This is a genomic window from Arthrobacter cavernae, assembly GCF_017368795.1.
Classification (GTDB): Bacteria; Actinomycetota; Actinomycetes; order Actinomycetales; family Micrococcaceae; genus Arthrobacter; species Arthrobacter cavernae.
In genome coordinates this window covers 1-53,899 of the sequence record NZ_JAFNLL010000040.1, presented here as the reverse complement: position 1 = coordinate 53,899, position 53,899 = coordinate 1, and the positions used below count along the sequence as shown (strand labels likewise).

Sequence of the window (53,899 nt, the reverse complement as noted above, 5' to 3'; positions counted from 1 at the left end):
AGCCGCGGGTCGACGCCGGACCCTCCGCCGCGTGAGCCCACACCGCCGGTGCGCGGACCGCCGCCGGGGGAGCCGCCGCCGGGGGAGCCGCCGCCGTCGTCCCCGTCCTTGCCGTCACCGCCGGGAACGCGCGCCGGGGCATGTCTGCTGCGGTCCGCCGAGACGGCCGCGAAGGGGTCCTTGCCGGCCTTGACGCGCTTGAGGACCGCGGTGAAATCGAGGTGCTCCAGGGTGGGGGAGGCGAGCTCGCGCCAGGTGCGGGGCGCGGCCACCATGGGGTGAGCGCGGCCGCGCAGCGAGTACGGCACGATGGTGGTCTTGTTGCCGCTGTTCTGGCTCCAGTCCACCAGGACCTTGCCGCCGCGCAGGGTCTTCTTCATGTCGCTGACCACAAGATCCGGGTGGTCAGCCTCGAGGGACCGGGCCAGTTCGTGCGCGAACTCCGAGACCTGCTCCCACTTCCGTGTGCCGTCCAGCCCGGCGTAGAGGTGGATGCCCTTGCTGCCGCTGGTCACGGGCACGGGGTCCAGGCCGATGTCCTCCAGGATGGCGCGCGCCAGCTTGGCGGCCTCCACGCATTCGGGCAGCCCGGCGCCCGGGCCGGGGTCGAGGTCCAGCACCAGGCGGTCCGGCGGCAGCATGGTCCCGGCGGCGTCCACCTGCCACTGCGGCACGTGGATTTCCAGGGCCGCGATCTGCGCCAGCCAGGTAAGGGTGGCGAGGTTGTTGACCAGCGGGTAGTCGTTGCTGTGGTCCTTGTGCTGGATGGTCACGCGGGGAACCCAGGGCGGCGTGGAGTCGTCCAGGTTCTTCTGGAAGAACATCGTCCCCGGCTCCTGGGCGGTCCCGACGCCGTGTACCCAGCGCTTGCGGGTGGCCGGCCGGTTGGCGGCGGCGGGGATGAGGAAAGGGGCGACGGCGGCGTAGTACTCGAGCACTTCGGCCTTGGTGGTGCCGGTCTCGGGGTAGATGATTTTGTCCAGATTGGTGATGGTGAGTTCATGGCCTTCAACGTCCACGCGTTCCTGCCGCTTGCCTGCCACCTCTTCACCTCCGCCTTGATGTGATGTTCACTTGGTGCATGAGGGCCATTTGGAAGGGTTCCATCGCGTTCGGGCTCGTCAACGTGCCCGTCAAGCTCTACAGCGCCACGGAGGACCACGACGTCGGCCTTCACCAGGTCCACAACAAGGACGGCGGCCGCATCCGTTACCAGCGGAAGTGCGAAATCTGCAGTGATGTTGTGGCTTTCGAGGATATCGACAAGGCCTACGAAGAGGAAGGCCGCACGGTGGTCCTCACCGCGGCCGAGCTGAATTCGCTGCCGGAGGAAAACAGCCGCGAGATCGAAGTGGTGGAGTTCATCCCCGCCGAGCAGCTGGACCCCATCATGTACGAGCGCAGTTACTTCCTGGAGCCGGACTCCAAATCACCCAAGGCCTACATGCTTCTGCGCCGCACGCTCGAGGACACGGACCGCGTGGCTATCGTGCAGTACGCCCTGCGCCAGAAGACCCGGCTCGGCGCCCTGCGGGTGCGCGGCGACGTCCTCCTCCTGCAGGCGCTGCTATGGGGGGACGAGGTCCGCGAGGCCGACTTCCCCTCCCTGGAAACGGACATTGCGGTCACCGACAAGGAACTCGAGATGTCCTCGGCCCTGGTGGATTCCATGGCCCACGACTTCGACCCGGAACAGTACACGGACGACTACCAGGTGCAGCTGCGCCAGCTCATCGCGGCCAAGATCGAGAAGGGCGACTCCCTGGACACCGAGGCCACGTTCGGGGCGCAGGCGGGCGAGGGCGAAGGCGGCGAGGTCATCGACCTCATGGAGGCCCTCAAGCGCAGCCTCGAGAAGAAGCGCGGCAAGGGTGAGGGGGCCGGCGAGGGCGCGGAAGAGCCCGACGCCGCGGCTGCCGCGGACAAAGCCGCCAGCAAGCCCCGGGCGCGGGTCAAGAAAGCCTGAGCACCGCCGTCGGGCAGATGCCTGGGGTGGCCCGCCTGCCCTCCTGACCCTGTTTGGGACGCCAACCGCCGCGACACACCCTGAAGGCGTGTCGGACCCTGCTGGGATTCAAGGAGGGTCAGCACGGCCGCGGGTGAAGGTCAGTTTGCGGCAGGCCTTCCAGGCCGCCACGCCGTGTGGGACGATGCGGCTATGGGCGAAAAACCGGAACCGAAGACATCTGCCGGCGGGGCCGCACAGGGCAGGCGTCCTGCCCTGATCGACTATGCCGGATCTGCAGCGAGCCGTGAACAGCGCGAAATTGCGCGACGCCGGATGGAGGCCGAGCGCAAGCTGGCAGAACACCTCAAGGAAGCAGCGAGGGCAAGCAGGGTTAGGGATCGCGAAGTCGCATTCCACCAACTCCAAGGAGGAGGACATGAGCCAGGACAAGCCGCACGCACACCCCGAAGACGAGTTTGGGGGCTACGGGACGCCGACTCCCGAACAGGAGATGGGCCCCGGGCCGCAGGCTGAGCCCGTGAAGCAGGCTGAGCCCGTGGATGAGGAAGGGCCCGTGAAGGAGGGAGGGCAAAGGGGTGATTCAGGCTTCGAAGCAATCCCCCACGACCCGGGCACGCAGCATCATCCGGGGGAGAACCCCATTCCGCGTGACCCCGATGTATTTCCCGTCCCCCACCATCCGGACGAAATTCCCGAGCCCTGGGACCCGGACGTCAAGCCGCACAGCCCGGAACCCGGTCCTCCGGGGCCGCCTGACCCCAACAACCCGGATGCAGGCACTGGGACCGCCGAGCCGCGCAATACCGCTTGACCCAGGTGGCGCCGTCGGGGTTTGTTGCCCTTGGGGTTTGTTGCCCTTGGGCCTGCCCTTCCTGACCCTGTTTGGAACGCCAAGCACCGCGACATGCCCTGATTCAGGCGTGTCGGAGCGGGCTGGAATCCAAAGAGGGTCAATGCGGGCGCGGCGGACTCCGGGTCCGGTTCGGCTACCCGGCTATGCAGCAAGCAGGACTAAACCGTGTGGCCCCTCCGGCCGGAAACGAAGCTGAGAAGCCAGCCGATGGCGGCCACCAGCAGAAGGACGATGCCTACCCACAATAGCCAGTTGAGTGCCTGGGTGAAGCCGCCTACGAGCAGGAGGACGATTGCGATGACGCCTGCGATGATCAGAAGCGTGTTCATAGTCAACACCTTCCTTTGCTAGCGGGAATCCGCGCTGAATCGGCAGACTCCCTCGCGATGTATTCCGACTGCCAGTCCAATTTCGGACTGCTGGCCCCGCGAGGTGCCTCCAACACCACAGGGTGCCTAGGCCGCCGTCGGCTCCTGGCCCTGTGGTTTCGCTCGGGCCGGAATGTGATCGGCAACACCGTTAACGATACTAAGCACCCTTACGAAATGTAAGGTGTCGCCGGCTGTATGCGCGTCGGGCAGCGGCAGGCGGACCTGCAGGCGGACTACTCGGCGTCGTGGTCCGTTTCCAGGATCTTCACGAGGCTGTCCAAAGCCTGGTCGGCTCCGGCGCCCTCGGCGCGGAGCACCACGACGTCGCCGAACGCGGCTCCGAGGCTCATGAGGGACAGGATGCTGGCGGCGTCCATGGCGTCGTCGGCGGGCTCGCCGTCGCGGGCGATGGTGATCTCGAGGTCAAGTTCACCGGCGGCTTCGGCGAAGATGGCGGCCGGGCGGGCGTGCAGGCCGACGCGGCTGGCGATGGTGGCGGTACGTTCAGACATTGATGCTCCTTGCTTGCGGGTGGTTGAAAGTCTAGAGGCCGAGTTCGTCCAGGATGGGGAGTTCGGCCCGGACGGCGGCGCGTGCGGCGGCGGCAGACGGTGCCGCCAAGGCAGTGGCGGCAAGCTGCTGGGCCTGCGCCACGGTGACCGTCGCCAGGACGGCGGCGACGGCGGCCAGTGCCCGCGCGCTCATGGACAGCGTGGCGACGCCCAGTCCCACGAGTACGACGGCGAGGGCCGGGTCCGCTGCAGCCTCACCGCAGACGCCAACCGGCTTTGCGGTGCCGGTGGCGCCGCTGACCAGGGCTGCGCCGTCCGCGGTGAGCTTCACGAGCTGCAGCATGGCGGGCTGCCAGGGGTCGTTGAGCGTGGCCAGCGGGCCAAGCTGCCGGTCGGCGGCCATGGCGTACTGGGTGAGGTCGTTGGTGCCGAGGGACGCGAAGCCCACTTCGCGCAGCACCGTTGCAGCGGTGAGGGCCGCGGAGGGCACCTCTACCATCACGCCCGGGGTTGTGAGCCCGGCGGCCGCGCAGAGCGAGGCGAAGTGCGCTGCCTCGTCCGCCGTCGAGATCATCGGTGCCATGACCCATACTTCGGCCCGGTTGGCGGCCTCCGCCGCGGCGATCGCCTCGAGCTGGCGCTCCAGGACGCCGGGGGAGGTCAGGTCCGTGCGGTAGCCGCGCACGCCGAGGGCGGGGTTGGGTTCGTCGGCATTGGTGAGGAACGGCAGGGGCTTGTCAGCCCCGGCGTCGAGCGTCCTGACCACTACCTTCTTGCCCGGGAACGCGGCGAAGACGGCGCCGTAGGCGGCGATCTGCTCCTCCACCGTGGGTTCGTCGTCGCGGTCCAGGAAACAGAACTCGGTGCGCAGCAGGCCCACGCCCTCGGCTCCGGCGTCGGCGGCCTTGACCGCGTCGGCGCCGGTGCCCACGTTCGCGAGCAGCGGTACCCGGAAGCCGTCCGCCATCACGTTGGTGCCGCTGAAGGCGGCCAGTGTGGAGGCCTGCGTGGCCCAGGCCTTGGCGGCCAGACGGAGGTCCTCGCCGGGATCCACGGTGATGGCACCGGCGGCGCCGTCCACGTAGACTTCGGTGCCGTCCGCGATATCGTCCACGCCCTGGGCGGCGACGACGGCGGGCAGGCCCAGCGCGCGGGCCAGGATGGCCGTGTGCGACTGCGGGCCGCCGCTGGAGGTGATGAGCGCGATGACCTTGGCCGGGTCCAGCGTGGCGGTGTCGGCCGGAGCCAGGTCTTCCGCGGCCAGGATGAACGGGACGTCCGACGCCGGGATCCCCGGCGCGGGCAGCCCGCGCAGCTCCGAGACGATGCGGGCGCGGACGTCCAGGACGTCCGCGACGCGCTCGGCCATGTAGCCGCCGAGGGCCTTGAGGGTCTCGGCCACCGAGCCGCCGGCCTCCCAGATGGCGCGTTCCGCGGTGCGGGCGCCGCCGGGGGCCTCGGGGGAGAGGAGCTTGATGGCCGATTTCACCAGCATGGGGTCGGCGGCCATCAGCGCGGTGGCTTCCAGGACCTCTTTGCCTTCGCCGCTGGCGCTGTCGGCACGGGCCCGCAGTTCCGTTTGAACGGCCTTGGCGGCATCCTTGATGCGCTGCCCCTGCGATTCAACCGTCACGTCGGCAGGAATATTGACGGCGCCCTGCAGCGGAGCTGCGGGTTCCTGCACCGGCTTGGGCATCTGCCGCACCGGCCCCAGAACACGTCCGGGGGCGACGCCTACACCTGAAAAGGTCTGCATGGATCTGATCCTCTACTTGCTTACGTGATGACTGTTCGCGCGCTCAGGCTGCTGCAACGGGAACCGGCTCGGCCTCGACGGGCTTCCTGACTGCCCAGCGCTTCAGGGCAAGAAGAATCAGGGCCGTCACAATCACGCCTGCCACGATCGACAGGACGAACATGAGCACGTTGCCGATGGCGAAGAAGACGAACAATCCGCCGTGCGGCGCCTGGGACGTGACGCCGGCCGCCATGCTGAGTGCACCGGTCACGGCACCGCCCACCATCGACGCGGGAAGCACGCGGAGCGGGTCAGCCGCGGCGAACGGGATGGCGCCTTCGGAGATGAAGGACGCACCCAGCAGCCAAGCGGCTTTGCCGTTCTCTCGTTCGGCCAGGCTGAAGCCCTTCTTGTTGAGCACGGTGGCCAGGGCCATGGCCAGCGGCGGAACCATGCCGGCGGCCATAACGGCTGCCATGATCTGCAGCGGAGCGGGGTTGGCCAGGCTGCCGGCACCCAGGCCGGCGACGGCGAAGCCGTAGGCCACCTTGTTGACGGGGCCGCCGAGGTCGAAGCACATCATGAGGCCGAGGATGACGCCGAGGATAATTGCGGAGGCGCCGGTCATGCCGGTCAGCCAGGTGTTCAATGCCTTGGTCAGGCCGGCAATCGGACCGCCCAAGACAAGGAACATCAGGCCGGACGCGACGATCGAGGCCCCGATGGGAATGATCACCACGGGCATGAGGCCGCGCAGCCAGCGGGGTACGTTGAAGCTGCCGATCCAGTGTGCCGTGACACCGGCCAGCAGGCCGCCCACGATGCCGCCCAGGAAGCCGGCGTCCATGAACGCGGCGACCGCGCCGGCAACAAAGCCGGGAGCGATGCCTGGACGGTCGGCGATGCCGAAAGCGATGTAGCCTGCCAGCGCCGGGACGAGGAAACCGAAGGCCAGGGCGCCGATCTTGAAGAGGACCGCCCCCAGGTAGGCGCCAAGGGGGCCCCAGGCCTGTGCTGGGAACTCGCTGGGAAGGTTGCCCAGGGTGTTCTCCGCCAGGATCTTGTTCGCAACGCCCGCAATTTCGTAGCCACCCAGCAGGAAGCCGAGGGCGATGAGCAGGCCGCCGCCGGCGACGAACGGGATCATGTAGCTGACGCCCGTCAGCAGGACCTTCTTGAGCTTGGTGCCGAAGTGCTCGCTGGCTGCTTCCGCGGCGTGTTCGGCGTTTTCTTCGGCGCCGAAGTGCGGCACGCGGTGGGCGTTGGGGTCGCTGGCGGCCGCGAGTGCCTCCTGCACCATCTTGGCGGGCTCATCGATGCCGCGCTTGACCGGGGCGCTGATGACCGGCTTGCCGGCAAAGCGCTCCTTGCCGCGGACGTCGACGTCGACGGCGAAGATCACGGCGTCGGCTGCGGCAATAACCGCGGGGTCAAGCGGGGTGACGGCACCGGAACCCTGGGTTTCCACCTGAAGGTCCACGCCGGCTTCCTTGGCTGCTGCCACGAGGGAGTCGGCCGCCATGTAGGTGTGGGCAATGCCGGTGGGGCAGGCCGTGACGGCGACGATGCGCTTCGGTGCGGCAGGTGCGGCAGGTGCTGCGGCCGCGACAGGTGCTGCGGCCGCGGCCGGAGCAGCCTCGGCAGGGGCGGCAGCCGGGGCTGCGTGGGCAGCCGGCTTGTCGGCCAGCGCGCCATCCACCAGCTCCACGATTTCCTCGGGGGAGCTTGCGGCGCGCAGGGCTGCGGTGAAGTCCTTCTTGATGAGCGAGCGGGCCAGCTTGGAGAGCAGCTTCAGGTGCTCCTGGTCGGCCCCTTCCGGTGCCGCGATGAAGAAGATGATGTCGGCGGGGCCATCTTTGGCGCCGAAGTCCACCTTGTGGGACAAGCGGGCCATGGCCAGTGCCGGCTCGGTCACGGCGGCGGAGCGGCAGTGCGGGATCGCGATGCCGCCCGGGACGCCGGTGGCGGTCTTCTGCTCACGGGCGAAGGCGTCTGCGAAGAGCCCTTCAACCTCGGAAGCACGGCCAGCGGCGGCGACTTTGCCGACCAGGAAACGGATGACGTCGGCGGGGGCGTCGCCCAGGTTCTGGTCGAGGGTGACCAATTGGGGGGTGATGAGCTGGGTCACTGTTAGTCCTTCTGGAGGGCCGTGATGGTTACGGCGTCGGGGGTTGTCTGGTGGACTGCAGGGACAGTGGAGCCCGGCAGCGAAGCAGCAGCGGCACCATGTGCCACGGCCTGACGAAGGCAGTCCTGCGCGGACCTGCCCTGGGTAGCGGCCAGCAAGTATCCGGCCAGCGCGGAATCTCCGGCGCCTACCGTGCTGACGGCCTTGATCGGCGGATGCGTGGCGAACCACGCGCCGTCGGCCGTCACCAGGACTGCGCCCTTGGAACCGAGTGTTGCGAGAACGGCGCCTACACCGCTGGCGACGACGGCGGCGGCGGCTTGGGCCGCTTTGGCTGGGTCCGCTTCCAGTTCGTCAGCCGTGGAGACGTTGCTGAGGCCCGCAGCGGCGGCGAGCTCGGCGAGCTCCTCAGCGTTGGGCTTGAGGAGATCCGGCTTCCCCACGGCCGCACCCCTCAGGGCGGCAGCGAGCGGGGCTCCGGAGGAATCGATGGCGATGCTCGGGGCAGCCGTGCCGTCGTTTCGCGAACGAAGCCGGCGGGCGATCGTGGCGTAGAAATCCGCAGGCACTCCTGGTGGGAGCGAACCCGCGAGAACCACCCAGCTGGCGCCACGGGAGCGCTCCAGCAGCAGCCCGATCAGGGCCTCCTGCTGTTCTGCGCCCAGCTCCGGGCCGGGTTCGTTGATCTTGGTGGTGACGCCGTCCGGTTCGGTGAGCGTCACGTTGCTGCGCAGCGCCTGGCCGATCGGCAGCGCCGCAAACGGCACACCGCCGTCGTGCAGTCCTGCAAGGACGGGGTCCGCATCCGCGCCCGGCAGCACCGCCACGGTCTCGAGGCCGGAGGCCACGAGCGCGCGGGAGACGTTGACGCCCTTGCCGCCGGACTCCTGGTGGACGGCGACGGCGCGCTGGACTTCGCCGCGGGCCAACGGGCCGGGCAGGTCCACCGTGCGGTCGAGGCTGGGGTTGGCGGTGAGCGTGACGATCATACGATCACCACATCGACGCCGGCATCGGCCAGGGCGGCCGACAGCTCTGCGGAGGGGGTGTTGTCTGTGATCAAAGTGTCCACATCTTTCAGGGCGGCGAACTGGACCAGCGTTTCGGCGTCCAGCTTGGAGGAGTCGGCCAGCACCACAACGCGGCGGGCAGACTTGACGAAGGCGGCCTTCACGGCGGCTTCTTCGGGGTCAGGAGTGCTGAGCCCGAACCCGGGGTGGATCCCGTTGGCGCCCACGAATGCAATGTCCGGGCGCAGCTTGTAGGCGGCTTCCACGGTGGCCTGCCCGACGGCGGCCTGGGTGAGTCCGCGGACGCGGCCGCCCAGGATCTGCAGGGCAATGCCAGGGGTGTTGGAGAGCTTGCCGGCGATGGGGATGGCGTGGGTGATGACCACGAGTTCGCCGTCCGGCCCGGCCGTGGTGTTGCGCTGGGCGAGGACCTCGGCCAGGGTCTCGGTGCTGGAACCGGCGTCCAGGAGGATGCTGCCCGATTCCGGGATCATGGCCAGGGCGGCGTCGGCGATCCGCAGTTTTTCGAGCTTCCGCTGGATGGTTCGCTCAAAGATGCTTTCCTCGCGGGTGCTGAGGCGGTCCGAGGAGACGGCCCCGCCATGGACGCGGCGCACCTTGCCTTCGGTTTCAAGGGCGGCGAGATCCCGGCGCACAGTCTCGGTGGTGATGCTGAAGCGGTCGGCCAACTCGGTGACGCTGACCCGGCCGCGCTCGCCGACCAGACCGGAAATGAGCTGTTGGCGCTCCTCAGCGAACACGTACCCTCCATTGCGTAGATTCAAGGCCGGACCATCCGTGACAGTCATCACATGATGTGGAATTGCTTGACTCTATCTTTGTTTGTGTTGGTAAGTCAATAGAAAACAACATAAACGCAGATTGCGACTTGGTGGGGAGGGTGGGTGGGTGGCGGGGGTGTGGGTTGGCGGGTGGGCTCGTGGTGGCCGGGCGGCGGATTCTGCTCAATCATTCGCGGATTGCCGATCCGGAGCCGCGGATTCCGGGCCCGGGGGAATTTGTCCATTCGAATGATTGAGCAGAATCGCACGCGGGCCTGGCTCACGCGAAGGCCGGGCGCGCCCGCCGCGGTCCGGCCCCTGCGCCACCGGCGCGGGCGCCCGCTAGGCTAGCCCCCATGGAAACGGTGGTCTGGTCCAAGCCCGAGAACGAGCGCGCGGGAACCCCGCTGCTGGTGATGATGCACGGCTACGGCACCGACGAGCAGCGGATGGTCAATCTGTTCCCGCAGTTGCCGGCCGAGTTCAGCTGCGCAGCGCTCCGCGGTCCCATGGAAATCGGCGACCATCATGGCTGGTTCCTCCTGGACTATTTCCTGTCCAACGACTTCGCCGATGTGATCACGTCCACTAACAAGGTCTTCGCCTGGATCAACTCCGTCAAGGACAACCACAGCAGCGTCAGCCTTCTCGGCTACTCCCAGGGCATGGCGATGGCCAGCACGCTCCTGCGCCTGCGCCCCCACGAATTCAAAGCCACGGTAGGCCTGTCCGGCTTCGTCCTCGAGAATGACCTCCTCGCGCTCAGCGAATCCTTCGACACCCCGCCACCGTTCTTCTGGGGCAGGGACAAGGCCGATCCCGTCATCAACGGCGACGCCATCGAATACACGGCTGAGTGGCTCAACGCCAACATGGCCTTGACGGCCCGGAGCTACCCCGGCATGGGCCATCGGATTGAATCCCCGGAACTGTCCGATGTAAGCGCCTTCCTGCGCCACTATGTCCTCCGCTGAGGGCCTGCGCCGAGCCCGCGCCGGCGCTCCACGCCCCACCCTCCCGGTGAGGCCCACGTCACAATTCCGCAATCAGTTGAAACCCCCTTGATTGTAAAAATTGTAAACGCTTACACTTTTTCGGACGGTGCATCACAGCACCGTGAATCCAACCGTGAATCCAGCAGAGAAAGGGTTGAGGCCGTGTTGCATGGTTAGGGCTCACCGCGCCACCATCCAGGACGTCGCTGTCCTGTCCGGATTGTCCATCTGTACCGTGTCCCGGGCGCTGCGGAATCTGCCGAATGTCTCGGAAAAGGCGCAGCGCCAGGTGGCCGACGCCGCAGCCAAACTCGGCTACAAGGCATCCTCGGCAGCGTCCCGCCTGGCCGGCGGCAGCACCGGGTCCATCGCCATCATCGCCCCTACGGCCACGGCATGGTTCTTTGCCCAGGCCGTGGAAGCGGCGGAGGAAGTGTTCGCGGACAGCGGCTACGACACCGTCTTGATCAGCCTCCGCAATAAGGCCAGCGTGCGCCGCAAGGTGCTGGGCGACCTCAGCGGCCTGGCGCAGCGGGTGGACGGCGTGCTCCTGCTGAACGTGGAGCTCAGCGACGATGAGATCGCGGACCTGCTGGCCTCCGGTCTGGCCGTGGCCAGCGTCGGGATGAGCAAGGTGCCCTGGGACAACGTGGGGATCGACGACGAACACGCGGCCTGGGCGGCAACCTCCCACTTGCTGGGGCTGGGCCACTGGGACCTGGCCGTGCTGGCAGGGCGCGAGACGCGCGGGAATTCCGTGCTCACCTCGGGCGACCGGCTCAAGGGCTTCGGCCGGGCCCTGGCCGAGCACCACCTCACGGTGCATCCGGACCTGGTCATCAGCGCGGACTCCAGCATCGACGGCGGTCGCCGGGCCATGACTGAACTCATTGCCCACCGCAGCGTGCCTAGCGCCATCTTCGCGGAGTGCGACGAAGCCGCGTTCGGTGCGCTCATGGCACTGCGCGAACACGGCCTCTCGGCGCCCAAGAACGTCTCCATCATCGGCATCGACGACCACCCTATGAGCTGGTTCCTGGGCCTGAGCACCGTGGCGCAGCCCGTGGCGGACCAGGGCGCCTTCGCCGCCAACCTGCTGTGCGAACGCCTGCAGAATCCGGGGGCCCCCCACCAGGCCGCCAACCACCTGCTGGACACCAAACTCATCGAACGCAAAACCACGCGCCGCAAGCGCTGATCGGACCACCGCATCATGACTGAACTCCGCACTTCCTGGACCGGCGCCGCCGCGCTGCTGTTCGACCTCGACGGCGTGCTGACGCCCACCGCCGTCGTGCACGAACAGGCCTGGCAGGAACTCTTTGACGGCTACCTCGCCGAGACCGGCCACACGCAGGACTACCAGGAGAGCGACTACTTCGACTACATCGACGGCAAGCCGCGCTTCGACGGCGTCCGCGACTTCCTGGCCTCGCGCGGCATCACCCTGCCGGAGGGCCCGGCGGACGACGACCCCGCCCACCCCACCGTGCAGGGGCTGGGCAACCGGAAGAACCTGATCTTCAACGAGATCGTGGAATCCCACGGGGTGGTGCCGTATGCCGGCTCCGTCCGCTTCATCGACGCCGCCCTCGCGCAGGGCCTGAAGCTCGCCGTCGTCTCCTCCTCCCGCAACGCCCCGGCGGTGCTGAAGGCGGCCGGACTGGACGGCTACTTCCCGGTGGTGGTGGACGGCCAGGTGGCCGCCGACGCCGGGCTCCCGGGCAAGCCGGACCCCGCCACGTTCGACTACGCGGCCGGGCTGCTGGACGTCCCGGCGGAAGACTGCATCGTCGTCGAGGATGCGGTGTCCGGCGTGCAGGCCGGCAGCGCCGGGCACTTCCGGGCGGTGATCGGCGTGGACCGCGGCGCGGGCCACCAGACACTGCTCGACGCCGGCGCAACGTTCGTCGTCGACGACCTCAACGACCTCCTCTGACCGGGCCTTCCAAGGAGCACCCCACCCATGGCACTCATCAGTTCCGACCGGCTGCGCTTCCCCTGCGAGCCCTGGAAGCTCGTGGAAAGCATCCACGTCCCCGGCGACGCCGGCACCCTGGAGACCCTTTTCGCGCTCGGCAACGGCCACCTTGGCATCCGCGGCGCCCACCCGAGCCACGGGGACGCCGAACTGCCCGGTACCTTCATCAACGGCTTCCATGAAACCTGGGACATCAAGCACGCCGAGAACGCCTACGGCTTCGCCCGGACGGGCCAGCGGATCGTGTACGTTCCGGACGCCAACAACTTCACCATCAGCATCGACGGGGAGCAGCTGTCCCTCGCCGAGTCGGCGGTGCAGGACTACCGCCGCAGCGTGGACTTCGCCACGGGCGTGTACGAATGCGCAGTTACGTGGGCCTGCCGCTCCGGCGCGACGGTCACCACGGTGGAACGCCGGGCCGTCGGCTTCGACTCCCGCGGCTGCCTCGGCATCGAGCTGTCCCTGACGGCGGACCGCGAGGTGTCCGCGGACATCACCTCCGCCGTCGTGAACCGGCAGGACCAGCCTGTGGAGGACCAGTCGGCCCACGACCCGCGCCGTGCCGGCAGGCACGCCGGCCGCGTCCTGCTGCCGCTGCACCTGCACGGTTCCGACGGTTCGCTGCGCCTGGCCTGGGAAACCGCGGAATCCCGGCAGCGCATCGCCATGGCCGTGGACCACTGGATCTCCGCCGATCAGCAGCCCTTCGAGACAGTGGTGGGGGAGGACGAGTCCACCGTCCGCTACGTCCTGGCAGTGGACGGCGGCGAGACATTCCGGCTGGAGAAGTCCGTCAGCTACGCTGTGGCCGGCCCGGATGCGGATCCCGGGCGCGGGGAGTCCTTGGCCGCCGAGGCCGAACTTGCCCTGGTAGCCGTCGGGACGGTTATTGCCCAAAGCGCAGCCCACTACGGGCAGTACTGGACCACGGCGGACATCCTGGTGGGCGGGCAGCCCGAGCTCCAGCAGGCCGTGCGCTGGAGTCTGTTCCAGCTGGCCCAGGCCACCGCGCGTGCCGGCGTCGCGGGCATCCCCGCCAAGGGCGTGTCCGGTTCCGGCTACGAGGGGCACTACTTCTGGGACCAGGAAATCTACCTGCTGCCCTACCTCACGTACACCAACCCCGGCGGGGCCAGGAAGGTCCTGGAGTCCCGGCACGCCATGCTGCCGGAAGCCCGCGTCCGGGCCAAGGAACTGAGCGTGGACGGCGCCCTGTTCCCGTGGCGCACCATCAACGGCCTCGAGGCCAGCGCCTACTACGCCGCGGGCACGGCCCAGTTCCACATTGCAGCGGCCATCGCCTTCGCGGCCAGGCGCTACGAATGGGCCACCGGCGACGCCGGCTTCCGCTCCGAGATGGGCGCCGACCTGCTGATCGAGACGGCGCGCATGTGGGCGTCCCTCGGCTTCTTCGGCAAGGACGGCCTCTTCCACATCCACGGCGTCACCGGCCCGGACGAGTACACGGCCGTGGTCAACGACAACCTCTACACCAATGTCATGGCCCGCTTTAACCTGCGCGCCGCCGCAGCTCTGGACCACCCCGGAATCACTGACACCGAGCGGCTCCTGTGGCGGCAGGCCGCCGAACGCATGTCCCTGCCCTACGACCCGCACATGAAAGTCCACGGCCAGGACAACGACTTCATGACCCTGGAGCCGTGGGACTGGTCCACGCCGCGGTCCAAGTACCCGCTCCTGCTGAACTTCCACCCGCTGGTGATCTACCGGCACCAGGTCCTCAAACAGGCCGACACCGTGCTGGCCATGTTCCTGCAGTGGCAGGACTTCACGGCCGAGGAAAAGCAGCGCGCCTTCGACTTCTATGACCCCATCACCACCGGCGACTCCACCCTGTCCGCCTGCGTGCAGGGGATCATGGCCGCCGAGGTGGGCTATTCCGACATCGCGCTCAAACACTTCACCGAGGCGCTGTTCATTGACCTGGACAACTTGCACGGCAACACGATCGACGGCGTGCACATCGCCTCCACCGGCGGGATCTGGAGCTCCCTCGTGTCCGGTTTCGCCGGCATGCGGGACCAGGGGGAGCTGCTCCATTTCGACCCGCGGCTGCCTGCGGAGTGGGACGGCCTGTCCTTCCGGCTCACGATCCGCGGCCGGCTGCTGGCCGTGGACCTCGCGCCCGGCGCCATCAGCCTCACGCTGGTCGAGGGAGCAGCGTTCGACGGCGGCCCGCTGGAGACCGGCCCGCTGGAGGTGAGCGTGCGCGGCCAGCGCGTCGTGGTCACGCCGGGCGGCGTGACGGTGCCGCTGGAGGCGGTCCCCGTGCCGCCGCCGTCGGTGTTCCCGAGCGTCTTCCCGACGGCGGGGCTGCCCATAGTGCGCCCGTAACCCCGCGCTTCCCCCGCGCAACTGGGTCGCAGCAGATGTCGTTTTGAAGCCTCAGAACGACTGTGGAGTCTCACGACTTAATAGACACTTATGTCTCATGACTTCGTGGACAGTGTGTCTCAGGACCTTGTAGACACTCGGGGCGGGTTTGCTCATGGTTCATGAGCAAACCCGCCCCGAAGATCTCTGTCCGTCATGCCGTGGCTACGTGGCCGGCCGATGCCCCGCGTGGTGCTGTGAGCGCGTTCTGCGAGGAACATGGGGTCTCGCGGGCCTGGTTCTACAAAGTCCGGGCAGCGGCTCAATGCGTGGGACCGCTGGTGCCTTGGAAACGAAGCGCCCGGTCCCGTCGACCAGCCCGGGAGCGACGGCGCCGGCAATGGTCGAACTCCTGCTGAGCACCCGGGCCGCGTTGGAAACCGACGGGCATGACTACGGTCCGTTGTCGGTGATCGCGAAGCTGTCCCGGCAAGGCTTCGCCCCGCCGTCCCGGGCGACGGTGGCCAGGATTTTCACCCGGGCCGGTGTCGTCATCCCGGAACCGCGGAAGAAGCCCCGCAGCGCCTACCAGCGGTTCGTCTACCCGCAGCCAAACGCCTGCTGGCAAATCGACGCCACCGAATGGCCGCTCGCCAACGGAAAGAAAGTCGTGATCTTCCAACTCCTCGATGACCACTCCCGCCTTGCCCTGGCCTCCCTGGTCGCCACCGGCGAAACGAGCGAGGCCGCGATCGCCATCGTGACCTTGGCCCTCGAACGCCACGGCGTGCCGGAGAAATTCCTCTCCGACAACGGCGCCGCACTGAACCCGAGCCGCCGCGGACGCACCGGGGCGCTCGTTGAGTTCCTCAAGGCCCATGGTGTGGAACCGATCACCGGCAGACCGGGCAAACCCACCGCCCAGGGCAAGAACGAACGCTTCCACAGCACCCTGCACCAGTACCTGCGGAAGCAGCCCCCGGCCGCGTCGATGGCCCTCCTGCAAGCCCAGGTCGACACCTTCGACCGCTACTACAACACCGAACGCGAACACCAGGCCCTGCCCGGGGGCCGGACCCCGCAAGAAGCCTGGGACGCGACACCGAAACACCGGCACCAGCCAGGCCGGACCCGGCCATCACCGTCCCGGCACAACGCCAAAGCCTCCAACGGCGCGTCACCAAAGGCGGGTCTCTTTGCAATTCCGATCCTCGGTGCGGCCGTCGTCGCCGCTGGAGTGCTGCTGATAGCGGGCTGGATAATTAATCCGCCTCAGTTCAGCATGCCCAGAATCGATGATGCCCCACGTCTTGTGGATACCCGCAGCTCGAACCCGGGCGGGTCAGGTGGAGGATCCTCGGTGCCGGTCCCGGCCTCGGAATTCCCGGCCGTGCATGTGCCCGGCGACATCTTCGTCTCCTACCCGAGTAGTTCAGTCTGGTCTGCAGGAGCAAACACCGGATACCAGGCTGCCTCGCCAGGGCCCTCGGTCTTCAGCTCGCCAGCCTCACGTCAAGGCGCACAATCAAGCAACAACCCGGGCGACGCGGACCCAGGACCAGCCCTCGCAGCCCAGAACGCCATCATGCACGCCGCTAGTGAGGAGGCCACCCGCACACTCGGCAAGGAAGGTCTCTCGACTGCTGCGGCGGCCCACTCCACCATTCTGGGACAGAACATGGGGGCGGCCGGAACGTCTCGACCAGCGGAGACCGCGGCGCACCACATCGTGGCCTGGAACGCGAAACGAGCCGCATCTGGCAGAGACGTGTTGTCCACATTTGGTATTGGCATTGATGACGCCGTGAATGGCGTCTTCCTACCGCGAAGTTCAAAGTCATCGAATCCTACGGGCGCTGCTGTACACTCTCGCATCCACACGAAGGACTACTATGAACAAGTGAATGACCTGTTGCAGGGTGCCTCATCGACCGATGAGGTAATTGATGCGCTCGATTATGTTCGCTCCCGATTGCTATCCGGCGGCTTCCCGTGACCGAAGCTTCTCATCCTGTGTACACGACAACGGCTTCAGACGGATATGAATGGGTGTTGCCTTTGGACAGCACCAACCACCGTCTCTTCCGTTCACTCTCGGGAAGTCCAGCGGAGAACTGGCAAGCGCCTGAAATGTACCTTCTAAAAAGCGACGAGGGTCAACAGTTCGCTCCGGCATTTCTGCCATGGTTGGCTAGTGGTCTACTGGTACTTCGAGACGAGGCAATCCAATCAGTAGGTGACCTCCTAAAGCCGTATGGTGAACTTTTGCCACTACGCTGCGCCGAAGCGGATCTTGCGTTGTTCAACCCGCTTCGGGCCATTGACGCATTGAACGAGGAAGAGTCGACCATAGTCCGATTCGGCTCTGGAAAAATCATGAACATCGAAAAAACCGTCTTCCACGGTGACCGGCTCAAAGGACTTGGCGCCTTTAAGCTCGCAAATTATCTCCAAGGCAAGCTCTACCTGAGTAAAGCCCTTACCATGAGCATCCAAGAAACCGGCTACGCCTCCGGAACGGACTTCAAACTAGTCACATGAGAAGCATCAGCCGTAGCAGGCTGATGCTACATTGCCGCAGGGACTGCCCCAGTTCGGGCCAGGACCAGAGCGTTTAGTCCCAGCTCACCGCACGCGAAGTCGGGTTCTCCCCCGGCCTGCCACGGCCGCCGACTACCAGTGCTACAGCTACGACCATGCCTCACGGCTGGCCGCCGTGTGGACACCGTCGGCGAAGAACTGCGCCACGGTCCCGGTCTCGACGGCCACCAGCATCCCGGGCCTGGGCGGTGTGGCTGCGTACGCGCAGACCTACACCTATACGGGGTTGCCGTAGTGCCTGGGAAAAATCGGGCGGATATGGTCGGCCGGTGGTGGTCCTAACCACCGTTGTCCGGGGTCAGAAGAGGGTGTCGCGTACCCGTAGCGGCCGGTAGCCGGTGGGGCCGAGTTGGGCCAGTTCGCCTTCGATGTCGACGTCGATGGCTCCGAAGAAGTTGATGTTCTCGCTATGTGCCGGGGAGATGTGGGCCAACACCTCTTCATCGATGCGCCGCCCGGTCCGGCGCATCGATTCCACTGCCAGGCCGTAGTATTCCGTTGTCCAGGTCACCACGGCGTTCGTGACGAGTGTGCGGCACCAGGCTTGTTCGGTTTGTTGTTCGAGGTGCCGGGCCCGGATGGTGCCTTCGTGGGCGTAGAGCAGATCCCGTTTCAGGGCGTGCAGCGACTCTCCCTTGTTCAGTTGCCGTGAGCTTGCGCCGGTAGGCCGGGTCGGCCAGGTAGCGGGCGGCGTAGATCGTGCGGCGCAGCGCCCCGTACTCCTTCAGCGCCGCGGCCAGCGCGTTCTGCCTGCCGGATGCTTCGACGCCCGCGGCACCGAGATCATCACGCACCCACGACCAGTGAAAGGCACCCGCTACATCGGAAACGGCAGACCCTCAGGCGTTGCAGCCGACCCCGCCGGCGCCCGCAGGAAACGAACAAAATACCCGCCCCTCACCGGCCGCCGGAAAACACCGAACAAGGAACTGTCCACGAAGTCATGAGACAAGAACTGTCCACACAGTCCTGAGACAGGAAGTGTCCACGAGGTCCTGAGACATGACAAAGCCTCAGAACGACATCTGCTGCTACCTAGTTGGGCTGAGGGACGGCTATTTGGGCGCGAAGTCCGTGGTGGTCAGGCGCAGCCAGAGCCAAAACCGTTTCTGAGGGCTCATGAACAGGGTCATCCTGCCCCAGGCCATGCGCGTCGTGCTGCCGCCCACCGGCAACCAGGTCATCTCGATGCTCAAGGGCACCTCGCTGGTCAGCGTGCTGGCCATCTCCGATCTGCTCTACTCGGCCCAGATCATCTACGCGAACAACTACCAGACCATCCCGCTGCTCATCGTCACGTCAGCAAGTCAGCACCGAGCTCGCCCCCAGCCCGGCAGGTCCCTACTCCCAGGCCATCGCCGCCAACGGATTCTTTTACACTGCGGGACAGACACCGCACCACCCCGTCACCGGGGAGACCGTGGGGATCACCATCGAGGAACAGACCATCCAGGCCATGAACAACCTGGGTGAGGTCCTCAACGCCCACGGCCTGGACTTCTCCCACGTGGTCAAGGCAACGGTGCACCTGCACCACCCCGGGCGGGACTTCGACGGCTTCAACGCCATCTACGAGAAGTACGTCGTTGCTCCCTATCCGGCACGAACCACCGTGGGCTCTTTCCTGGGCGACTTCCTGGTGGAGATCGACGTGGTCGCGGTTATCCCGTAGACCGCTGTAGCTGGTATTTGTGGTCGTTCGGAGGAACGACCACAAATACCCGTCAGCTTCGCGCTGTGGATGAGGTCTGGGCCAAGGATACTCGCGGTCATTAGACGTTCATCTGTTGAATGAGACGTTCAATTCTGTAAGAATCGTGGGACGAGCGCCAATGAAGGAGTCCCGCCATGCAGATCGCCCGAGCCTGCGGACCGGGATACCCGGCCCAGCGCGACGGACGGGCCTGAGCAAACGCCTTATCCGGCGTTGCCTGCTCCGTTCGGCAACTGCCCCGGCTGCAAGTAAGCTCCTGAAGACATCCACCACCCCGCACGGCAGCTAGCCAGGCGGGCACACTTTTTGAAAGGACACCATGGAAATGCTGTGGGAAATCGCCGGATGGGCAGGCGCAGTTCTGATCCTGACTGCATACCTGGCTGTCTCCATGGGTTGGCTGAAGGCGGGCAGGCGCTTCCAGACGGCAAACCTCATTGGCGCTTGTGCCTTCATTGTCAATGGCGCGGTCCACGAAGCATGGCCCTCCGTGGTCACGAATATCGCTTGGTTCCTCATTTCCGCCGTCGCGCTTCTTCGCATGCGTTCGGCGAGCCAACCGCCGGTAGCGGCCGTTGATGCTCCACAGGTTCAATTTCCCGGCGTCCCCGACACTACCGGCCAACTCGCTGTTGTTGAGGCGATTACCGCTGCCGTTCATGGCGACGTCGATGGCCGCAGGGCCGAGTGCCAGGCCAGTTTCCGCGACGGGCACGCTGAGGACTCCGGCCCCTTAAACGGCACTGCGGGAAAGCCCGCAACGAGCTTCCCCGCAGACGCGGTGTGAACTACGAGGGTTCAGTCCGCCCGGCCTTCCGCCACTTTGGTGAACGGCAGGACGAGCCGGGAGTGGTGGGCGGCGTCGCGGCCCTGATACGTGCATCCGCTGATGCTAGTCGGTTTCCGGACCCTGGCAGTAGGGGCACTGATCGTCGCAGTCCGGGCCCATTGACTCGGCGTTGACGGCTGCGAGGGAACCGACCAGCTGGGGACGGTTTTCCCTGCTCCGAGTGGTTTTGCGGTCCACCAGGGCTGTTCTGGATTTCATGATGGGATTCCTATGGGGTCAGGCCGAGGCTCCGACGGTCAGGGCAAGCGCCTCAGCGCCAGCGGATGCCACCGCATGGTCGTCTTCCACGGTGCTGCCACTGACGCCGATGGCGCCCACGATGACCCCGTCGATGGTCAGCGGCAGGCCGCCGGGGAAGGAGATCAGGCCGTCGTTGGATACCTCGATGCCGAACAGCGGTCCGCCGGGCTGGGACAGGGATCCGATGTCGCCGGTGGGCATATCGAAGTAGCGCGCCGTGCGGGCTTTCTTGATGGAGATGTCGACACTGCCCAGCCACGCGCCATCCTGGCGGGCGAACGCCTTAAGGTTCGCTCCGGCGTCGACGACTGCCACGTTCATGGCCAGTCCCCGCGCAGTCGCGTCAGCCAGGGCTGTAGCCAAAACGCGTTCGGCCTGCTCAAGGGTGATGTCAGTCATTGCTTGGTTTTCCTTTTGGTTTGGATTGAAAGATGTACGACGGCGGTTCGCGGCTTAGGCGTTCGACGTCGCCGGAACGGCGGCAGCTTGGGCGGCTTCGAAGGCGGACAAGAGGCGTTCGGTGTCCTTCATCTGCTCGAGCCAGGTGTCGCGCACGATGTCGATCCGGTCCTCGGACTCCTGCAGCCCGGAGACGTAGGCGCCGATGTTTCCTCCGTTGTCGCCTGCGCGGTTGTGAAGGGCGATCATCTTCGCGACGATCTTGGCCTGCATGCCGTAGACGGGAATCTGCGGGCCGCGGGGGGCGATCATGCCCACGTAGTAGAGCTTTTCCAGGCCCTCGGGCAGGATCCCTGCGCCGTAGCGGATGGGTGCCTCGGCCCTGCGCGGAACGAGTTTGCTGTCAAGGAACGGCAGGCTCGAGTGGAAGCCCGTAGCCCAGAGGATGGTGTCGTACTCGCGGGCTGAGCCGTCGGTGAAGTGGACGGTCTTGCCTTCGAAGCGCTCGATGCCCGGGACGATACCGACGCGGCCGTGGTGGACCCAGTAGAGCAGGAGGTCGTTGACCACGGTGCTGCCCTCGGCGAGGGTGTGGTGCTTGGGTTCGGGCATGCCCGGGTAGTTGTTCTACTCGCCGAGGAGACACGGGCCAGGAGCCTGTTGATGAGGTCCTGTTCGTCGGGCCGGAAGCCGGCGAGGAACTCGACCTCCTGGCGGGGCTTGCCGAAGTAGCTTTTGGGCTGGAAGTAGACGCCGTCACGGATCACGATGTCTGCTTCGAAGCGGTGCTGGGCGACGTCCACGGCGAGGTCGCAGCCGGAGTTGCCGTTGCCGACCACCAGGACGCGCTTGCCCTCGATGTCCTTGACGTTGGTGTACTCGCTGGAGTGGAGCTGCTTGCCGGTGAATTCGCCCGGGAACTGGGGGACCTTCTTGTCCCACAGGTGGCCGTTGGCGACGATGACGCCGTCGTAAACTTCCGAACCGCGCGAGGTGGTGACGGTCCAACCGGCCGAACCAGTAGCACCATCGGTGGGAACCGGGGCGACTGAGAGGACCTCGGTGTTGAACTGGATGATGTCGTAGTGGCCGTGCTTGCGGGCGTAGGACTCGATGTAGTCGCGGACCTGGTCCCGGCGGGGGAAATGCGGGTAGTGGGCGGGCATCGGGAAGTCTTCGAAGTGGGTCATATCGCGGGACGTAATGAGGTGCAGCGCCTCGTAGTCCGTGTGCCAGTGGCCTCCGACTCGGCCGCTCTTTTCGAAGCAGTCGACGTCATGGCCGGCCTGGCGGAGTTGCTGGAGTGCTGAGATGCCGGCAGCGCCGGCGCCGGAGAGGGTGACGGTTTCGCCGGTCGTGAAACCAGCGGTGTCACTGCCCGTGAGGAGCCAGGCCCATTTAGCGATTTCCTCGGGCTGGGCCACGCGGCCCACCGGAATGGCGGCCGCAGCGGCTTCCATGCGGCCGGTGGCGCGGTTGCCGGGGGTGTCCACCCAGCCGGGGGCGATGGCGTTGACGCGGATCTTCCGGTCGGCCAATTCCAGGGCCGTGGCCTTGGTGATCATGATGACGGCGGCCTTGGAAGCCCCATAGACCAGCTGGCCGGGGGAAACGTGGTAGCCGTCCACGGAGGCGAAGTTCACGATCGCGGATCCTTCCGGCATGGAGCGCGCTGCGGCCGCCATGACGTTCATGATGCCCAGGACGTTGACGTCGAACACCGAGCTTGCCGCACCGCTCAACCGGATCGCCGACTCCCTCCGGAACGCGAGCCTCCCCTTCTACAAGAGCAGTGCCCTGGTCATCTTCACCGAGGACTGCACGGGCCGGCCGCAGAAGAAGGCCGGCGAGGAAGGCATCGTCAGCCGGGTCTCCATCACCGAACTCGACCGCTTGCGCTCCGCACTGCCAAGTGGGGAATCTTCCAGCAAAGAACCTTGGCGGACCAAGGCCGTCATTGCCGGGCAGGAGCGCGAGGTGCTGGCTATCAGCTACCCGCTCAGCCAGGCCCTTCTCGTGCTGACCGACCCCGCGCCCGTCGGGGGATCCATGGACGGACGCGAGGCGTACCGCCTCCTGAACTATCTCTGGCGATTAACCGCACGACGGATCCAGGAGAAGGTGTCTGATGCGCCGCCGTCGTACCTTTTGGAGTCCCGGGCGGCATCCGCTGAGCGGATCCGCGTAACGGCGGAGCTGATCGACCAGCACTCCACCACGCTCGAAACGCTGCTCGCCGCCCTGCGGTCAGCGTCAATGGACGACGCCGCGGCGCGCGCCTCCGTGACCGACCTCGCCGTCAAGGCGCTCGTGGACCTGCGCACGCTCAGTGACCGCACCAGCGACCTGGTCGAGGAACCGGTGACGACGGCGTTCGGGCGGCTTCGCGAGGGCCTGCGGCCTTTGATGCACTTCAGTAACATCGACATTCAAGTCATCGAGCCGCCCGCCAACGGCCGTGCGCTGCCCGGCGAGGTTGCGCACGCGGCCCGCGCTGTTGTTCGCGGGCTTGTGCTGGCGATCGCCGAGCAGCCGGATGTTCGCCGCGTGCGGGCACAATGGGATTGCGACGGCGAGAACCTGCTGATCAACGTCCGCGACGACGGGCGGGGTGAGCTCTCGGCTGATGCTCCGAACATCGCGAGGCTGCAGCAGCGCGTGCAGGCGGTGGACGGGAGGATGTCCGTGGATGTCATGCCCGGCTGGGGAGCCGACATTTCAGTTGTCCTCCCACTCGATCCGCCGGCCGTCCCCACGGGAGATGTTGCAGCCTGGGGTCTCGCCTCCCGTGAGCTGGAGGTCCTCCAGCTCCTCACGGCGGGCCAGCGGAACCGGTCGATCGCCTCTGCCCTGCACATCAGCGAAAACACCGTGAAGTTCCACATCCGGAATCTTTTCCGGAAACTCGATGTGCGTTCCCGGACCGAGGCGATCGCGCTAGCGCACAGTGCCGGGATCCGGTAGGGGACAAGACCGTGCGATGGACAACGCGTTTTAAGGTCGTCACTCGTATAACCCCGCCATCAACCCAACAACCTCCTCCCGGTTCCGCGGTGGGTCCTTCTTCGACCACGCCGCGTAGACGGGGACGGGCGGCGCGTCACGCACCGGACGGTAGACGACGCCCCGCCGTCGATATTGATGCGCCGTCGAACCGCCAGTAATGCCGCGCGCCGCACCGCTGCCGATCACCGTCAGCCAGTCGTCGACGTCGTGGATGGCGATCACTTCCGGGGGGCGCCCATGCTCGGGCCAGAGCTCAAGGGTGGTACTGCCCGTGCGGAGATCCATCGCCACCGGCCGCTCGGCGATCTGCGCGAGCGTCACCGAGCGCCTGGGCGCCAGGGGATCGTCCGAGGACATGGCGCAGTAGCGCTTTTCGGCGCCGATGCGGACGTGCTCGACGGCGGCCGCTTCAGGCAGGCGCCGAAGGATGGCGAAGTCTGTGGTCCCGTCGGCGAGTCCCGCCGTCGGGCTGTTGGAGCGGATGAGTTGCAGTTCGGTGGTGGGGAACGTGGTGGCCCAGCGTCGCTGGAACTCGGTGGTGTGCTCGCCCAGGGCGGACCACGCGTAGCCGATCCGGACTTTTCCGGTGCCGGCGCGGGCCTCCCGTTCCAGATCGCCAAGGAGCGCGAGGATGCGCCGCGCCTTGGCCAGCACGCGCTCGCCGCTGGGGGTGAGGCCCACGCTCCGGGTGGTGCGTTCCACGAGCCTCACGCCGAGCCCTTGTTCCAAGGCGGCGATGTTTCGCGACACGGCTGCCTGGGAGATTTGAAGGTCAATGGCGGCATCGGTGAAGGTGCCCTCCTCCACTACTGCCAGCAAGCACCGCAGCTGCCTCAATTCGACGTCCATGGAGCCCATCCTATTCATGCGCGCAGCGTATAAATAGGGCCGTCCATGCATTTAGTGGATGTACGCTTCGGGCGCAGAATTCCCTCATGAGCGAGAGCAGCGCAGTAATCGGGTCCGGAGGGTTGCCGTCGCGGAAGGCGGGCGGGGCGGCCACGCTGCTCGCGAGTGCACTCTCCAGCCAGCTGGGAGCGGCCAGTGGCTCCCTTGCCTTCCCTGTGATGGGGCCTGTGGGGGTCGTCGCCGTGCGCCAGCTCGTAGCGGCCGCGGTGCTCCTGCCGATCGTCCGTCCGCGGCTGCGCGACCTCAGTTGGCGGCAATGGTGGCCCGTGCTGCTGCTGGCCCTGGCCTTCGGGACCATGAATCTTGGCCTGTACGCCTCGATTCAACGGATCGGCCTCGGCTTGGCGGTGACCCTCGAATTCCTCGGCCCGTTGGCTGTGGCATTGATCAGTTCGCGCCGGAAAGCCAGCGCGCTCTGTGCGGTGACCGCCGGCGTCGGTGTTGTGGCGATTACCCAGCCGGACGCGTCCATGGACTTCGTCGGAATCGGCCTTGGACTAGTGGCCGCATGCAGCTGGGCTTCCTACATCCTGCTGAACCGGACCGTCGGCCAGCGCATCCAGGGGATCCAAGGGACAGCAGCCGCAACCGGAGTGTCAGCCACCCTGTTCCTGCCGGTCGCCGTCGTGATCTTCCTGAGCCAGCCCGTGGACGGGTTCGCTGTCCTGTGCGCGGTGGGGGCGGGGCTCCTCGCGTCCGTGTTGCCGTATGTGGCCGACCTGATCGCGCTCCGCCGGGTTCCCGCCAACCTGTTTGGCGTCCTGATGAGCATCAACCCCGTGTTCGCGGCGATCATAGGCGCCATGGTCCTGCACCAAGAACTCGGAGTGGGGCAGTGGGCCGGGATTGCGCTGATCGTGGCTGCCAACGCGGGCGCGCTGTTGCTGCGGCCGCGCCATGCCTGAGGTGACGCCAACCCAAGTAAGTCGCAGCAGGTGTCGTTCTGAGGGCTCAGAACGACACCTGCTGCGACTCAGTTGGGCTATGAAAACGCTGCCCGGAAGGCCGCCAGCGCGGCGTCGCCAGCTTCGATGCCCTGGCCGCCAATGGCGCCGGCCTCCAAGCCGATCACCCCGGAGTAGCCGGCCTCGTTGAGGGCCTTGGCGACGGCACGGTAATTGATCTCGCCGGTTCCCGGTTCGCAGCGGCCGGGGACGTCGGCCACCTGGATTTCCCCGGTCCACGGCTGGGCCGCCCGCACCAGCTCGATCAGGTTCCCCTCGCCGATTTGGGCGTGGTAGAGATCCAGCATCATCTTCACGTTGGGGTGGTTGACGGCCTGGACGAGTGCAAGAGTGTCTTTGGCCCGGGCCAGGGGGATGCCCGGGTGGTCGAGGATGGTGTTCAGGTTCTCCAAGGCGAAGGTGATGCCGTGCCTTTCGCCCAGTTCGGCCAGCCGTTCCAGCGTGCGCAGGCCGGTCAGCCACATCTCGCCGGTGGCGCGTTGCGCTGGCCGGACGGCGACGCCGCCCTCGCCGAGTTCCGCAGGGTGGACCACCATGCGCTCGACGCCCAGCTCAAGGGCCGTGGGGATCAGCTTCTCCGCCGAGGCCAGGACCTCATGGGCATTGGCGGGGTCGATCACGCTGCCGCCGAAGTAGCCGGTCATCGACGAGAACCGGGCACCCGTGGCTGCCAGAGCTGAAATGTCGCGGCCGCGGGTATCCCAGAGTTCCACCTCGAATCCCTGCTCGTGGATCCGCCGGACACGGTCGAGCAACGGCAGCTCGCCGTAGACCATCTCGGCGCAGACGGCCAGCCGGAAGTTCATGCTCCCAGCCCTGCGGTCTGGAGCTGTGCGGTCTGGAGCTGTGCTGCGAGTTCGAGCCCTGTGGTCCGGGGCGCGGCTTCGGCGGCGCGCAGTTCGGCAACGTCCGACACCTCAACGGGCAGCCCGGTTTCGGCCGAGGTGAAGGCCGCCAGAGCCACGGCCAGGGCGTTGCGGGCGTCGGTTCCGCCGGCAGCGGCCGGCGCGTTTGCCGCCGTCGTAATGTCCGCGGCAGTGCCGCTTCGGCGCATCTTCACGGCGTCGGCAAAGTGCGCGAGTTCTGCGGTGTAGGCGTCGTGGAAGAGGTCCACGTTCAGCCGCACGGTGTCCGAGCCGATGCCTGCTGCCGTGTAGCTGGTCGCGTTGCTTGCCTGCGGGCCGCCTGCCGTTACCATTCCGGCGGAGCCGAACACCTCGCCGCGGACGTCGTAGCCGTAGAGGGCATTGAAGTTGGCTTCGGCCACGGCGATGGCGCCGTTGCTGTAAGTGACGGTCACCACGGCCGTGTCCAGGAGCCCGCCGGCCTTGGCTTCGGGCGCCACCAGGGCGTCGGCCACGGCGTGGACCTTCACGGGGGTGGCCCCCGGGTTCAGCCAGTTCAGGGTGTCGAAATCGTGGATGAGGGTCTCCAGGAAGATCGTGCCCGGGGCGATACGCTCCGGGTTGTTGAGTCCGGCCTCGGTTCCGGGGTCGCGGGTGAGGGAGCGGAGCAGTTGCGGTACGCCCACGGCGCCGTCGTCGATCAGCTTGCGGGCTGCTGCGAAGTCGGCCGAGTAGCGGCGGTTGAAGCCGAAATGAAGCACGACACCGGCAGTGTCTGCCGCTGCGATGGCGGCGTCCAGTTCCGCGATGGTCCGTCCGCCGGGCTTTTCGCAGAAGACGTCCTTGCCGGCCTTCGCGGCCGCCGCGATCAGCTCGGAGTGGAAACGCAGCGGGGCTGCGATGAGGACGGCGTCCACGTCCGGGTCGGCCAGAACATCGGCGGGGTCGGTGCTGATCTTGCTGACGCCGAGCCGGCCGGCCAGGGACTCCAAAGCTGGGAGGACGGGATCGGCGATGGCTTCAAGGCGTGCGTGCGGGAGGCGGCGTGCGATGGACTCGGCGTGGAAATTGCCGATCCAGCCGGCCCCGATCACGGCAATGCGGACGGGCCGGTCTTCGTTGGCCGGGTGCTGGAGGTACGTCATGGGGCTCCTCGATTCAGATGGCTAGATCGTTCTAGTGAATCCATGGTTGCATGCTTGCCGGACTGGTGTCTAGATCGATCTAGTTAGATTAATGCGCGACGGCGGCCGCTCGCCGACCGCTGGCCCGCCGTTGGCAGCAGGGCCGCCTGGATCGTTCTATAGACTGTGTGGGACAGAGGAGGACCATGACCGGGAAGCGCCGCCCCACGTTGATGGACGTGGCCGAGGCCGCAGGTGTGTCCAGGGCCTTGGTCTCGATCGTGATGCGTGACGCGCCAGGGGCCTCGGACGCCACCCGGCGCCGGGTGCAGGAAGCAGCCCAAGCACTCGGCTACCGGCCGGACAGCCGCGCCAGGCTCCTTCGCAGCAGCCGCACACGGCTGCTGGGTGTCAGTTTCTCCACCTCGCAGCCCTTCCATGCCGAAATCGTGGACGCCGCCTATGCCGCCGCCCAAGTGCGCGGCTATGAAATTGCCCTCAGCGCAGTGGCCAATGGCCGCCCCGAATCGCGTGCCGTCGAGGCCCTCCTCGATCTTGGCTGCGAGGCCCTGATCTTGATTTCCCCGACGCTGGGCGAGCAGGAACTGGCAGGCTACGCGGCCCGGATCCCCGTCGTCAGCCTGCTGCGCGACGACGCGGGCGAGTCCGTCGATTCCGTCAGCAGCGACGACCACGCAGGCATCCGGATCGCCGTCGAGCATCTCACTTCCTTGGGGCACCGACGCATCGCCCACGTCGACGGAGGGGATGCCGTTTCGGCCGCCCAGCGGCGGGATGCCTTCCGGCAAGAGATGCTCGCGCGGGGGCTGGAACCCTGGAATATTCCCGGCGGGCCATATGAAGAAGCCGGCATGGAAGCCGGGAAACAGCTGAGGGACAAGCGGCCAACCGCCGTCGTCGCCTTCAATGACAGGTGCGCCCTCGGCGTCATGGAGAGCCTCCGTGCCGTGGGGCTTCGGGTCCCGGAGGATGTCTCCGTCCTGGGTTACGACGACAGCCAGTTCGCGCGGCTCAGCTATGTGCAGCTGTCGTCCATCAGCCAGGACGCACCCCTCCTGGCCGCCGCCGCCGTCGAACGCGCCATCGACCGGCTGGAAGGCTCCGGCCCGCCGGCCCACCTCGTGGGAACGCCGCACCTTGTCCTTCGCCAGACCACGGCGCCGCCCAGCAGCAAGAGTCAACCGAACGGTTGATGCCCGGCCGCGGCGGCGCCGGAAGACTTGAAGGGTGAAAAAACTCCTCTACGCTTCCTTCAGCTACGCCGCCGCCGGGGTGCTCTCCGGCCTCTACTACCGCGAATTCACCAAGATCAACAGCTTCTCCGGCGACTCCCAGCTCGGCCTGGTGCACACTCACTGGCTGGTCCTGGGCTTCATCGTCCTGCTCATCGTGCTGGCACTCGAACAGCTCTTCCGGATCTCCGCCGCGGCGCCGAAGCTGAGCGCCTGGTTCTTCGGGACCTGGAACGCGGGAGTGGTCATCACCGGCGGCATGATGCTCGTGAAGGGGTCCATGGTGGTGGCCGGGGTGGATGCCTCGTCCAAGGCGCTGTCCGGCATCGCCGGTATGGGCCACATCCTGCTCACAGCCGGTTTGGTGCTGCTTTTCCTGGCGCTGCGCAAGGCCGTGCTGGCTCTCCCTGCTAAGGCAGGAACCCCGAAGGCCGACGACGACGGCGCCCGCGTGCCGTCGTCGAACCTCACCTGAGGCTTCACCACCGCAGCGGCTACTTCGTGGCGATGGCCCGCATGCTGTTGTTCCGCTTCTCGTGCGTGAGTTCGGCGAGGCCGAGCGCCTCCAGCAACGGCGGCATGTACATGGCGAATCGGCCGCGGTAGCCCTTGCGGAGGCCGTACCAGCCGCCCACGGGATTGCCGGCGTCGCGGCCCCAGGCTTCGACGGTGCCCTCGGCGGCATCCTTGCCCTCGTCCGCGGCGCCGAGCGGGACCCAGTCGCCCTGCTCCGTGAGCCAGGCGTGCAGGTCCTCGATGGCCCGGAGTTGGTACAGCAGCTTGGTGGACCCCACCTGGCAGACGAGTGCCGGAGGGTCGGCGGCTTCGTCCTTGTACATCGTGTAGTCGGAGGAACCCGGCGGCGTGGTCAGCATCCAGGGGTCGTCCTTGGTTCCATCGGCCATGTGGCAGGTCCTTCCGTGCAGGGGTGCGGCGATGGCTTCAGGCTACACAGCGCGGGGTGGAGTATCTGCACCTGCTCCCATGCCGGAGGCGAGGCTTACATCCTGGTCCGCAGGGCCCGGCTGTAGCTCTCCGGCTCGTTCCGTGTCACCGCGGAAACGACGAGGTGGCGGCGGCTGATGTGCTTGGCGAAGTAGCCGGCCTAGGGCAGGACGATGACGGTGTCCATGCCGCTCTCCCACGCGGGGATCAGGTCCTGAAGGCTACGCCGCTCCGCGGGCGAGGGAAAGGCCGGGATCAGGGAGGAATCCCATTTGCTGAACGCGGCGTAGTCCAGGCCGTCCATTCCGTATTCGGATGCCCAGAACGGTGGAATGAGGGGGTTGAGCTCCTGCCCTGGCTTGGTGGCTTCCCGGATGAACGCCGGCGTGACCAGCTCTTGCTGGCTGTGATCCTCGATGTCGAACCAGTCCCACGCCCGCTTCCAGGCGGTTTTCCAGCGGGCCTCCCACACCGCGGCCCCGGGCGGCTCCGGCATCCTGGAATTTCCAGGGTCCGGGACGGGCCATAGCTCCGGGATGTCGGCCTCGGTGGCGATCGACCACGCGTGGCGGACAAACAAGAGCATGTGCAGCTGCTGCGGGTGATCGTTGACCCGGATCGCCATGTCGCGTGGCCACGGATTTCTCCATGGCGCCTTCCCAAGACCCTTGATCCATCGCATGCTGGCCCCTCCCGTCTGCGCGGTTGCCCTTACGCTACGCGACGCCCTGCACCAAGGTCACGGTGGATCAGTCGCGGGAGCGGGCTACCTCCGACTCGTCCTCGGGGTTGCTGCTGGGAACATGACCCGGTGCGGTGTCCAGCGGGTTCTCGATCTCGTCGTGCATCATGCGCGCGGCGAGCAGCGCCACCACGGCCATGATGGGGCACACCAGCCCGGCGCCCAGGAAAATCAGCCAGATCGGCACCACGGCGGCGGCCGGTCCGGACAGCGCCATGGACACCGGCATGAGGGCCAGGGATACGAAGAAGTCCAGGCTCGACACCCTGCCCAGCAGATGCGGCGGCACCCGGCGCTGGAGCAGCGTGCCCCAGATGACCATGCCCACGCCGCCGGTGGCGCCGAAAATGAACAGCGCGGCGGCCAGCACCCAGAAGTTGTCCATGATCCCGACGGCGGCCAGCGGCAGGGTGCCGACGCCCCAGGACGCGATCATCACCGTCAGGTACCGCCGGGGGAGCTTGAACGAGGCGGTCGCGAGGGACGCCGACGCCCCGCCGACGCCCATGATGGCAAGCAGGAAACCGAACATGCGCGAGTCGCCGCTCAGCTGGTCCCTGACGACGAACGGGATCAGGACCTCGATGGGCCCGATCAGGAACAGCACGGACAAGCACGCCCAGATGAGCGTCCACAGCAGCCAGGGCGTGCGGACCGTATAGACAACGCCTTCGCGCAGGTCATGGAAGAACGAGGTCTTCGCGGGCTTGCCGCCGGAAGATCTGCCACCCAACGATCCGCCGTCGACGGCGCCGTTCGGCGGAGCGTCGAGCGCGTGCCTTCCGAGGAAGTTCAGGATGATGAACGCCAGCAGGTGGCAGGCCGACACCCCGGTGACCGCCCACGCGGGCGAGAACGCCGCCACCGCCACACCGGCGACGGCCGGACCGGCAGCCTGCTGCAGGATGGGCCGCATGGTGCCCTCCATGCCGTTGGCTGCCAAGAGGTCGTCGGCGGGGAGGATGCGCGGCAGGATGGCGGAGTACGCGGGGAAGAAGAACGCGGCACCCACGCCCAGGACGAACGCACCCACGGCGAGGTGCCAGAGCTGCAATGCGCCCGTCATGGCCAGCAGGCTGATGGCGCCGATGACGGCCAGATTGGTGCCTTCGACGGCGATGATCAACAGCCGTTGCGGCACCCGGTCCGCGGCGATCCCGCCCGCGAGCACAAACGCGACAAGTCCGACGCTCGCGGCGGTGGCCACGAGGGACAGCTCAAGGGGCCAGCCGCCGAGGTGGATCACCTGGTAGACCATGGCCACGGCCCACATGCCGGAACCGAAGATCGAGATGGCCAGCGCTGCGATCAGCACGCGGTATTCGCGGTGGGCGAAGGGCCGGAGGGCTCTCAAAGCAGCCATTGCTTCAGTCTAAACGTGTGGTCTGCCGGGGAACATGGCCGCGTTCTGCCGTGTTACGCCGCGAGGGCCCGCTTGGCCTCGTCCTCGTCCACCACGCCAGCGTTCACGAGCCATTCGATGGCGCGGCGACGCATGGCAGAGTTGTGGAAGTCGAACCATTGCTGACGCAGATCAGGGAATTCGAAGAGCGTGTCCTTGAACCGGCGGAAGGCGCCCTTGCCAGCAATCGCGCGCAGGAGCGGGTCCCGGGCGCGCTCATCCTGGACGTCCGCGATGAACGATTCCATGTCGCGGTAGCCCTCCCAGGACTCCATCGGTTCTATGCGGATGGCGCCCCGCTCGTCAGGATCCGCCCCGGCCTCGTCGTCCCCGTATGCAGCGTCCGAGGACCAGAATCCGATCTCTCCGGTCTTGGGGTCGAGCCAGGAGAAGCTGTCGTAGTCACCCTGGTACTCAAGCGCCATCGCCAGTTCTTCCAGATCGACAGCATCCAGTGGCAGCATTGCGCTCCCTTCTATCGCATGGCCAGTCAAGGCCCAGCCTAAAAACGTGCGGTTTGCCGGAGGGACATGTTGCCCACGGAAGCGGTCAGGCAGCCCCGGCCACCTCGAAGCGGACGTCCACCTGGTCGCCCACATCGATGCCTGCTGCCACCCGGATGGCCTTCTTGACGGGCAGAAGATAGGAACTGCTCTTACTGTCGGGGAAGAGCGACGTGGACCAACCCTGCCCGGAGACGGTGGCCGTGACCTTGACGGAGCCGAAGCCGCGACGAAATGGCGCCGTGTCCTCCCGGATCTCTGCTGCAAGTTCCTCCGGAAGCGTGAGGAAGTACCATCCGGCTTCTTCCGGATAGTGCCACAGTCTGGCCTTGAACGAATACGTCAGCGCCATGGCGTCAACGGTAGAAAACCGTCAACTCTCCTCGGGCCCCGCATCCGCTTCCGGGGCGTCGTCGATGTCCGGGCCCTCGGCGGGATCCTGGCTGTGGAGGCCGGTGTCATGCGAGACCCAGCCCTCCGTTTCGCCTTCGGCCGGGGCGTCGCTGTGGTGGCGCACGTCGTTTGAATCGCTGGTCTTGTTCATTCCGGATACTTCCTGTCCCTCGGTGGACTGCTCCCGTGAATGCACCCCAGTCTACGCCGGGAAGGCGGCCAGTGGCCTAGGCTAGGCCAAGGAAAGCATGCCAATCCGCAGACGTCCAAGGCAGGGGGAGACGATGGCCAAGCGCCCCAACCCGGCGGTGAAAATCGCCCAGGAGACGGCCCACAGCGCTGTCTTTGACGCGGACGGGAACCCCAAGCCGGGCGTCCACACCGTATTGCTGCGCGCCGTCGAGGTCCAACGCCCGCTGGTGCTGGCCAATCTGCGCCGCCTGCAGCGCAGGCACCCGGACGCCACCGCCGCACAGCTGGCCGCCAAACTGGAGCGTGACTACCTGGCCGCCGTCACCGGCGGGGGTGCCGCCGTCGGGGCCACCGCCGTCGTTCCCGGGATCGGTACCGCCGCGTCGCTGGGACTGTCCGCTGTCGCGACGATCGGCTTCCTCGAGGCTACCGCCCTCTACGCGGCGTCCCTGGCCGAACTGCACGGCATCCGGCTGGTGGACCCGGACCGGGCGCGGACCATGGTCATGGCCATTATGCTGGGCGAGGAAGGCACCGCCCTGCTGGGTGCGCTGAGCGGCCAGTCGCTGGGCCGGGGCGCCGGAGTGTCCAACGCCTGGGGCAAGACCCTCACCAAAAAACTTCCGGGCGGCGGCTTCGGTCTGGTCCGCGACGCCATCCAGCGGGCCTTCCTGAAGAGCCTGGTCAAACGGCAGGGCACCGCGTTCCTGGGCCGCGCGCTGCCCTTCGGGGTGGGCGCGGTGGTGGGCGGCGCCGGCAACCTGGTCATGGGCCGCGCGGTCGCGGCCACCGCAAAACAAGCCTTCGGCCCCATGCCGGACACCATCCCGGGCGAGCTGTTGCCAGCCGCCCCCAAACCCTCGCTGGAAGGCGGAAACAATGGATCTTAACGCTGATCTGGGGGAGTCCCTGGGCTCCTGGAAGATGGGGGACGACGCCTCCATGTTCCGCATCGTAAGCAGCGCCAACGTGGCCTGCGGCTTCCACGCGGGCGACCCCCTGACCATGCTGGACAGCTGCCGCGTCGCCTTCGAGCGCGACGTCCGCGTGGGCGCCCACGTCGGCTACCGGGACCTGCACGGCTTCGGCCGCCGCTCCATGGACATGTCCTTCGACGAACTCTTCGGCGACGTCCTCTACCAGCTCGGCGCACTGGACGGCATGGCCCATGCGGTGGGCGCCTCCGTGGACTACGTGAAGCCGCACGGCGCCCTCTACAACAGGATCGTGCACGACGAGGGGCAGGCCGAAGCCCTGGTGGCCGCCGTCCACGCCTACGACCCCGGGCTGCCCGTCCTGGGCCTTCCCGGCTCCGCGCTGCTGCGTATTGCCGAGGAATCCGGCCACCCGGTGTTCCGGGAAGCGTTCGTGGACCGCGCCTACCGGCCGGACGGCACGCTGGTGCAGCGCACGCAGGAAGGTGCGGTGCTGCACGACGTCGGAGCCGTGGTTGCGCAGGCCGTGCGCCTTGCGACTCGGGGCGAGGTCGTCGCGGTGGACGGAACGGTGCTGCCGGTCCGGGCGGATTCGCTCTGCATCCACGGGGACACGCCCGGCGCCGTGCAGATGGCTGCGGCCGTCCGAGCCGGGCTCGAGGAAGCCGGTGTGGGGATTGAAGCCTTCGCCTGAGTTCGCTGTGACCGGTGACCCGCGCGGCGGTGCGATAGGCGCCGCCTGATGGGTGCCGTGGTGATGGACCCGGGCGCCCTGACCCTGGTGCTGGGCGCCGGCAGGGCCCTCGACCGGGCGGCGTTGCTCCTGGCCAATGCGCTGCTCGGCAACCCCGGGACTGCGCCAGGGCTTGAAGTCCTTCTGGGCGGGCTGCGGCTGCGGTTCGTCACGGCGTCCGCCGTTGCGGTCACGGGAGCCGAGGGCATGGTGCAGCTCAATGGCGCTGAAGTGCCCTTGAACCAGCCCGTCCGGGTGGCACCGGGATCGGTCCTGGACTTCGGGCCCGCCCTGTTTGGAATCCGCTACTACCTGGCCGTCCAGGGCGGCATCGAGCCTGGACTGGAGCCGCTGCGCGCCGGGGATTCCCTGGCGTTCGGGCGGCCGGCGGGGGCCAACCCGGTTGTGGCCAACCCGGCGGTGGCCGAGCCCCACAGCCACCTGGCCCGGCGTGCCCCGGACCCCGGCCGTCCCATCGTGGTCCGTGTGGATCCCGGTCCGCAGGCCGGGGAATTCGATGCCGATTCCTGGCACCGCCTCACCAACGAACCGTGGACGCTGTCGCCGGACTCGGACCGCGTGGGCGCACGGCTGCTGGGCCGGCCGCTGGCGCCGCACCGGACGCAGGCCCGGACTCAAGTAGCCGCCTCCCAAGGACTGGTTGCAGGCGCAGTCCAGGTCCCGCCGTCGGGCCTTCCGCACATCTGCCTCGCCGACCACCCGGCCACGGGGAACCACCCCGTGATCGCCGTCGTGCAGGACGCAGACCTGGACCTCCTGGCACAGGCGAGGCCCGGGCAGGCGGTGCACTTGCTGGGGTAGCCCCGGGGTTTATGTACAGCTCCTGCCCTAAGAGCCCCCAAATTTCTTGAGGTATTTCCCGAAGTGGTCTTCGATCCGCTGCCACGCCTCCGGGGAAGCCTCCGGGTCCGGCTTGATGCCCATGATTCGGTTCAGCGGACGCAGCAGTTTCGGTCCCCCTTCAGCGTCGTTCATGAAGGCGTGGCCGGAGGTGGGAAACTCCCTGACGTCATTCTCGATTCCAAGCCCGTCGAGGGCGGACTTCAGCCTGGCGGCCGCGCCCGGCAGCATGTGGTCCTTCCCGGCGTAGTTGGCCACTACGGGACAGGCGCCGCGCAAAGACTCCTCGACGTGCCTGGGGAGTTGCCCGTAGTTCACGGACGCAGCATCAAAGCCGTCCCTGGCCACGAGCAGGGCAAAGCCGCCGCCCATGCAGAAGCCGATCACACCTGTCTTGCCTGTGCTGCGTTCCGAATGGCTGAGCCAGGTCCGTGCGGTGGCCAGATCAGTGAAGGCCTTTCCGGTACCAGAGATCATGGCCCGCATAGTGCTCACAAGGCAGCGGCGGGCGCCGCCGTCGCTGTAGAGGTCTACGGCCAGCGTCAGGTAGCCGGCTGCGGCCAGCCGGTCCGCATGGCGGCGCATGATATCGTCCACGCCGAAGGCTTCGTGGATCATCAGGACGGCCGGAAAAGGGCCGTCGCCTTCAGGCTCGGCTAGATACCCGCCCAGCTGGCGCGAGCCGCCGGCTTTGGCGCTCGCATCGCTCAGATCGATGTATGCCATTGCGCTGGCCTTCCTAGCCGAACAGCAGGTGCGCCACCGTGAAGATCACCAGCCCCGCCAGGGCACCCACCACGGTGCCGTTGATGCGGATGTACTGCAGGTCCTTGCCCACCTGGAGTTCGATCTTCTGCGAGGTTTCCTCGGCATCCCAACGGGCCACGGTGTCCGAGATGACGCCGGCGATGTCCGAGCGGTAGGTGGTCACGAGGTACCCGGCGGCGTCGCCGATCCAGGCGTTGACCTTTCCGGCGAGTTCGTCGTCGTTGACCAGCCGGGAACCGAAATCGCGCACGGCGCTCTTGAAGCGCTGCGTGAGCTCGCTGTCAGGATCCTCCACGGCGCCGAGCAGGGCGTTCTTGATGGTGCCCCAGGTGCGGGACGCCAGTTCGCGGACCTCCGGATCACCCAGGATCTGGGCCTTGATGCCCTCGGCGCGTTCGATCATCACCGGATCGTGCTGGAGGTCCTTGGCCAGTTCCGCGAGGTAGGTGTCGATGGCGCGGCGGACCTGGTGGTCCTGGTCCTGCTGCACCGCGTGGACGAACTTGGCGAGCTCGAGGTAGACCTTGTCGCCCACCAGGTCATCCACGAAGGACGGCACCCAGAGCGGCGAACGGTCGGACACCAACCGGTTCACGGCGGCGTGGTTCGCATCCACCCAGTCCGCGGTGCGGTCCACCAGCAGGTCCACCAGCTTGTGGTGGTGGCCATCGGCGAAGATCCGCTCCGCCATCCTGCCCACGGGCGGCCCCCACGGCGGGGTCAGCAGGTGCTTGCGGACCATGCCCTCGATCACGGCCTGGACGTCGTCGTCGTTCAACACGGTGAACGCGCCGCGGATCAGCACTGCCCCCTCCTTGGCCACGCGCTCGGCGCCGCCCGGTCCGGACAGCCACGTCCCCGCCTTGCGGGCGATGTCGATGCTGGCCAGCTTTTCCTGCACCACCTGCTCGGACAGGAAGTTGGTCTCCACGAAGTCGCTGAGCGAGGCGCCGATCTGGTCCTTGCGCCGCGGAATGATGGCGGTGTGCGGGATCTTCAGGCCCATGGGGTACTTGAACAGCGCCGTCACGGCGAACCAGTCGGCCAGCGCACCCACCATGCCGCCCTCGGCCGCCGCCCGGACGTATTCGAGCCACGGGTACTCCTTCTGGAAGGCGTACGCGAGGGTGAACACCACCGCCATTCCGACCAGGAGCGCCAGCGCCACGGTTTTCATCTTGCGCAGCGCCGCGGCCTTTTCCGCGTCGCCGGCAGAGAGCCCGACGACGACGGCGGCACCTGCCGCTGTACTGGGACCTACCGGGGGTGGTCCTGCCGTGCCGGGTCCTGCCGGGGGAGCATCGGCCGCAACCGAGGTTTGTTCAGAGTTCACCTGCATGTGCCCAGCGTAGCCCCGTGTGCGCGGGGTGTTGGGCTACCGTGTCAGCATGACAATCGACGACTCCGATCCGCTGGGTCAAAACTCGCGGCCCAAGGTCTACGCCCACCGCGGGGCCAGCTCCGCCTTTGCCGAGCACACCCGCGCCGCGTACCTGAAGGCACTTGCCGACGGCGCCGACGGCGTGGAATGCGACGTCCACCTGACCAAGGACCAGCACATTGTCCTGCTCCACGACCCCAACCTGGACCGGACCTCGGACGGCACGGGTCCGGTGGCTGACCGGACCCTTGAGGAATTGCGCGCCCTGGACTTTTCCTCCTGGAAGGGTGCCCGCATCCCGGATGAGTACGGCGGCATCGCGGACCAGCTGCTCACGCTCGATGAGCTCCTCGACATCCTGCGCGGTGCGGGCCGCAGCATCGGCCTGGCGATCGAACTCAAGCACCCCAGCCCATACCAGCTCAAGCTCGAGGACCGGGTCCTTGAACTCCTGCTTGCCGAAGGCTGGACCCCGGATGACTCCGTGCTGGAGAACATCCAGGTCTCCTTCATGAGCTTCAACCCTGACTCCGTAAAGCATTTGCTCCAGACGGTTCCCGCCGAGCACATCTGCCAACTGGTGGATAACGTCACCGTTGAGGAGGTGCGCCAGGAACTTGGCCTGGGGCTCCTGACCGGCGGGGCCGTGGCCAACGTCATGAAGGCCGCGCAGCTGGAGGGCGAACGAATCCTGGATGACTGCGAGGTGGGGATCGCCGGCCCCGGAATCGATTATGTGCGCCAGCATGCCAGCACCGTGCAGCGCTGGCTTGAATCGGGCCGCCGTTTCCGGGTGTGGACCGTGGATGCGGAGAAGGACGTGGCACTCTGCCAGGACCTGGGCATCCACGAAATCACCACCAACAGGCCTGCGCAGGTCCTCGCGCAGCTGTAGGCGTCCCGGCGGCCGGTTTTTTGTGGCGCCCCGGTGTGGATGTGATTGAGTGGTCCCATGTCATTTACCTGGTCCGCCCGAGCCACCCAGGCCGCGTCCGCAACGGCCCTGAGTGCGCTCCTGCTGGCCAGTGCCATGAAGCACTTCCGTGCACCGTCCTTTTTCTTCCCCGTAGTGCCGGACTACTTGTGCCGCAATGACGACGCCGGTGCGGCGGCCCTGCACAACCGCCCCTTGGCGATCATGTCCCGTGAGGAATGGATCGCCGCCAGCGGCCTGCTCGAGGCGGCTGCCGCCGTCGGGCTCCTGATCCCCGCAACCCGCAAGGCCGCGGCCGCCGGCACTGCTGCCATGTTCGCAACATTCCTTGCCGGGCATATTGATGCACTCCGCCGGGCCTACGGTCCCGACGGCACTCCGGTTGAGCGTCGAATCCACACGCTCCGGTTGCCCCTGCAGCTCCCGTTGGTGCTGTGGGCCTGGAGCCTGCGGAAATGAAGTTGCCCGACTCCCCGGCCGTCAAGGTCGGCCTGTCCATCAGCATCGCCACGGGTTTCTACGGGATATCCTTTGGTGCCCTGTCCGTGGCCTCGGGCTTCGATTTCTGGCAGACCATGGCACTGAGCCTGCTGCTGTTCAGCGGCGGCTCGCAGTTCGCCTTCATCGGCGTGGTGGCCGGCGGCGGATCCGGCGTGGCGGCCATGACCGCCAGCGCCCTGCTCGGCCTGCGCAACGGCATCTACGGGATGCAGATCAACGCGTTGCTGCAGCCCCGCGGCTGGCGCAGGTATGCTGCCGCCCAGCTGACCATCGATGAATCGACCGCCACGGCCTCGGGCCAGAGTGATCCGGATGAACAACGGCGCGGTTTCTGGACCGCTGGCATCGGCATATTCCTGTTGTGGAATCTATTCACGGCAGTCGGTGCGCTGGCGGGCGACGCCATGGGCGACCCCAAGCAGTGGGGGCTCGACGGCGCCGCCGTGGCTGCCTTCCTGGGCCTGCTGTGGCCGCGGCTCAAGGGCCGCGAACCCTGGGCCATCGCCGCCGCCTGCGCCCTGGCCACTGTACTGGCCGTGCCCTTTGTGCCCTCGGGCGTGCCCATCCTGGTGGCGGCCCTGGTGGCCGGCGTGATCGGCTGGTTCAGCCACGCCCGCAAGGACGAGGGCCTGGAACCGGATATCGACCCCTACGCCCACCCCCACCGCGGCAAGCACAAGGACGCAGGCACTGACCATCGGAGCGCCGAATGAACCTCTGGTTCTGGATCCTGGTCGCCTGCGCCCTGGCGTACCTCACCAAACTTGTGGGCTACTTCGTGCCGGCCAAGCTGCTGGAAAGCCCGCGCATCATGCATATTGCCGGCACCATGACCATCGGCCTCCTCGCCTCCCTGACCATTGTCAATGCCGTCGCCTCAGGGCAGGGGCTGGTGCTGGACGCCAGGATCGGCGCGCTGGCTGCCGCCGCCGTCGCGCTCTGGCTGCGCGCACCCTTCCTGGTGGTGGTGATCGTGGGTGCGGCCGCCGCGGCACTGCTGCGCCTGCTCGGCTGGGGCTGAGCGCGCTAGGAAACCGCCTGGCCGAAGGTCAGGCCGGGGATGTCGGACTGGGCGGGCAGCGGACGGCCGGAGCGTTCGGTGCGGATGGCGTCCTCGATCAGGGCCACCGGCCGCTCCCAGGCGCGCGAGCCGGGCTCCATGGTGTCCACCGCGCCAATGAGCATGGCGACCAGGCGGATCATGTCCTCGATGGTGATGTCGCGGCGCAGTGAGCCCTGGCCCTGGCCGCGTTCCAGCAGGGTCTCGATGGAGTCGATGAGCCCTCCGGTGATGCCGATGAGGAGGCCGCGGCGGCCCGCAACGGCGCCCAGCAGGTTGGCGTCTTCGCTGGCCACCTGCATGACGGCGTCGATGATGTGGATGAGCCCGACGGCGGCGTCCATTCCGGCCAGGGCGTCCTCGGCCACCGGATCGACATGGAGGCGGAGCTGCCGCGACAGTGCGGCCAGAACCAGCTGTTCCTTGTCGGAAAAGTTCCGGAAAAGCGTGGCAGGCCCGACGCCGGCCGTCGCGGCGATGGCCTGGAGGGGAACCTCAGGACCCTGCTCCCGGAAGCACTGCCGGGCAGCGGTGATGATCTTGTCTACATTGCGCGCAGCGTCAGCCCTCAGGGGCTTGCGTTCGGAGGGCTGGTCCATGCTGTCAGAGTAGCAACGCAGGGGGCCGCGTCCGATTGCCACGCGGCACCTGACAGTTTTGTGACATTCTTGCGCGTGAAACACTGGATTCATGTTGCTTGCATTCTCTGTTGCCCCGTCCGGCCAGCCCGCAGCTGGCGCCGCATCCACCGACGGATCGGTGCACGACGCCGTGGCCGAAGCCGTCAAAATCGTCCGCGAATCGGGTCTGCCGAACCAGACGGATTCGATGTTCACCACCATCGAGGGGGAGTGGGATGAAGTGTTCGACGTCGTCAAGCGCGCCACCGAGGCCGTGGGTAAATACGGCAACCGTGTCTCCCTGGTGATCAAGGCCGACATCCGCCCCGGTTACTCGGGCGAGCTCACCGGCAAGGTGGAGCGCCTGGAGACGGCGATTTCCCAGAAGCTCGGCTAGGGCGTACCGGAACCCGCGAAGCCATCTGGCGGTTTGTTACATTCAGTCAATTTACTGGCATTCGCCAGGCAAGTAATTGCATCCGGCTAATTGCATTTAGTTAACCTCATTTACGCAGTAAAAAAGCGGCGGACCACCCTTGTGGGGTGGCCCGCCGCCGGCGTTTTTGGCTTAGAGGCCCGGGATGGTGGGAAGCGGGAAGCTACCCAGAAGGCCCAGTGCGGTGGAAAGAAGCGAAGTGACAAGACCGAGGATTGCGTCCATTGTTTGTGTCTCCCATCTAGACATTTATTACTGACAAGAAGACAATAAATGGCCCTGCCGGCAAATTGAAAGCGCTTCTCCAAAAATTCAGAATATTTACTGACCGAATCACTTGACATGACTTTCATGTCAAGTTCCATTAATGTTCGGGCGCCGGGGTCACTGCCGCGCCTTCTTCCCCCGCAGCCTGTCCGGTGCAAGACTTGGGGCCATGATTGAACACGTGGCCGAGCCCGGCTGGGTGGCCGTCGAAGAGTTCCTGTCCGCCGTCGTCGTGCATCCCGATCCGGCCCACCAGCGGGCGCTGCGCTCCGCCGTCGAGGCCGGCATGCCGCCCATCGAAGTGGCGCCGAACGCGGGCAAGCTGCTCAGGATGCTGGTGCAGCTCTCCGGAGCGCGGCGGATCCTGGAGATCGGGACGCTTGCCGGGTTCAGCACCATCTGGATGGCGCAGGGGCTCCCGGAGGACGGCCGGCTGGTCACCTGCGAATACCTGCCAATGCATGCGCACGTGGCGCGTGCCAATGTGGACGCCGCCGGAATAGGGCACAAAGTGGAGATCCGGCTTGGCGCGGCCCTGGATTCGCTCCCGACGCTCGTGGACTACGTGGCGCGGCACGGCGCCTTCGACTTCGTGTTCATCGACGCGGACAAGGAGAACGATTCCAACTACCTGGACTGGGCCATCCGGCTCGGCAGGCCCGGAACGGTCATCGTCATGGACAACGTCATCTGGGACGGCGCCATCCTGGAACCGGAACGGGACATGATCAATGCCCCGGGAATCGTCAGCGCCCTCGAAATGATGGGCAAGGATCCCCGGCTGGACGCCACGGCCATCCAGACCGTGGGCGCCAAAGGCTGGGACGGTTTCGCTCTCGCACGTGTCCTCTAGGCCCTTGTCCACGGCCTGACAATCAGGGCATCATGGGCGCTATGGACAACAGCGTTCTCAAGATTGTCTACACGATTTTTGTCGGTGTGCTTCTGGCGCTGTTTGTCGGCCTGGGGATCCAGACGTTCTATCCGCCGCCGAAGCAGCCCGAGTATCCGATCGAGCTTAACGTCAAGGAGCCCGGCGACGAGGCAAGGCAGGCGCAGGCGGACTTCGAGAAGCAGGTGCGGGACTACCAGGACGAGAACGACTCCTACAACCGAACCGTCGCCATCGTGGCGACGTCTGCCGCGGCCCTCTTGCTCGGGCTGAGCCTGCTACTGGAGAAAAAAGGTCCGGTGCTCGCCAACGGGATCATGCTGGGCGGACTTTTCACGTTGCTGTACAGCGTGACCAGGGGGCTGGCTTCCCGGGACACCCAGACGACCTTCATCAGCGTGAGCATCGCCCTTGTGCTGGTCATGTTCCTCGGCTACCGGCGTTTCATCCTGCACGGGAACAAAGACCCCGGCTCGGGAGCGCCGCCGGTCAATTAGGGTTGAAGCATGACTGAAGCACGGCGCAACTAGTGGCGAAACGCGGCAAAGCCGGCAAATCAGACAGGTCGACGGCGGGAGTGGTCGAGGTGCCCGCAGGCAGCCGCCCGGACGGCCCTGTGGCGGGCGTCTACTCCGTGGACACCGGCCACTGCGAACTCGTGGCGGACCCGGACAACTCCAACGGCTGGCTCCTGAAGATCAACGGCGTGATGAGCTCCCACATCGACCTCGCCGATCCGCTGTTCCTGGACTTCGAGTACATGCGCTGGATCGCGGCGCTGGTCGAATCCAAATGGCCGCCGGAAGCCCGGCCCAAGCTGCGCGCACTCCACCTCGGCGGGGGAGCCTGCTCCATGGCCAGGCGCTTCCATGCCGCCTACCCGGACGCCCGCCAGGTGGTGGTGGAACTGGACGGCAAGCTCGCCGAGTACGTCCGCGGCTGGTTCGACCTCCCCAGGGCGCCCCTGCTGCGGATCCGCGTGGGCGAGGCCCGGCAGGTCACCGAGTCGCTCACTCCGCAGACCCGGGACCTCATCATCCGCGACGTCTTCGCCGGGGCTTTCACGCCGCGGGCGCTCACCACGCGCGAATTCAACGACCATGCGGACAAGGTGCTGGCGCCGGGCGGTCTCTATGTGGTGAACTCCGGCGATGCCCCGGACCTCAAGAACGCCCGCGAGGACGCCGCCACCATCGCCGATACCTTCGAGCACACCATGATCATCGCCGACCCCGCCATGCTGAAGGGCCGCCGCTACGGCAACATGGTCATGGCCGGCAGCCACGAACCCTTCGGTGACGACCCCGGACTGGCGCGCACACTCCTGGGCGGCGCCGTACCCGCCCACATCTGGGATGACGCGCAGGTGCGGGCCTTCGCGGCCGGCGCCAAGATCCGGCGGGACCCGGCCGAAGCTGCGCCGGCAGCGCCGCCGGCAGAACCGGCCCCGGCGGGCTGACCCGGGCCGGAGGATCTCCCCGAATTTCCGTGTTTTTCCCAGGAAATACCCCGACTGGCTATTTAAATATAAGTCGGTATGGTATTGGTATCTTCGTTGCAGAAAGGCAGTGATCGGAATGTCCAACAATTCTCCTCGCGGCGCAAATGCCAAAAAAGCCGGAAAAACCGTTTTGGAAAAGCGGGCTGAGAAGAAGGCAAAGGCCGCCTCAAGTGAGCTGCAGTTCATAAAGCCGCGCAAGAACCAGCGGTAGGCCACGCCCGCCGCCGGAAAGCCCTGGGTCCGCCAGCGCCGCCGGGCCCCAGGCATCCGCAATTCAGCCATCAATTCACGCAGCACTCAAAGGTTTAAGCGCCCCAGCAGCGCTTCCCGGTGCGCGGCCGTCTGCTCGCGGAGGGCCTGCGCGAAGGCGGCCACAGCCGGGCGGCGCAGGGAATCGGGCCGCAGGACCATCCAGTAGGGCAGGAGTTCCGCGAATTCGGCGGGCAGCAGCCGCACCAGATCGCTGTGCTGGTCGGCCATGTAGCAGGGCAGGAAACCTATGCCGGCCCCGGCCCGTGTCGCCTCCACATGCACGAACACATTGGTGGAGCTCAGGCCGTCGCGCATGGACGGGACCAGCCGGCGCGGGGCGTCCAGATCGTCCACCTGCAGCATTGAATCCACGAAGTAGACCAGCTGGTGCCGGGTCAGTTCCTCCGGAGTCCCCGGGATGCCGTGGACGGCCAGGTACTCGCGCGAGGCATACATCCCCAGCCGGTACTCGCCCAGCCGGTGCGCCTCGGCCCGGTGCACCTGCGGCTCGCCCACCACCACCTCGATGTCCAGGCCCGACCGCTGCTGCAGCGCCCGCCGGGTCACCGTGATGATCTCCACACTGAGCCCCGGATGCAGTCGCCGCAGCCGCGCCACGGCAGGTGCCGCGATGTACGCGCTGAAGCCGTCTGTTGCGGTCATCCGCACGACGCCGGCAATGGGGTCTGGTTCCTGCCCGCCCTCTCCCAGCGAACCCACGGCCGCCTCGATCCGTTCCGCCACCGTCACCGCGCCGGCGCCGAGCTCGGTGACCTCCCAGCCGCCCGCGGCGCGGGCCAGCACGCGGCCGCCGAGCGACTTCTCCAGCGCGGCGATCCTGCGCGAAACCGTAGTGTGGTTCAGGCCCAGCTCCTGGGCCGCCGTCGTGAATTTTCCTGAGCGGGACACTGCGAGGAGGACGAGCAGATCGTCCGGATTCGGATTCATATCTGCAATTCTGCACACACTTGGTGCCCTTTTGGTCATTGAGAGGCCTGGAATCTGCGGCAATACTCAGTGGAGCATTCCGTGCTGTGGACCACAGCACGTGTCAACGAGGACACCAAGGAGATGGACATGAGCGTAGAGCAACGCTCCGGGACAGCAGCCGGGCAGGGCGCCGGCAAGGGCTCGGGCCTGAAGAAGATCGTGGCGGCCTCGATGGTGGGCACAGTGGTGGAGTGGTATGAGTTCTTCCTCTACGCCACCGCCGCCACCCTGGTGTTCGGCAAGTACTTCTTCCCCAGCACCGGCAACGAACTGGACGGCATCATCCAGGCATTCGTGACCTACGCGGTGGGCTTCGTGGCCAGGCCGCTGGGCGGCATCGTGTTCGGCCAGATCGGCGACAAGCTGGGCCGCAAGCCCACGCTGCAGCTGACCATCGTGATCGTGGGCGTGGCCACGTTCCTGATGGGCTGCCTCCCGGGCTTCGCTGACATCGGCTACCTGGCACCGTCCCTGCTGGTGGCGCTGCGCTTCATCCAGGGCTTCGCGCTCGGCGGTGAGTGGGGCGGCGCGGTGCTGCTGGTGGCAGAACACAGCCCCAACACGTCCCGCGGCTTCTGGTCCAGCTGGCCGCAGGCCGCCGTGCCGGTGGGCAACCTGCTGGCAACTGCGGTCCTGTTCACCATGTCCAGCGTCCTGAGCAGCGAGGCGTTCCTCGGCTGGGGCTGGCGCGTGGCGTTCTGGCTCTCCGCCGTGATCGTGTTCGTCGGCTACTACATCCGCACGCACGTCACCGAGGCGCCCATCTTCCTGGAAGCGAAAGCCCAGCTGGAGAAGGAGCAGGCCGTCAGCTACGGCGTCGGCGAGGTCATCCGCAAGTACCCCAAGGGCATCCTGCAGGCAATGGGCCTGCGCTTCGCCGAAAACATCATGTACTACCTGGTGGTGAGCTTCGCGATCGTCTACCTCAAGAGCGTCCACAAGTACGACACCTCTTCCCTGCTGCTGGCCCTCCTGATCGCCCACGTCATCCACTTCCTGGTCATCCCGCAGGTGGGACGGCTCGTGGACACCTGGGGACGCAAGCCCGTGTACCTGGTGGGTGCGGTGGCCGGTGCCACCTGGCCGTTCTTCGCCTTCCCGATGTTCGATACCCGCAACGCCGTGGTGATCGTGCTGGCCGTGACCATCGGCCTGTGCCTGCACGCGTTCATGTACGCCGGCCAGCCGGCCATCATGGCCGAGCTCTTCCCCACGCGCATGCGCTACTCCGGTGTTTCGCTCGGCTCCCAGGTCACCTCGATCTTCGCCGGCTCGCTGGCGCCGCTGCTGGCCACGCAATGGCTCAAGGACACCGGCTCCTGGGTTCCCACCGCGATCTACCTGGTGGTCGCCTGCGCCATCACCACGGTTGCGGTGCTGAGCCTGAAGGAAACCCGCGGCGTGGCGCTCGAGGACCTTGATAAGGCCGACGCCGTGCGGCATGGCCTCGCGCCGGCCGGCTCACGCTGATGGAAAACAGTTTGAACGGACGCAAGGCCTTGGTGACCGGCGGGGCGAGCGGGATCGGGGCAGCCTGTGCCCGGGCGCTCGCTGCCCGGGGCGCGAAGGTGGTGGTGGCCGACGTCGACGCCCCCGGAGCCGCGGCGCTCGCCGACGAGCTGGGCGGCACCGCCTGGTCCGTGGACCTGCTGGACGTGGACGCCCTGGCGTCCCTCCAGTTGGACTGCGACATCCTCATCAACAACGCCGGTATCCAGAAAGTGGCGCCCATCGAGGAGTTCGAGCCAGCGGAATTCCGGCGCATCCTGGCCTTGATGCTGGAGGCTCCGTTCCTGCTCATCCGGGCCGCGCTGCCGCACATGTACGCCAACGGCTTCGGCCGCATCATCAACATTTCCTCCGTGCATGGGCTCCGGGCCTCCGCGTACAAGAGCGCATATGTCTCGGCCAAGCACGGGCTGGAGGGGCTCAGCAAGGTGACGGCGCTCGAGGGCGGGCCGCAAGGGGTGACTTCTAACTGCATCAACCCCGGGTACGTGCGCACGCCGCTGGTGGAGAAACAGATCGCGGACCAGGCCCTGCTGCACGGCATTCCCGAATCCGAGGTCCTGGCCAGGGTGATGCTGACGGAGTCGGCGGTGAAGCGTCTTGTGGAGCCGGCTGAGGTTGCGTCGCTGGCAGCCTGGCTGGCCTCCGACGACGCCGGGATGGTCACCGGCGCGAGCTACACCATGGACGGCGGCTGGTCCGCCAGGTAGTCCTGGGTCCGGGCGGCGACAGCAATCCTCCCCGCCGTCTCCCTAACCTCGCAAGCTCGGTTAGGAACCCTGACGGCGTGGGCCCACGCATGCTAGCTCCTTCGTCGCTTTTGACGCATGCTTCCGCATCACTATCGCCGCCCGGTGCTTGACCCCCCGGCGCCCGTCCAGTGGTTGAGCTTTTCGAAACCCGTTGACTTTTGGTGCTGGTCAGCGTGTGACTGTTGGTTGAGAATGGCGGTTAATTCACAGCCGTGGATGGCGGGTTCCCGTGGGGAAGGATATTCGGAACACGAGTTTTCCGAAGTCTGGAGTTAGGCCAAAGTCCGTGCACCTATACCGGCGCTCGTCGTCGGCCAGCTGCTCGAGGATCATTCCCGAGGTGTGGCTCTGCGATCGCCGTCCACGGCCTGAATCCCAGATGTTGTAGAAAACCAGCGAACCGTCCGTCTCAAGAACATCGATAAGGACTGTAGCCGGAGCCGAATCCGTCCAAAGGTTCAATTGAGGCGAGGTGGCGCCGGCAGCGGACAACAAGCCAGCAGTTCCCAGGAACAGACCTTGGCGCCATGAAGGATCGGCCCTCTCGAATGTCAGGCAGATCTTTTGGCCCGGGCGGATCTCCAAGGACTCAATAAGGATGGCTGGGTCCCCGCCAAGCCCTTGAACTGTTGGGCTGTAGCTCCGTGGGGGAAGCGGCGCTCGTGGTCGGGTCATATCTGCATGGTCCCATGCACGGCGACCAGCAGGATGAATTCTCATCACTGCCGACCGCGTCGAACGTTGCTAGCCATGAGCGGAGGAAGGCTAATGGATCGAGTCGAAGTTTCGTTCAGTACCCGTCCATCCACACCCACGAAGTTCACGAACTGGAGCAAGTTCACCCTTGAGCATGCCCAACGAACGGGTGCTGAACGCTCGGAGCCGCGATTCAAAAACGTATTCGTTACAAACCAGCCGGCTCATTCAAAAGATGTGAATCGCAGAGTTATCTGGTTCATTTATCGCAGCGCTATTTGGCCGGCGAGGGACCGTGAGCGTACCCGAGTGGTCGTCGCCGCAGGCCGACACCTCCATTGAAATGAGGGTAGGCAGCCGTAGCCTGTGAGTCGTTGCTATTTGGCAGTTCTATGCCAGCGGTCGGTGGCGGATCGGGTGCCGTCCGTTGCGATCCTGACGGCCGACATGGCTCTGTTCATGCGGATCGCTCGGCCGGGTTCACTCGGCTCGGTCGATCTCGCGGTCGGCGTGCAGAGCGGTGGCTTCTGCGCTCGGGGTGAACCAGCTTGCCAGGAGGGTCATCGCCTGCTCGGTAGGGGTGTTGGGTTCGTAGGTGTAGATCAGGAGGGCGAGGTCCTCGTCCTTGGAGAGGTCAAAGGATTCGCCGATGAACTGGACGTCGCCGACGGCGGGGTGGTGGTACTGCTTGAGCCCTTCCCGGTATTTGAGGACGTCGTGGGAGGCCCAGAGTTCGCGGAACTGCGCGGATCGGGTCGACAGCTCTCCGATGAGGGCCATGAGTTCGGTGTCGTCGGGCGCCCGCCCGGCCGCGGCGCGGAGGAGTGCGACTTGGTTGCGGGCGGCGCGGGCCCAGTCGCCGAAGAATTCGGGCGTGCGCGGGTCGAGGAAGAGGAATCGCGGCATGCTGAACGGCAGCGTCAGTTTCTGGGTGCCGTCGGCGTAGAGGGCGTGTCCGAGGGTGTTCGCGGCGAGGATCTCGAGTCTGCTGTTTTGGACGAACGCGGGGATCGTGATCGCGTCGACGACCATCTGAATGGTGGGTCGGATTACCTGACGTGTGCGTGATCTCGGCGCACGTATCGGTGCGGGGCGGACGGCTTCGAAGAGGTTGCGCAGGTGCTCGCGTTCGACGTCGTCGAGCTGCAGTGCCCGGGAGACGGCGTCGAGTACTTCCGGGGAGATGCCGGTGGCTTTGCCGCGTTCGAGTCGGTTGTAGTAGTCGACGCTGACGCCGGCGAGGTGCGCGACTTCTTCGCGGCGCAGTCCGGGGACGCGCCGGATGCCGCCGAAGGTCGGGACACCGGCCTGTTCCGGGGTGACGCGGGCGCGCCGGCTGGCGAGGAAGTCGCGGATCTCTGCCTTGTTGTCCATGCACCTACGGTACGGCGTTGGCCGCGCATTAGGGGTGTTCTGCCGGACCCTGGTTCCGTCGGAACCGGGGTCGCTGCGGGTCTGCCGCGCGCGGCCGCCGAATGGTTGCATGGTCAGCATGCAACGTTCGGGTTCCTCCGAACGAATCTCCCCGAAAGGCGCCGTGCCGTGACCCTGACCGATTCCCTGACGACTCGTACTGGAAGCCCGCGGCTGCCCCTGGTGGTGCCGCTGCTCGCGGTCGGGACGTTCCTGATGATCACGACGGAGTTCATCGTCGCGGGTCTGATCCAGGAGATGGCCTCCGATCTCGGAGTGGGTGTGGCGCAGATCGGCCTGCTGATCACGGCGTTCGCGGTTGGGATGATCGTGGGGGCGCCCGGGATGGCGGTCGTGACGTTGCGGTTGCCGCGACGAGCGACCCTCGTCGCTGCACTGGCCGTGTTCGCGCTGGGGCACGTGGTCGCTGCGTTGAGCACCTCGTTCGCAGTCGTGCTGGCGGCGCGGGTGCTGACGGCGCTGGTCACCGGCGCGTTCTGGGCGGTCGCATCCGTTGTCGCGACGAAGGCTGCGGGTCCGGCGGCGAGCTCGCGCGCTCTGGGCGTGATGATGAGCGGCGTAGGCTTGGCGACCGTCGCCGGTGTGCCATTGGGGTCGTGGCTGGGGCAATCGATCGGCTGGCGGGGAGCATTTTGGGCGATCGCGGTGCTGGCCACTGTAGCGGCCATCGTCATCGGCCGGTTTGCTCCCGCGGATGAGAAGGGCGAGACGGCGTCGGTACTTTCGGAGCTGAATGCGCTGCGTGACGGCCGGACGTGGCTGCTGTTCGGGGCCACGGCGCTGATCAGCGGAGCGGTGATGGCGACGTTCAGCTTCATCTCGCCCCTGCTCACGGACCGGACCGGGCTTCCGGGCTGGGCGGTGCCGCTGGTGCTCGCCGGCTTCGGCGTCGGGGCGCTGATCGGCACGAACGCCGGCGGCCGCTTCGGCGACCGGCGCCCGGTTAGGACGTTCGTAGTTGCCGCGCTCATTGCCGGTGTGGTGCTGCTCCTACTGATCCCCTTGTCGGCGTTAGCGGCGGTCACCGTCGTGCTCGTGTTTCTGCTCGGGATCTCCGGAATGGCGATCCCGCCGGTCGCGACCGGGATGGCCGTAGCCTTCGCCCGGAACGCGCCGACCCTCGCAGCCGCCCTGGCGGTGTCCGCGTTCAACGCCGGAACCGCGGTCGGATCCGTCACCGCCGGTGAGGCTCTCAAATCCGATCTCGGTGCCATCGGTCCGGCCGTGGTCAGCGTCGTCATGGTCGTCCTCGGCCTGATCCCGCTGGTTGTTCTCGCCGCGAAACAGGCCCGCCGGGACCGTCCGACGCTGGACACAGCATCATGACACCCGGATTGACTCTTCTGTTCGCCATCGCCGGAGGTGCCGCGGTCGGCAACCTCTACTGGACCCAGCCCCTGCTCGGTTTCATCAGTGAGGACCTCGGCGTGAGCACCGCGGCCACCGGCTGGCTGGTGACCGTCACCCAACTCGGCTACGCCCTCGGCATCCTCCTCGTGGTCCCTCTCGGCGACGTCCTCGACCGCCGCAAGCTCGTCCCCGCCGTCCTCGGCACAGCAGTGATCGCCCTGACGGCCAGCGCCGTGGCACCGAACTTCGGCGTCCTGCTGGCCGCGAACGCCCTGATCGGATTGACGACCGTGTCCGGCCAGCTGCTCACACCCCTCGCCGGAGACCTCGCCGACGACGCCACGCGCGGCCGCATCGTCGGAACCGTCGCGTCCGGGATGCTCACCGCCATCCTGCTCTCCCGCACCATCAGCGGACTCGTCGCCGACATCGCGGGCTGGCGTGCGATCTTCGCAATCGCGGCGATTGCCGCCGCCGTCTTCGCGATCATCCTCCGACGACGCATCCCGGCCCTGCCGGCCAAGGCGAGCATCCCGTACCCTGCATTGATTGCATCCGTCTTCCTGGCCATCCGCCGCGAACGCACCGTCCGCTGGACCCTCGCCCTCGCGGCGACCGGCTTCGCGACCTTCACCATGTTCTGGACGTCGCTGACCTTCCTACTCAGCACACCCCCGTACTCCTACCCAGCCAGCATCATCGGCCTGTTTGGCCTGGCAGGGCTCGCCGGAGTGGTCGCCGCACAACGCGCCGGACGCCTCCACGACCGAGGCTGGTCCCTGCCCACGACGGGCATCGCGTGGGCTCTCGCGCTTGCTTCGTGGATTACGGCCGCCCTCACCGGACAGTGGCTCATCGGCGTCATCGCCGTCGTCGTCGTCATCGACATCGCCATCCAGGGACTGAACTTGCTGAACCAGACCCGACTCTTTTCCGTCGACCCGACCGCGCGAAGCCGTCTCAACACCGCCTTCGTCTGTACCAACTTCCTCGGCGGGGCCATCGGTTCGACTCTCGCCGGACTCCTCTGGAGCGTCGGCGGCTGGAGCGCCGTTACTCTCACCGGGACCCTCCTCTCCCTGCTCGGCCTCGCCATCTGGGCCAACGGCCGACGCCACGCACTGCACATTCCCGACCGATCGTCGTATCACCCAGACCCCGCCGAACGCCCGACCACATCCTGATCACAGGAGCGTCCCGCGGCATCGGCCGCGCGATCGCCGAGGGACTGGCCGCCCGCGGCGCCGCCGTCGCGATCAACTACCGCGGCAACAAGGCTGCCGCCGAAGACGTCGTGAACACCATCACCGCAGCAGGCGGCCGTGCCGTCGCCGTTCCCGGCGACGTGTCCGACCTGGCTGCCGTTCCCCGCATGTTTGACCAAGCCGAAGCGGAACTCGGTCCGCTCGACATCGTCGTGTCCAACGCGGCGATCGTGATCAACAAGCCCTTCGCTGACTACACGCTCGAGGACTACCAGGACACCTTCGACACCAACACCCGTGGAGCGTTCCTGGTCCTGCAGCAAGCTGCCGCCCGAGTGCGCGAGAACGGACGGATCATCGCGATCTCCTCCGGCGGCACCCGCCTGCTCCTGACCGGCACCACCGCCGCGTCCTGGGTCACCGCTCAGAACATCGGCGCCGGCGGCGGCGTCATGTGACGGCCGCAGCGGCGCGGTTCGCGGTCGGATCGGCGTTCAATCGCATCGTCCAGATGGTGTCCACGAACGGCCGTTCGTGAGACCGCCCTGACGACTGATCTCAACTCCGGCGTGTCTTGTCAGCGCTGGCCGTTAATAATGTCGTCGGCGTTGTTATAGGCCCAGGTGACCAGTGGAACCAACAGGTCGGACAGTTCATGGCCGCGCTCGGTGAGGCTGTAGTCCACACGGGGCGGAATGACCGGCTGGGCCTTGCGCAGCACCAGCCCGTCGCGCTCCAGGGTCTTAAGTGTCTGGGCCAGCATCTTCTCGCTGATGCCCTCCGCGCGGCGCCGGAGTTCGCTCCAGCGCTGTTCACCTTCCGAGAGTGAGAGCAGGATCAGCACTCCCCATTTGCTGGTGATGTGGTCCAGGACGGTGCGGCTGGGGCACCCTGCCGGGAACACGCCGTCGGCCAGTCCATCCGGCAAGTGAGCGTGCAAGCGAGTGTCCAGAGTGCTTCTTTCCATACCCATAACTTACCAAAAGGTGAGTACCTTACTTCAAAGTGCGTACAGACTTTCAGGAAGTATTCGGCGGGATGGCTGGTTGTGGAGGGTGACCCCCTAACAAATGGTGAAAGGAACCCAACCATGAGCATTGTCATCACTGGAGCAACCGGACAGCTTGGCCGCCACGTCGTCGAGGCCCTGCTGCAGCGCAATGTACCGCCTGCCGAAATTGTGGCCGCCGGCCGTTCCATCGAGAAGCTGGCCGACTTCGCCGCACGCGGCGTGCAGGTCAGGACAATGGATTACTCGGACGCCGCCTCCGTGGCGCAGGCGCTGGAAGGCGCCAGCAAAGTCCTCCTTATTTCCGGCAGCGAGGTTGGCCAGCGCGTGGACCAGCACCGCACTGTCATTGCGGCGGCCGCGGCTGCCGGTGTGGAGCTGATCGCCTACACCAGCATCGCCAACGCTGACACCACCGGTATGAAGCTCGCCGCCGAGCACCAGGCAACGGAAGCTATCCTGAAGGATTCCGGTGTCCCGATCGCCATCCTCCGCAACGGCTGGTACCTCGAAAACTACACCGAGCAGCTGCAGGGCACGCTGGCCCAGGGCGCCCTGGCCGGGAGTGCCGGCGAAGGCAAAATCAGTGCTGCGTCCCGCTCGGACTATGCCGAAGCCGCCGCCGCTGTACTCGTTGCCGACAACCAGGCCGGCAAGGTCTACGAGCTCGGCGGGGACCACGCTTTTACCCTCACCGAACTGGCCCAGGAAATCAGCGCAGCAGCCAACAAGCCGGTGGCCTACCAGGATCTTCCGGCCAGCGACTACGCCGGACTTCTGGCCGGCTTCGGCGTGCCGCAGCCCTTCGCCGACATCCTGGCGGACTCGGACCTGGGCATTGCCCGCGGCGACCTCCTGGTCAGCGGCTCCGATCTCCGCGAACTGATCGGCCGGCCCACCACGCCGATGCCGGTGGCCGTCCGTTCGGCCGTCGCCGCCGTCTGACGGACGTCCCGACGCTCTCTCACTTTTGGGGGCATTTCCCCTGACGCTCTCTCACTTGCCCGAGAAAAGTGAGAGAGCCCCTCATCGTCAAGCTGGTTGTGAGTCATTC

57 protein-coding genes and 3 pseudogenes (1 of these 60 cut by a window edge) are annotated in these 53,899 nt (G+C 66.7%); 33 read left to right on the top strand and 27 right to left on the bottom strand.

The window, feature by feature from the left end; translation table 11 throughout:
* Positions 1-1,043 carry the beginning of an ATP-dependent DNA ligase gene (locus J1902_RS15260; protein WP_207617162.1) on the bottom strand. Its footprint begins 1,486 nt before the window's first position, so 1,043 of the gene's 2,529 nt are visible here — the first part of the coding sequence; the start codon lies at positions 1,041-1,043; its stop codon lies off the left edge, out of view.
* A gap of 38 nt (positions 1,044-1,081) precedes the next feature.
* Between J1902_RS15260 and ku the strand changes: the two genes are divergently transcribed.
* Positions 1,082-1,966, top strand: coding sequence for a non-homologous end joining protein Ku (gene ku, locus J1902_RS15255; RefSeq protein WP_207617161.1), 885 nt, complete (start codon positions 1,082-1,084; stop codon positions 1,964-1,966).
* Between the two features lie 418 nt (positions 1,967-2,384).
* Positions 2,385-2,780, top strand: a complete 396-nt coding sequence (locus J1902_RS15250; RefSeq protein ID WP_207617160.1) for a hypothetical protein — start codon at positions 2,385-2,387, stop codon at positions 2,778-2,780.
* Between the two features lie 200 nt (positions 2,781-2,980).
* On the opposite strand, the gene J1902_RS15245 is transcribed toward J1902_RS15250, so the two are convergent.
* The 6 genes from J1902_RS15245 to J1902_RS15220 all read right to left on the bottom strand — a co-directional run bounded on the left by J1902_RS15245 (position 2,981) and on the right by J1902_RS15220 (position 9,342).
* Complete coding sequence (locus tag J1902_RS15245) at positions 2,981-3,151, bottom strand: cytochrome c-type biogenesis protein (protein WP_207617159.1); 171 nt, start codon at positions 3,149-3,151, stop codon at positions 2,981-2,983.
* 275 nt (positions 3,152-3,426) lie between these two features.
* A complete protein-coding gene (locus J1902_RS15240) occupies positions 3,427-3,705 on the bottom strand; it encodes an HPr family phosphocarrier protein (protein WP_207617158.1) in 279 nt (92 codons plus the stop codon).
* Positions 3,706-3,736: 31 nt separating this feature from the next.
* Positions 3,737-5,461 (bottom strand): phosphoenolpyruvate--protein phosphotransferase, encoded by a 1,725-nt coding sequence (ptsP, locus tag J1902_RS15235; RefSeq protein WP_207617157.1) that lies wholly within the window; start codon positions 5,459-5,461, stop codon positions 3,737-3,739.
* A 43-nt stretch (positions 5,462-5,504) separates the two neighbouring features.
* Positions 5,505-7,571: a PTS fructose transporter subunit IIABC gene (locus tag J1902_RS15230; protein WP_207617156.1), complete on the bottom strand. Its 2,067-nt coding sequence runs from the start codon at positions 7,569-7,571 to the stop codon at positions 5,505-5,507.
* Between the two features lie 2 nt (positions 7,572-7,573).
* A complete protein-coding gene (locus J1902_RS15225) occupies positions 7,574-8,560 on the bottom strand; it encodes a 1-phosphofructokinase family hexose kinase (protein WP_207617155.1) in 987 nt (328 codons plus the stop codon).
* A complete protein-coding gene (locus J1902_RS15220) occupies positions 8,557-9,342 on the bottom strand; it encodes a DeoR/GlpR family DNA-binding transcription regulator (RefSeq protein ID WP_207617154.1) in 786 nt (261 codons plus the stop codon). Before J1902_RS15220 ends, J1902_RS15225 begins: the two co-directional genes overlap by 4 nt.
* Positions 9,343-9,719: 377 nt before the next feature.
* Between J1902_RS15220 and J1902_RS15215 the strand changes: the two genes are divergently transcribed.
* From J1902_RS15215 to J1902_RS15190, 6 genes are all read left to right on the top strand, one after another.
* Positions 9,720-10,337, top strand: coding sequence for an alpha/beta hydrolase (locus tag J1902_RS15215; RefSeq protein ID WP_207617153.1), 618 nt, complete (start codon positions 9,720-9,722; stop codon positions 10,335-10,337).
* Positions 10,338-10,527: 190 nt separating this feature from the next.
* Complete coding sequence (locus J1902_RS15210) at positions 10,528-11,556, top strand: LacI family DNA-binding transcriptional regulator (RefSeq protein WP_207617152.1); 1,029 nt, start codon at positions 10,528-10,530, stop codon at positions 11,554-11,556.
* 15 nt (positions 11,557-11,571) lie between these two features.
* Positions 11,572-12,297 (top strand): HAD family hydrolase, encoded by a 726-nt coding sequence (locus J1902_RS15205; RefSeq protein WP_207617151.1) that lies wholly within the window; start codon positions 11,572-11,574, stop codon positions 12,295-12,297.
* Positions 12,298-12,324: 27 nt separating this feature from the next.
* The gene (locus J1902_RS15200) at positions 12,325-14,697 is read left to right on the top strand and encodes a glycoside hydrolase family 65 protein (RefSeq protein ID WP_207617150.1); all 2,373 of its coding nucleotides are present in this window, start codon (positions 12,325-12,327) and stop codon (positions 14,695-14,697) included.
* 379 nt (positions 14,698-15,076) lie between these two features.
* Positions 15,077-16,672 carry an AHH domain-containing protein gene (locus J1902_RS15195; RefSeq protein ID WP_207617149.1) on the top strand — a complete coding sequence of 532 codons (1,596 nt, stop codon included), beginning with the start codon at positions 15,077-15,079 and terminating at the stop codon, positions 16,670-16,672.
* Complete coding sequence (locus tag J1902_RS15190) at positions 16,669-17,217, top strand: hypothetical protein (RefSeq protein ID WP_207617148.1); 549 nt, start codon at positions 16,669-16,671, stop codon at positions 17,215-17,217. Before J1902_RS15195 ends, J1902_RS15190 begins: the two co-directional genes overlap by 4 nt.
* Before the next feature lie 358 nt (positions 17,218-17,575).
* Here the strand turns inward: J1902_RS15190 and J1902_RS19425 are convergent.
* Positions 17,576-18,071 (bottom strand): annotated as a pseudogene (locus J1902_RS19425) (Tn3 family transposase).
* Between the two features lie 325 nt (positions 18,072-18,396).
* Between J1902_RS19425 and J1902_RS19420 the strand changes: the two are divergent.
* The 3 genes and pseudogenes from J1902_RS19420 to J1902_RS15165 form a co-directional block, all read left to right on the top strand.
* Positions 18,397-18,579: pseudogene (locus tag J1902_RS19420) on the top strand (ABC transporter permease subunit); the annotation flags it as partial.
* Entirely contained in the window at positions 18,509-18,949 is a 441-nt protein-coding gene (locus J1902_RS15170) for a RidA family protein (RefSeq protein ID WP_207617184.1), read from the top strand. The pseudogene J1902_RS19420 and the gene J1902_RS15170, both read left to right, overlap by 71 nt.
* A 361-nt stretch (positions 18,950-19,310) precedes the next feature.
* Complete coding sequence (locus tag J1902_RS15165; protein WP_207617145.1) at positions 19,311-19,778, top strand: CBU_0592 family membrane protein; 468 nt, start codon at positions 19,311-19,313, stop codon at positions 19,776-19,778.
* Positions 19,779-19,883: 105 nt separating this feature from the next.
* On the opposite strand, the gene J1902_RS15160 is transcribed toward J1902_RS15165, so the two are convergent.
* The 4 genes and pseudogenes from J1902_RS15160 to J1902_RS19410 all read right to left on the bottom strand — a co-directional run.
* On the bottom strand, positions 19,884-20,039 hold the full coding sequence (locus tag J1902_RS15160; RefSeq protein WP_207617144.1) for a hypothetical protein: 156 nt from the start codon (positions 20,037-20,039) through the stop codon (positions 19,884-19,886).
* An 18-nt stretch (positions 20,040-20,057) separates the two neighbouring features.
* Positions 20,058-20,480 carry a GlcG/HbpS family heme-binding protein gene (locus tag J1902_RS15155; RefSeq protein WP_207617143.1) on the bottom strand — a complete coding sequence of 141 codons (423 nt, stop codon included), beginning with the start codon at positions 20,478-20,480 and terminating at the stop codon, positions 20,058-20,060.
* A 54-nt stretch (positions 20,481-20,534) separates the two neighbouring features.
* Positions 20,535-21,092: an NAD(P)/FAD-dependent oxidoreductase gene (locus tag J1902_RS19415; RefSeq protein ID WP_242702064.1), complete on the bottom strand. Its 558-nt coding sequence runs from the start codon at positions 21,090-21,092 to the stop codon at positions 20,535-20,537.
* A gap of 140 nt (positions 21,093-21,232) precedes the next feature.
* Positions 21,233-22,165 (bottom strand): annotated as a pseudogene (locus J1902_RS19410) (SDR family oxidoreductase); the annotation flags it as partial.
* Between J1902_RS19410 and J1902_RS15140 the strand changes: the two are divergent.
* Positions 22,164-23,444 (top strand): helix-turn-helix transcriptional regulator, encoded by a 1,281-nt coding sequence (locus J1902_RS15140; protein WP_207617183.1) that lies wholly within the window; start codon positions 22,164-22,166, stop codon positions 23,442-23,444. The pseudogene J1902_RS19410 and the gene J1902_RS15140 sit on opposite strands and share 2 nt — an antisense overlap.
* Before the next feature lie 39 nt (positions 23,445-23,483).
* Here the strand turns inward: J1902_RS15140 and J1902_RS15135 are convergent, their stop codons facing one another.
* The gene (locus J1902_RS15135; protein WP_242702062.1) at positions 23,484-24,353 is read right to left on the bottom strand and encodes a LysR family transcriptional regulator; all 870 of its coding nucleotides are present in this window, start codon (positions 24,351-24,353) and stop codon (positions 23,484-23,486) included.
* A 68-nt stretch (positions 24,354-24,421) separates the two neighbouring features.
* On the opposite strand from J1902_RS15135, the gene J1902_RS15130 reads away from it, so the two are divergent.
* Positions 24,422-25,300, top strand: coding sequence for an EamA family transporter (locus J1902_RS15130; protein ID WP_207617141.1), 879 nt, complete (start codon positions 24,422-24,424; stop codon positions 25,298-25,300).
* Between the two features lie 77 nt (positions 25,301-25,377).
* Here the strand turns inward: J1902_RS15130 and J1902_RS15125 are convergent, their stop codons facing one another.
* Together J1902_RS15125 and J1902_RS15120 are read right to left on the bottom strand one after the other, a co-directional pair.
* Complete coding sequence (locus tag J1902_RS15125; RefSeq protein WP_207617140.1) at positions 25,378-26,166, bottom strand: TIM barrel protein; 789 nt, start codon at positions 26,164-26,166, stop codon at positions 25,378-25,380.
* Positions 26,163-27,350: a Gfo/Idh/MocA family oxidoreductase gene (locus tag J1902_RS15120; RefSeq protein ID WP_207617139.1), complete on the bottom strand. Its 1,188-nt coding sequence runs from the start codon at positions 27,348-27,350 to the stop codon at positions 26,163-26,165. Before J1902_RS15120 ends, J1902_RS15125 begins: the two co-directional genes overlap by 4 nt.
* Positions 27,351-27,535: 185 nt before the next feature.
* Between J1902_RS15120 and J1902_RS15115 the strand changes: the two genes are divergently transcribed.
* A complete protein-coding gene (locus tag J1902_RS15115; protein ID WP_207617138.1) occupies positions 27,536-28,543 on the top strand; it encodes a LacI family DNA-binding transcriptional regulator in 1,008 nt (335 codons plus the stop codon).
* 34 nt (positions 28,544-28,577) lie between these two features.
* Complete coding sequence (locus J1902_RS15110; protein ID WP_207617137.1) at positions 28,578-29,057, top strand: DUF2871 domain-containing protein; 480 nt, start codon at positions 28,578-28,580, stop codon at positions 29,055-29,057.
* A gap of 19 nt (positions 29,058-29,076) precedes the next feature.
* On the opposite strand, the gene J1902_RS15105 is transcribed toward J1902_RS15110, so the two are convergent.
* The 6 genes from J1902_RS15105 to J1902_RS15080 form a co-directional block, all read right to left on the bottom strand.
* Positions 29,077-29,487, bottom strand: a complete 411-nt coding sequence (locus J1902_RS15105) for a DUF6855 family protein (protein WP_207617136.1) — start codon at positions 29,485-29,487, stop codon at positions 29,077-29,079.
* Positions 29,488-29,687: 200 nt separating this feature from the next.
* On the bottom strand, positions 29,688-30,152 hold the full coding sequence (locus tag J1902_RS15100) for a hypothetical protein (RefSeq protein ID WP_207617135.1): 465 nt from the start codon (positions 30,150-30,152) through the stop codon (positions 29,688-29,690).
* A gap of 124 nt (positions 30,153-30,276) precedes the next feature.
* The gene (locus J1902_RS15095) at positions 30,277-31,632 is read right to left on the bottom strand and encodes an MFS transporter (protein ID WP_207617134.1); all 1,356 of its coding nucleotides are present in this window, start codon (positions 31,630-31,632) and stop codon (positions 30,277-30,279) included.
* 53 nt (positions 31,633-31,685) lie between these two features.
* Complete coding sequence (locus J1902_RS15090) at positions 31,686-32,135, bottom strand: UPF0158 family protein (protein WP_207617133.1); 450 nt, start codon at positions 32,133-32,135, stop codon at positions 31,686-31,688.
* 85 nt (positions 32,136-32,220) lie between these two features.
* Complete coding sequence (locus J1902_RS15085) at positions 32,221-32,526, bottom strand: DUF1905 domain-containing protein (protein WP_207617132.1); 306 nt, start codon at positions 32,524-32,526, stop codon at positions 32,221-32,223.
* Between the two features lie 21 nt (positions 32,527-32,547).
* On the bottom strand, positions 32,548-32,718 hold the full coding sequence (locus tag J1902_RS15080) for a hypothetical protein (protein ID WP_207617131.1): 171 nt from the start codon (positions 32,716-32,718) through the stop codon (positions 32,548-32,550).
* 133 nt (positions 32,719-32,851) lie between these two features.
* On the opposite strand from J1902_RS15080, the gene J1902_RS15075 reads away from it, so the two are divergent.
* Genes J1902_RS15075 through J1902_RS15065 form a run of 3 tightly spaced genes read left to right on the top strand, consistent with a single transcriptional unit; the run spans position 32,852 to position 35,249 of the window.
* Positions 32,852-33,649: a hypothetical protein gene (locus J1902_RS15075; protein ID WP_207617130.1), complete on the top strand. Its 798-nt coding sequence runs from the start codon at positions 32,852-32,854 to the stop codon at positions 33,647-33,649.
* On the top strand, positions 33,639-34,388 hold the full coding sequence (locus tag J1902_RS15070; protein WP_207617129.1) for a LamB/YcsF family protein: 750 nt from the start codon (positions 33,639-33,641) through the stop codon (positions 34,386-34,388). The genes J1902_RS15075 and J1902_RS15070 overlap by 11 nt, the downstream gene beginning before the upstream one ends.
* Before the next feature lie 48 nt (positions 34,389-34,436).
* Positions 34,437-35,249, top strand: coding sequence for a 5-oxoprolinase subunit C family protein (locus J1902_RS15065; RefSeq protein WP_207617128.1), 813 nt, complete (start codon positions 34,437-34,439; stop codon positions 35,247-35,249).
* 27 nt (positions 35,250-35,276) lie between these two features.
* On the opposite strand, the gene J1902_RS15060 is transcribed toward J1902_RS15065, so the two are convergent.
* Together J1902_RS15060 and J1902_RS15055 are read right to left on the bottom strand one after the other, a co-directional pair.
* Positions 35,277-36,014 (bottom strand): dienelactone hydrolase family protein, encoded by a 738-nt coding sequence (locus tag J1902_RS15060; protein WP_207617127.1) that lies wholly within the window; start codon positions 36,012-36,014, stop codon positions 35,277-35,279.
* A gap of 13 nt (positions 36,015-36,027) precedes the next feature.
* Positions 36,028-37,395 carry a DUF445 domain-containing protein gene (locus J1902_RS15055; protein WP_207617126.1) on the bottom strand — a complete coding sequence of 456 codons (1,368 nt, stop codon included), beginning with the start codon at positions 37,393-37,395 and terminating at the stop codon, positions 36,028-36,030.
* A gap of 49 nt (positions 37,396-37,444) precedes the next feature.
* On the opposite strand from J1902_RS15055, the gene J1902_RS15050 reads away from it, so the two are divergent.
* Genes J1902_RS15050 through J1902_RS15035 form a run of 4 tightly spaced genes read left to right on the top strand, consistent with a single transcriptional unit; the run spans position 37,445 to position 39,893 of the window.
* Positions 37,445-38,332, top strand: coding sequence for a glycerophosphodiester phosphodiesterase (locus J1902_RS15050; RefSeq protein WP_207617125.1), 888 nt, complete (start codon positions 37,445-37,447; stop codon positions 38,330-38,332).
* A 57-nt stretch (positions 38,333-38,389) separates the two neighbouring features.
* Complete coding sequence (locus tag J1902_RS15045) at positions 38,390-38,830, top strand: DoxX-related protein (protein WP_207617124.1); 441 nt, start codon at positions 38,390-38,392, stop codon at positions 38,828-38,830.
* Positions 38,827-39,585 carry an AzlC family ABC transporter permease gene (locus J1902_RS15040; RefSeq protein WP_207617123.1) on the top strand — a complete coding sequence of 253 codons (759 nt, stop codon included), beginning with the start codon at positions 38,827-38,829 and terminating at the stop codon, positions 39,583-39,585. Before J1902_RS15045 ends, J1902_RS15040 begins: the two co-directional genes overlap by 4 nt.
* Positions 39,582-39,893 carry an AzlD domain-containing protein gene (locus tag J1902_RS15035; protein ID WP_207617122.1) on the top strand — a complete coding sequence of 104 codons (312 nt, stop codon included), beginning with the start codon at positions 39,582-39,584 and terminating at the stop codon, positions 39,891-39,893. Before J1902_RS15040 ends, J1902_RS15035 begins: the two co-directional genes overlap by 4 nt.
* 5 nt (positions 39,894-39,898) lie before the next feature.
* On the opposite strand, the gene J1902_RS15030 is transcribed toward J1902_RS15035, so the two are convergent.
* Positions 39,899-40,531, bottom strand: coding sequence for a TetR/AcrR family transcriptional regulator (locus tag J1902_RS15030; RefSeq protein ID WP_207617121.1), 633 nt, complete (start codon positions 40,529-40,531; stop codon positions 39,899-39,901).
* Positions 40,532-40,622: 91 nt separating this feature from the next.
* On the opposite strand from J1902_RS15030, the gene J1902_RS15025 reads away from it, so the two are divergent.
* The 5 genes from J1902_RS15025 (at position 40,623) to J1902_RS19715 (ending at position 43,859) form a co-directional block, all read left to right on the top strand.
* Positions 40,623-40,949 carry a thiamine-binding protein gene (locus J1902_RS15025; protein ID WP_207617120.1) on the top strand — a complete coding sequence of 109 codons (327 nt, stop codon included), beginning with the start codon at positions 40,623-40,625 and terminating at the stop codon, positions 40,947-40,949.
* Between the two features lie 475 nt (positions 40,950-41,424).
* The gene (locus tag J1902_RS15020) at positions 41,425-42,108 is read left to right on the top strand and encodes an O-methyltransferase (RefSeq protein WP_207617119.1); all 684 of its coding nucleotides are present in this window, start codon (positions 41,425-41,427) and stop codon (positions 42,106-42,108) included.
* 41 nt (positions 42,109-42,149) lie between these two features.
* Positions 42,150-42,644, top strand: coding sequence for a hypothetical protein (locus J1902_RS15015; RefSeq protein ID WP_207617118.1), 495 nt, complete (start codon positions 42,150-42,152; stop codon positions 42,642-42,644).
* 32 nt (positions 42,645-42,676) lie between these two features.
* On the top strand, positions 42,677-43,606 hold the full coding sequence (locus J1902_RS15010; protein WP_207617117.1) for a spermidine synthase: 930 nt from the start codon (positions 42,677-42,679) through the stop codon (positions 43,604-43,606).
* A gap of 118 nt (positions 43,607-43,724) precedes the next feature.
* Positions 43,725-43,859 carry a hypothetical protein gene (locus J1902_RS19715; RefSeq protein WP_278253656.1) on the top strand — a complete coding sequence of 45 codons (135 nt, stop codon included), beginning with the start codon at positions 43,725-43,727 and terminating at the stop codon, positions 43,857-43,859.
* Positions 43,860-43,945: 86 nt separating this feature from the next.
* Here the strand turns inward: J1902_RS19715 and J1902_RS15005 are convergent, their stop codons facing one another.
* Positions 43,946-44,848, bottom strand: a complete 903-nt coding sequence (locus tag J1902_RS15005; RefSeq protein WP_207617116.1) for a LysR family transcriptional regulator — start codon at positions 44,846-44,848, stop codon at positions 43,946-43,948.
* Positions 44,849-44,977: 129 nt separating this feature from the next.
* Between J1902_RS15005 and J1902_RS15000 the strand changes: the two genes are divergently transcribed.
* A complete protein-coding gene (locus J1902_RS15000) occupies positions 44,978-46,360 on the top strand; it encodes an MFS transporter (RefSeq protein WP_207617115.1) in 1,383 nt (460 codons plus the stop codon).
* On the top strand, positions 46,360-47,109 hold the full coding sequence (locus J1902_RS14995) for a 3-hydroxybutyrate dehydrogenase (protein ID WP_207617114.1): 750 nt from the start codon (positions 46,360-46,362) through the stop codon (positions 47,107-47,109). The genes J1902_RS15000 and J1902_RS14995 overlap by 1 nt, the downstream gene beginning before the upstream one ends.
* A gap of 1,218 nt (positions 47,110-48,327) precedes the next feature.
* Here J1902_RS14995 and J1902_RS14990 read toward each other — a convergent pair.
* Entirely contained in the window at positions 48,328-49,221 is an 894-nt protein-coding gene (locus J1902_RS14990; RefSeq protein ID WP_207617113.1) for a helix-turn-helix transcriptional regulator, read from the bottom strand.
* A 168-nt stretch (positions 49,222-49,389) separates the two neighbouring features.
* On the opposite strand from J1902_RS14990, the gene J1902_RS14985 reads away from it, so the two are divergent.
* Genes J1902_RS14985 through J1902_RS14975 form a run of 3 tightly spaced genes read left to right on the top strand, consistent with a single transcriptional unit; the run spans position 49,390 to position 52,294 of the window.
* Complete coding sequence (locus tag J1902_RS14985; protein ID WP_207617112.1) at positions 49,390-50,607, top strand: MFS transporter; 1,218 nt, start codon at positions 49,390-49,392, stop codon at positions 50,605-50,607.
* Positions 50,604-51,815 (top strand): MFS transporter, encoded by a 1,212-nt coding sequence (locus J1902_RS14980; RefSeq protein WP_207617111.1) that lies wholly within the window; start codon positions 50,604-50,606, stop codon positions 51,813-51,815. The genes J1902_RS14985 and J1902_RS14980 overlap by 4 nt, the downstream gene beginning before the upstream one ends.
* Entirely contained in the window at positions 51,728-52,294 is a 567-nt protein-coding gene (locus J1902_RS14975) for an SDR family NAD(P)-dependent oxidoreductase (protein WP_307794469.1), read from the top strand. Before J1902_RS14980 ends, J1902_RS14975 begins: the two co-directional genes overlap by 88 nt.
* A gap of 119 nt (positions 52,295-52,413) precedes the next feature.
* Here J1902_RS14975 and J1902_RS14970 read toward each other — a convergent pair whose 3' ends face one another.
* Positions 52,414-52,803 carry a winged helix-turn-helix transcriptional regulator gene (locus tag J1902_RS14970; protein ID WP_207617110.1) on the bottom strand — a complete coding sequence of 130 codons (390 nt, stop codon included), beginning with the start codon at positions 52,801-52,803 and terminating at the stop codon, positions 52,414-52,416.
* A gap of 123 nt (positions 52,804-52,926) precedes the next feature.
* Between J1902_RS14970 and J1902_RS14965 the strand changes: the two genes are divergently transcribed.
* Positions 52,927-53,790, top strand: a complete 864-nt coding sequence (locus J1902_RS14965) for an SDR family oxidoreductase (protein WP_207617109.1) — start codon at positions 52,927-52,929, stop codon at positions 53,788-53,790.
* Positions 53,791-53,899 lie beyond the last annotated feature (109 nt).

What these genes read in the sequence shown, in the direction of transcription:
- J1902_RS15020 (WP_207617119.1), top strand. Translation starts at nt 41,425, where the DNA reads ATGATTGAACACGTGGCCGAGCCCGGCTGGGTGGCCGTCGAAGAGTTC.
- J1902_RS15050 (WP_207617125.1), top strand. Translation starts at nt 37,445, where the DNA reads ATGACAATCGACGACTCCGATCCGCTGGGTCAAAACTCGCGGCCCAAG.
- J1902_RS15095 (WP_207617134.1), bottom strand. Translation starts at nt 31,632, where the DNA reads ATGGCTGCTTTGAGAGCCCTCCGGCCCTTCGCCCACCGCGAATACCGC.
- J1902_RS15200 (WP_207617150.1), top strand. Translation starts at nt 12,325, where the DNA reads ATGGCACTCATCAGTTCCGACCGGCTGCGCTTCCCCTGCGAGCCCTGG.
- J1902_RS15250 (WP_207617160.1), top strand. Translation starts at nt 2,385, where the DNA reads ATGAGCCAGGACAAGCCGCACGCACACCCCGAAGACGAGTTTGGGGGC.
- J1902_RS15055 (WP_207617126.1), bottom strand. Translation starts at nt 37,395, where the DNA reads ATGCAGGTGAACTCTGAACAAACCTCGGTTGCGGCCGATGCTCCCCCG.
- J1902_RS15030 (WP_207617121.1), bottom strand. Translation starts at nt 40,531, where the DNA reads ATGGACCAGCCCTCCGAACGCAAGCCCCTGAGGGCTGACGCTGCGCGC.
- J1902_RS15070 (WP_207617129.1), top strand. Translation starts at nt 33,639, where the DNA reads ATGGATCTTAACGCTGATCTGGGGGAGTCCCTGGGCTCCTGGAAGATG.
- J1902_RS15075 (WP_207617130.1), top strand. Translation starts at nt 32,852, where the DNA reads ATGGCCAAGCGCCCCAACCCGGCGGTGAAAATCGCCCAGGAGACGGCC.
- J1902_RS15135 (WP_242702062.1), bottom strand. Translation starts at nt 24,353, where the DNA reads ATGAATAGGATGGGCTCCATGGACGTCGAATTGAGGCAGCTGCGGTGC.
- J1902_RS14995 (WP_207617114.1), top strand. Translation starts at nt 46,360, where the DNA reads ATGGAAAACAGTTTGAACGGACGCAAGGCCTTGGTGACCGGCGGGGCG.
- ptsP (WP_207617157.1), bottom strand. Translation starts at nt 5,461, where the DNA reads ATGCAGACCTTTTCAGGTGTAGGCGTCGCCCCCGGACGTGTTCTGGGG.
- J1902_RS15225 (WP_207617155.1), bottom strand. Translation starts at nt 8,560, where the DNA reads ATGATCGTCACGCTCACCGCCAACCCCAGCCTCGACCGCACGGTGGAC.
- J1902_RS15060 (WP_207617127.1), bottom strand. Translation starts at nt 36,014, where the DNA reads ATGGCATACATCGATCTGAGCGATGCGAGCGCCAAAGCCGGCGGCTCG.
- J1902_RS15025 (WP_207617120.1), top strand. Translation starts at nt 40,623, where the DNA reads ATGTTGCTTGCATTCTCTGTTGCCCCGTCCGGCCAGCCCGCAGCTGGC.
- J1902_RS15210 (WP_207617152.1), top strand. Translation starts at nt 10,528, where the DNA reads ATGGTTAGGGCTCACCGCGCCACCATCCAGGACGTCGCTGTCCTGTCC.
- J1902_RS15100 (WP_207617135.1), bottom strand. Translation starts at nt 30,152, where the DNA reads ATGGCGATCCGGGTCAACGATCACCCGCAGCAGCTGCACATGCTCTTG.
- J1902_RS15215 (WP_207617153.1), top strand. Translation starts at nt 9,720, where the DNA reads ATGGAAACGGTGGTCTGGTCCAAGCCCGAGAACGAGCGCGCGGGAACC.
- J1902_RS15160 (WP_207617144.1), bottom strand. Translation starts at nt 20,039, where the DNA reads ATGAAATCCAGAACAGCCCTGGTGGACCGCAAAACCACTCGGAGCAGG.
- J1902_RS15195 (WP_207617149.1), top strand. Translation starts at nt 15,077, where the DNA reads ATGGTCGAACTCCTGCTGAGCACCCGGGCCGCGTTGGAAACCGACGGG.
- J1902_RS15140 (WP_207617183.1), top strand. Translation starts at nt 22,164, where the DNA reads ATGACGTTCATGATGCCCAGGACGTTGACGTCGAACACCGAGCTTGCC.
- J1902_RS14990 (WP_207617113.1), bottom strand. Translation starts at nt 49,221, where the DNA reads ATGGACAACAAGGCAGAGATCCGCGACTTCCTCGCCAGCCGGCGCGCC.
- J1902_RS15080 (WP_207617131.1), bottom strand. Translation starts at nt 32,718, where the DNA reads ATGAACAAGACCAGCGATTCAAACGACGTGCGCCACCACAGCGACGCC.
- J1902_RS14965 (WP_207617109.1), top strand. Translation starts at nt 52,927, where the DNA reads ATGAGCATTGTCATCACTGGAGCAACCGGACAGCTTGGCCGCCACGTC.
- J1902_RS15115 (WP_207617138.1), top strand. Translation starts at nt 27,536, where the DNA reads ATGACCGGGAAGCGCCGCCCCACGTTGATGGACGTGGCCGAGGCCGCA.
- J1902_RS15035 (WP_207617122.1), top strand. Translation starts at nt 39,582, where the DNA reads ATGAACCTCTGGTTCTGGATCCTGGTCGCCTGCGCCCTGGCGTACCTC.
- J1902_RS15130 (WP_207617141.1), top strand. Translation starts at nt 24,422, where the DNA reads ATGAGCGAGAGCAGCGCAGTAATCGGGTCCGGAGGGTTGCCGTCGCGG.
- J1902_RS14980 (WP_207617111.1), top strand. Translation starts at nt 50,604, where the DNA reads ATGACACCCGGATTGACTCTTCTGTTCGCCATCGCCGGAGGTGCCGCG.
- J1902_RS15165 (WP_207617145.1), top strand. Translation starts at nt 19,311, where the DNA reads ATGGAAATGCTGTGGGAAATCGCCGGATGGGCAGGCGCAGTTCTGATC.
- J1902_RS19715 (WP_278253656.1), top strand. Translation starts at nt 43,725, where the DNA reads ATGTCCAACAATTCTCCTCGCGGCGCAAATGCCAAAAAAGCCGGAAAA.
- J1902_RS15045 (WP_207617124.1), top strand. Translation starts at nt 38,390, where the DNA reads ATGTCATTTACCTGGTCCGCCCGAGCCACCCAGGCCGCGTCCGCAACG.
- J1902_RS15085 (WP_207617132.1), bottom strand. Translation starts at nt 32,526, where the DNA reads ATGGCGCTGACGTATTCGTTCAAGGCCAGACTGTGGCACTATCCGGAA.
- ku (WP_207617161.1), top strand. Translation starts at nt 1,082, where the DNA reads ATGAGGGCCATTTGGAAGGGTTCCATCGCGTTCGGGCTCGTCAACGTG.
- J1902_RS15205 (WP_207617151.1), top strand. Translation starts at nt 11,572, where the DNA reads ATGACTGAACTCCGCACTTCCTGGACCGGCGCCGCCGCGCTGCTGTTC.
- J1902_RS15005 (WP_207617116.1), bottom strand. Translation starts at nt 44,848, where the DNA reads ATGAATCCGAATCCGGACGATCTGCTCGTCCTCCTCGCAGTGTCCCGC.
- J1902_RS15240 (WP_207617158.1), bottom strand. Translation starts at nt 3,705, where the DNA reads ATGTCTGAACGTACCGCCACCATCGCCAGCCGCGTCGGCCTGCACGCC.
- J1902_RS15120 (WP_207617139.1), bottom strand. Translation starts at nt 27,350, where the DNA reads ATGACGTACCTCCAGCACCCGGCCAACGAAGACCGGCCCGTCCGCATT.
- J1902_RS14970 (WP_207617110.1), bottom strand. Translation starts at nt 52,803, where the DNA reads ATGGAAAGAAGCACTCTGGACACTCGCTTGCACGCTCACTTGCCGGAT.
- J1902_RS15155 (WP_207617143.1), bottom strand. Translation starts at nt 20,480, where the DNA reads ATGACTGACATCACCCTTGAGCAGGCCGAACGCGTTTTGGCTACAGCC.
- J1902_RS15000 (WP_207617115.1), top strand. Translation starts at nt 44,978, where the DNA reads ATGAGCGTAGAGCAACGCTCCGGGACAGCAGCCGGGCAGGGCGCCGGC.
- J1902_RS15065 (WP_207617128.1), top strand. Translation starts at nt 34,437, where the DNA reads ATGGGTGCCGTGGTGATGGACCCGGGCGCCCTGACCCTGGTGCTGGGC.
- J1902_RS19415 (WP_242702064.1), bottom strand. Translation starts at nt 21,092, where the DNA reads ATGCCCGAACCCAAGCACCACACCCTCGCCGAGGGCAGCACCGTGGTC.
- J1902_RS15040 (WP_207617123.1), top strand. Translation starts at nt 38,827, where the DNA reads ATGAAGTTGCCCGACTCCCCGGCCGTCAAGGTCGGCCTGTCCATCAGC.
- J1902_RS15090 (WP_207617133.1), bottom strand. Translation starts at nt 32,135, where the DNA reads ATGCTGCCACTGGATGCTGTCGATCTGGAAGAACTGGCGATGGCGCTT.
- J1902_RS15015 (WP_207617118.1), top strand. Translation starts at nt 42,150, where the DNA reads ATGGACAACAGCGTTCTCAAGATTGTCTACACGATTTTTGTCGGTGTG.
- J1902_RS15105 (WP_207617136.1), bottom strand. Translation starts at nt 29,487, where the DNA reads ATGGCCGATGGAACCAAGGACGACCCCTGGATGCTGACCACGCCGCCG.
- J1902_RS15245 (WP_207617159.1), bottom strand. Translation starts at nt 3,151, where the DNA reads ATGAACACGCTTCTGATCATCGCAGGCGTCATCGCAATCGTCCTCCTG.
- J1902_RS15125 (WP_207617140.1), bottom strand. Translation starts at nt 26,166, where the DNA reads ATGAACTTCCGGCTGGCCGTCTGCGCCGAGATGGTCTACGGCGAGCTG.